The 57671-nt window shown below is 42.6% G+C and carries 64 protein-coding genes and 2 other RNA genes (1 of these 66 running past the window's edge); 53 read left to right on the top strand and 13 right to left on the bottom strand.

Features of this window, described 5'->3' with window-relative positions; genetic code table 11:
* Positions 1-990 carry the 3' portion of an MFS transporter gene (locus LQ216_RS16960; RefSeq protein ID WP_117306056.1) on the top strand. It extends 183 nt beyond the left edge of the window, so 990 of the gene's 1173 nt are visible here — the last part of the coding sequence; its start codon lies off the left edge, out of view; it ends in the stop codon at positions 988-990.
* Positions 991-1039: 49 nt separating this feature from the next.
* Here LQ216_RS16960 and LQ216_RS16955 read toward each other — a convergent pair whose 3' ends face one another.
* The gene (locus LQ216_RS16955) at positions 1040-1561 is read right to left on the bottom strand and encodes a GNAT family N-acetyltransferase (protein ID WP_230130635.1); all 522 of its coding nucleotides are present in this window, start codon (positions 1559-1561) and stop codon (positions 1040-1042) included.
* A 210-nt stretch (positions 1562-1771) separates the two neighbouring features.
* Here LQ216_RS16955 and LQ216_RS16950 point away from each other — a divergent pair, with 210 nt between their 5' ends.
* The 8 genes from LQ216_RS16950 (at position 1772) to LQ216_RS16915 (ending at position 6802) form a co-directional block, all read left to right on the top strand.
* Positions 1772-2104 (top strand): hypothetical protein, encoded by a 333-nt coding sequence (locus LQ216_RS16950; RefSeq protein ID WP_230130661.1) that lies wholly within the window; start codon positions 1772-1774, stop codon positions 2102-2104.
* 54 nt (positions 2105-2158) lie between these two features.
* Positions 2159-2350, top strand: a non-coding RNA gene (gene ssrS, locus LQ216_RS16945) — 6S RNA.
* 151 nt (positions 2351-2501) lie between these two features.
* A non-coding RNA gene (ssrS, locus tag LQ216_RS16940) (6S RNA) lies at positions 2502-2693 on the top strand.
* Positions 2694-2840: 147 nt separating this feature from the next.
* Entirely contained in the window at positions 2841-3620 is a 780-nt protein-coding gene (locus LQ216_RS16935) for an SGNH/GDSL hydrolase family protein (RefSeq protein WP_230130634.1), read from the top strand.
* Positions 3617-4531, top strand: a complete 915-nt coding sequence (locus tag LQ216_RS16930) for an ABC transporter ATP-binding protein (protein ID WP_230130633.1) — start codon at positions 3617-3619, stop codon at positions 4529-4531. Before LQ216_RS16935 ends, LQ216_RS16930 begins: the two co-directional genes overlap by 4 nt.
* Positions 4524-5504 (top strand): ABC transporter permease, encoded by a 981-nt coding sequence (locus tag LQ216_RS16925; protein ID WP_117306046.1) that lies wholly within the window; start codon positions 4524-4526, stop codon positions 5502-5504. Before LQ216_RS16930 ends, LQ216_RS16925 begins: the two co-directional genes overlap by 8 nt.
* A gap of 234 nt (positions 5505-5738) precedes the next feature.
* Positions 5739-6578 carry an MBL fold metallo-hydrolase gene (locus tag LQ216_RS16920; protein WP_230130632.1) on the top strand — a complete coding sequence of 280 codons (840 nt, stop codon included), beginning with the start codon at positions 5739-5741 and terminating at the stop codon, positions 6576-6578.
* Positions 6579-6595: 17 nt separating this feature from the next.
* Complete coding sequence (locus LQ216_RS16915; RefSeq protein WP_230130631.1) at positions 6596-6802, top strand: YozQ family protein; 207 nt, start codon at positions 6596-6598, stop codon at positions 6800-6802.
* Positions 6803-6927: 125 nt separating this feature from the next.
* Here LQ216_RS16915 and LQ216_RS16910 read toward each other — a convergent pair whose 3' ends face one another.
* Both LQ216_RS16910 and LQ216_RS16905 read right to left on the bottom strand, forming a co-directional pair.
* Complete coding sequence (locus LQ216_RS16910) at positions 6928-7230, bottom strand: YckD family protein (RefSeq protein WP_230130630.1); 303 nt, start codon at positions 7228-7230, stop codon at positions 6928-6930.
* A 512-nt stretch (positions 7231-7742) separates the two neighbouring features.
* Entirely contained in the window at positions 7743-8669 is a 927-nt protein-coding gene (locus LQ216_RS16905; protein WP_230130629.1) for an NAD(P)/FAD-dependent oxidoreductase, read from the bottom strand.
* A gap of 129 nt (positions 8670-8798) precedes the next feature.
* Between LQ216_RS16905 and LQ216_RS16900 the strand changes: the two genes are divergently transcribed.
* Positions 8799-9599, top strand: coding sequence for a DUF2935 domain-containing protein (locus LQ216_RS16900; RefSeq protein ID WP_230130628.1), 801 nt, complete (start codon positions 8799-8801; stop codon positions 9597-9599).
* Positions 9600-9646: 47 nt separating this feature from the next.
* On the opposite strand, the gene LQ216_RS16895 is transcribed toward LQ216_RS16900, so the two are convergent.
* Positions 9647-9958 carry a winged helix-turn-helix transcriptional regulator gene (locus LQ216_RS16895; protein WP_117306026.1) on the bottom strand — a complete coding sequence of 104 codons (312 nt, stop codon included), beginning with the start codon at positions 9956-9958 and terminating at the stop codon, positions 9647-9649.
* Positions 9959-10227: 269 nt separating this feature from the next.
* Between LQ216_RS16895 and LQ216_RS16890 the strand changes: the two genes are divergently transcribed.
* Complete coding sequence (locus LQ216_RS16890) at positions 10228-10863, top strand: FMN-dependent NADH-azoreductase (RefSeq protein ID WP_117306024.1); 636 nt, start codon at positions 10228-10230, stop codon at positions 10861-10863.
* A gap of 88 nt (positions 10864-10951) precedes the next feature.
* Entirely contained in the window at positions 10952-11239 is a 288-nt protein-coding gene (locus LQ216_RS16885) for a hypothetical protein (protein ID WP_230130627.1), read from the top strand.
* 50 nt (positions 11240-11289) lie between these two features.
* Here LQ216_RS16885 and LQ216_RS16880 read toward each other — a convergent pair whose 3' ends face one another.
* Positions 11290-12519, bottom strand: coding sequence for an MFS transporter (locus LQ216_RS16880; RefSeq protein WP_230130626.1), 1230 nt, complete (start codon positions 12517-12519; stop codon positions 11290-11292).
* A gap of 443 nt (positions 12520-12962) precedes the next feature.
* On the opposite strand from LQ216_RS16880, the gene LQ216_RS16875 reads away from it, so the two are divergent.
* Positions 12963-13901 carry a magnesium transporter CorA family protein gene (locus LQ216_RS16875; RefSeq protein ID WP_117306017.1) on the top strand — a complete coding sequence of 313 codons (939 nt, stop codon included), beginning with the start codon at positions 12963-12965 and terminating at the stop codon, positions 13899-13901.
* Positions 13902-13934: 33 nt separating this feature from the next.
* Here LQ216_RS16875 and LQ216_RS16870 read toward each other — a convergent pair whose 3' ends face one another.
* Positions 13935-14132 carry a hypothetical protein gene (locus tag LQ216_RS16870; RefSeq protein WP_230130625.1) on the bottom strand — a complete coding sequence of 66 codons (198 nt, stop codon included), beginning with the start codon at positions 14130-14132 and terminating at the stop codon, positions 13935-13937.
* Positions 14133-14252: 120 nt separating this feature from the next.
* On the opposite strand from LQ216_RS16870, the gene LQ216_RS16865 reads away from it, so the two are divergent.
* Positions 14253-14402 carry a hypothetical protein gene (locus tag LQ216_RS16865; RefSeq protein WP_174234296.1) on the top strand — a complete coding sequence of 50 codons (150 nt, stop codon included), beginning with the start codon at positions 14253-14255 and terminating at the stop codon, positions 14400-14402.
* A gap of 278 nt (positions 14403-14680) precedes the next feature.
* Here LQ216_RS16865 and LQ216_RS16860 read toward each other — a convergent pair whose 3' ends face one another.
* Positions 14681-14815: a YuzL family protein gene (locus LQ216_RS16860; RefSeq protein WP_117306013.1), complete on the bottom strand. Its 135-nt coding sequence runs from the start codon at positions 14813-14815 to the stop codon at positions 14681-14683.
* 101 nt (positions 14816-14916) lie between these two features.
* Between LQ216_RS16860 and LQ216_RS16855 the strand changes: the two genes are divergently transcribed.
* Positions 14917-15159 carry a YkuS family protein gene (locus LQ216_RS16855; RefSeq protein WP_117306011.1) on the top strand — a complete coding sequence of 81 codons (243 nt, stop codon included), beginning with the start codon at positions 14917-14919 and terminating at the stop codon, positions 15157-15159.
* 71 nt (positions 15160-15230) lie between these two features.
* Here the strand turns inward: LQ216_RS16855 and LQ216_RS16850 are convergent, their stop codons facing one another.
* Positions 15231-15683, bottom strand: a complete 453-nt coding sequence (locus tag LQ216_RS16850) for an OsmC family protein (protein WP_230130624.1) — start codon at positions 15681-15683, stop codon at positions 15231-15233.
* A 142-nt stretch (positions 15684-15825) separates the two neighbouring features.
* On the opposite strand from LQ216_RS16850, the gene LQ216_RS16845 reads away from it, so the two are divergent.
* Entirely contained in the window at positions 15826-16143 is a 318-nt protein-coding gene (locus LQ216_RS16845; protein WP_117306005.1) for an antibiotic biosynthesis monooxygenase, read from the top strand.
* Between the two features lie 61 nt (positions 16144-16204).
* Here LQ216_RS16845 and LQ216_RS16840 read toward each other — a convergent pair whose 3' ends face one another.
* Positions 16205-16366 carry a hypothetical protein gene (locus tag LQ216_RS16840; RefSeq protein WP_230130623.1) on the bottom strand — a complete coding sequence of 54 codons (162 nt, stop codon included), beginning with the start codon at positions 16364-16366 and terminating at the stop codon, positions 16205-16207.
* A 529-nt stretch (positions 16367-16895) separates the two neighbouring features.
* On the opposite strand from LQ216_RS16840, the gene LQ216_RS16835 reads away from it, so the two are divergent.
* The 10 genes from LQ216_RS16835 (at position 16896) to LQ216_RS16790 (ending at position 23654) form a co-directional block, all read left to right on the top strand.
* A complete protein-coding gene (locus LQ216_RS16835; RefSeq protein WP_230130622.1) occupies positions 16896-17858 on the top strand; it encodes a ring-cleaving dioxygenase in 963 nt (320 codons plus the stop codon).
* A gap of 32 nt (positions 17859-17890) precedes the next feature.
* Positions 17891-18841 (top strand): ring-cleaving dioxygenase, encoded by a 951-nt coding sequence (locus LQ216_RS16830; protein ID WP_230130621.1) that lies wholly within the window; start codon positions 17891-17893, stop codon positions 18839-18841.
* Positions 18842-19447, top strand: coding sequence for an alpha/beta hydrolase (locus LQ216_RS16825; protein WP_230130620.1), 606 nt, complete (start codon positions 18842-18844; stop codon positions 19445-19447). It begins immediately after the preceding gene.
* A gap of 16 nt (positions 19448-19463) precedes the next feature.
* Entirely contained in the window at positions 19464-20075 is a 612-nt protein-coding gene (locus LQ216_RS16820) for a flavin reductase family protein (protein WP_230130619.1), read from the top strand.
* 263 nt (positions 20076-20338) lie between these two features.
* Complete coding sequence (locus tag LQ216_RS16815) at positions 20339-20494, top strand: YpzG family protein (protein ID WP_117305986.1); 156 nt, start codon at positions 20339-20341, stop codon at positions 20492-20494.
* Positions 20495-20771: 277 nt separating this feature from the next.
* Positions 20772-20975 (top strand): DUF1657 domain-containing protein, encoded by a 204-nt coding sequence (locus LQ216_RS16810; RefSeq protein ID WP_117305983.1) that lies wholly within the window; start codon positions 20772-20774, stop codon positions 20973-20975.
* Between the two features lie 77 nt (positions 20976-21052).
* Positions 21053-21532: a stage V sporulation protein AC gene (gene spoVAC, locus LQ216_RS16805; protein ID WP_230130618.1), complete on the top strand. Its 480-nt coding sequence runs from the start codon at positions 21053-21055 to the stop codon at positions 21530-21532.
* Complete coding sequence (spoVAD, locus tag LQ216_RS16800) at positions 21532-22533, top strand: stage V sporulation protein AD (RefSeq protein WP_117305979.1); 1002 nt, start codon at positions 21532-21534, stop codon at positions 22531-22533. The genes spoVAC and spoVAD overlap by 1 nt, the downstream gene beginning before the upstream one ends.
* Before the next feature lie 22 nt (positions 22534-22555).
* On the top strand, positions 22556-22762 hold the full coding sequence (locus tag LQ216_RS16795; RefSeq protein ID WP_117305977.1) for a DUF1657 domain-containing protein: 207 nt from the start codon (positions 22556-22558) through the stop codon (positions 22760-22762).
* 31 nt (positions 22763-22793) lie between these two features.
* Positions 22794-23654 (top strand): DUF421 domain-containing protein, encoded by an 861-nt coding sequence (locus LQ216_RS16790; protein ID WP_230130617.1) that lies wholly within the window; start codon positions 22794-22796, stop codon positions 23652-23654.
* A 184-nt stretch (positions 23655-23838) separates the two neighbouring features.
* On the opposite strand, the gene hxlB is transcribed toward LQ216_RS16790, so the two are convergent.
* Together hxlB and hxlA are read right to left on the bottom strand one after the other, a co-directional pair.
* The gene (hxlB, locus tag LQ216_RS16785) at positions 23839-24396 is read right to left on the bottom strand and encodes a 6-phospho-3-hexuloisomerase (protein ID WP_230130616.1); all 558 of its coding nucleotides are present in this window, start codon (positions 24394-24396) and stop codon (positions 23839-23841) included.
* A 7-nt stretch (positions 24397-24403) separates the two neighbouring features.
* A complete protein-coding gene (hxlA, locus tag LQ216_RS16780) occupies positions 24404-25036 on the bottom strand; it encodes a 3-hexulose-6-phosphate synthase (RefSeq protein ID WP_230130615.1) in 633 nt (210 codons plus the stop codon).
* A 794-nt stretch (positions 25037-25830) separates the two neighbouring features.
* Here hxlA and dacB point away from each other — a divergent pair.
* The 15 genes from dacB (at position 25831) to LQ216_RS16705 (ending at position 42239) form a co-directional block, all read left to right on the top strand.
* On the top strand, positions 25831-27312 hold the full coding sequence (gene dacB, locus LQ216_RS16775) for a D-alanyl-D-alanine carboxypeptidase/D-alanyl-D-alanine-endopeptidase (RefSeq protein ID WP_230130614.1): 1482 nt from the start codon (positions 25831-25833) through the stop codon (positions 27310-27312).
* A gap of 146 nt (positions 27313-27458) precedes the next feature.
* Positions 27459-28208, top strand: coding sequence for a (S)-benzoin forming benzil reductase (locus LQ216_RS16770; protein ID WP_230130613.1), 750 nt, complete (start codon positions 27459-27461; stop codon positions 28206-28208).
* A gap of 85 nt (positions 28209-28293) precedes the next feature.
* On the top strand, positions 28294-29598 hold the full coding sequence (locus LQ216_RS16765) for a LysM peptidoglycan-binding domain-containing protein (RefSeq protein WP_230130612.1): 1305 nt from the start codon (positions 28294-28296) through the stop codon (positions 29596-29598).
* A 347-nt stretch (positions 29599-29945) separates the two neighbouring features.
* On the top strand, positions 29946-30236 hold the full coding sequence (locus LQ216_RS16760; protein WP_230130611.1) for a hypothetical protein: 291 nt from the start codon (positions 29946-29948) through the stop codon (positions 30234-30236).
* A complete protein-coding gene (locus LQ216_RS16755; RefSeq protein WP_230130610.1) occupies positions 30197-30691 on the top strand; it encodes a hypothetical protein in 495 nt (164 codons plus the stop codon). The genes LQ216_RS16760 and LQ216_RS16755 overlap by 40 nt, the downstream gene beginning before the upstream one ends.
* A gap of 100 nt (positions 30692-30791) precedes the next feature.
* Positions 30792-31664, top strand: a complete 873-nt coding sequence (locus LQ216_RS16750; RefSeq protein WP_230130609.1) for a VanW family protein — start codon at positions 30792-30794, stop codon at positions 31662-31664.
* 227 nt (positions 31665-31891) lie between these two features.
* Positions 31892-33607: an ABC transporter ATP-binding protein gene (locus LQ216_RS16745; RefSeq protein WP_230130608.1), complete on the top strand. Its 1716-nt coding sequence runs from the start codon at positions 31892-31894 to the stop codon at positions 33605-33607.
* Positions 33573-33941: a hypothetical protein gene (locus tag LQ216_RS16740; RefSeq protein WP_230130607.1), complete on the top strand. Its 369-nt coding sequence runs from the start codon at positions 33573-33575 to the stop codon at positions 33939-33941. Before LQ216_RS16745 ends, LQ216_RS16740 begins: the two co-directional genes overlap by 35 nt.
* A 171-nt stretch (positions 33942-34112) precedes the next feature.
* The gene (locus LQ216_RS16735) at positions 34113-34991 is read left to right on the top strand and encodes a carbon-nitrogen hydrolase family protein (RefSeq protein ID WP_230130606.1); all 879 of its coding nucleotides are present in this window, start codon (positions 34113-34115) and stop codon (positions 34989-34991) included.
* Positions 34992-34996: 5 nt separating this feature from the next.
* A complete protein-coding gene (locus LQ216_RS16730; RefSeq protein WP_230130605.1) occupies positions 34997-35662 on the top strand; it encodes a GNAT family N-acetyltransferase in 666 nt (221 codons plus the stop codon).
* Positions 35663-35845: 183 nt separating this feature from the next.
* A complete protein-coding gene (fdhF, locus tag LQ216_RS16725; protein ID WP_230130604.1) occupies positions 35846-38806 on the top strand; it encodes a formate dehydrogenase subunit alpha in 2961 nt (986 codons plus the stop codon).
* Positions 38799-39359 (top strand): DUF1641 domain-containing protein, encoded by a 561-nt coding sequence (locus LQ216_RS16720; RefSeq protein ID WP_117305936.1) that lies wholly within the window; start codon positions 38799-38801, stop codon positions 39357-39359. Before fdhF ends, LQ216_RS16720 begins: the two co-directional genes overlap by 8 nt.
* A 550-nt stretch (positions 39360-39909) precedes the next feature.
* Positions 39910-40062: a hypothetical protein gene (locus tag LQ216_RS20540; protein WP_160118373.1), complete on the top strand. Its 153-nt coding sequence runs from the start codon at positions 39910-39912 to the stop codon at positions 40060-40062.
* Positions 40063-40339: 277 nt separating this feature from the next.
* Complete coding sequence (locus LQ216_RS16710) at positions 40340-41080, top strand: Cof-type HAD-IIB family hydrolase (RefSeq protein ID WP_230130603.1); 741 nt, start codon at positions 40340-40342, stop codon at positions 41078-41080.
* 160 nt (positions 41081-41240) lie between these two features.
* Complete coding sequence (locus LQ216_RS16705) at positions 41241-42239, top strand: nitronate monooxygenase (RefSeq protein ID WP_230130602.1); 999 nt, start codon at positions 41241-41243, stop codon at positions 42237-42239.
* An 82-nt stretch (positions 42240-42321) separates the two neighbouring features.
* Here the strand turns inward: LQ216_RS16705 and rpiA are convergent, their stop codons facing one another.
* On the bottom strand, positions 42322-43002 hold the full coding sequence (rpiA, locus tag LQ216_RS16700) for a ribose-5-phosphate isomerase RpiA (RefSeq protein WP_230130601.1): 681 nt from the start codon (positions 43000-43002) through the stop codon (positions 42322-42324).
* Between the two features lie 301 nt (positions 43003-43303).
* On the opposite strand from rpiA, the gene LQ216_RS16695 reads away from it, so the two are divergent.
* The 10 genes from LQ216_RS16695 (at position 43304) to LQ216_RS16650 (ending at position 55006) form a co-directional block, all read left to right on the top strand.
* Positions 43304-44326, top strand: a complete 1023-nt coding sequence (locus LQ216_RS16695; protein ID WP_230130600.1) for a tripartite tricarboxylate transporter substrate binding protein — start codon at positions 43304-43306, stop codon at positions 44324-44326.
* Between the two features lie 57 nt (positions 44327-44383).
* Positions 44384-44839, top strand: a complete 456-nt coding sequence (locus LQ216_RS16690; protein WP_230130599.1) for a tripartite tricarboxylate transporter TctB family protein — start codon at positions 44384-44386, stop codon at positions 44837-44839.
* 18 nt (positions 44840-44857) lie between these two features.
* Complete coding sequence (locus LQ216_RS16685) at positions 44858-46384, top strand: tripartite tricarboxylate transporter permease (RefSeq protein WP_230130598.1); 1527 nt, start codon at positions 44858-44860, stop codon at positions 46382-46384.
* A gap of 80 nt (positions 46385-46464) precedes the next feature.
* Entirely contained in the window at positions 46465-48060 is a 1596-nt protein-coding gene (locus LQ216_RS16680; RefSeq protein ID WP_230130597.1) for a sensor histidine kinase, read from the top strand.
* A complete protein-coding gene (locus LQ216_RS16675; protein WP_230130596.1) occupies positions 48053-48775 on the top strand; it encodes a response regulator in 723 nt (240 codons plus the stop codon). Before LQ216_RS16680 ends, LQ216_RS16675 begins: the two co-directional genes overlap by 8 nt.
* A gap of 45 nt (positions 48776-48820) precedes the next feature.
* Complete coding sequence (locus LQ216_RS16670; protein WP_230130595.1) at positions 48821-49462, top strand: dienelactone hydrolase family protein; 642 nt, start codon at positions 48821-48823, stop codon at positions 49460-49462.
* A 205-nt stretch (positions 49463-49667) separates the two neighbouring features.
* Positions 49668-52046, top strand: a complete 2379-nt coding sequence (locus LQ216_RS16665) for a M14 family zinc carboxypeptidase (RefSeq protein WP_230130594.1) — start codon at positions 49668-49670, stop codon at positions 52044-52046.
* Between the two features lie 326 nt (positions 52047-52372).
* Positions 52373-52783 carry a hypothetical protein gene (locus tag LQ216_RS16660; RefSeq protein ID WP_230130593.1) on the top strand — a complete coding sequence of 137 codons (411 nt, stop codon included), beginning with the start codon at positions 52373-52375 and terminating at the stop codon, positions 52781-52783.
* 41 nt (positions 52784-52824) lie between these two features.
* Positions 52825-53772 carry a S8 family serine peptidase gene (locus LQ216_RS16655; protein WP_354959255.1) on the top strand — a complete coding sequence of 316 codons (948 nt, stop codon included), beginning with the start codon at positions 52825-52827 and terminating at the stop codon, positions 53770-53772.
* Positions 53773-53986: 214 nt separating this feature from the next.
* Positions 53987-55006, top strand: a complete 1020-nt coding sequence (locus LQ216_RS16650) for a processed acidic surface protein (protein WP_230130592.1) — start codon at positions 53987-53989, stop codon at positions 55004-55006.
* A 77-nt stretch (positions 55007-55083) separates the two neighbouring features.
* On the opposite strand, the gene LQ216_RS16645 is transcribed toward LQ216_RS16650, so the two are convergent.
* Entirely contained in the window at positions 55084-55866 is a 783-nt protein-coding gene (locus LQ216_RS16645; RefSeq protein WP_117308821.1) for a carbon-nitrogen family hydrolase, read from the bottom strand.
* A 109-nt stretch (positions 55867-55975) separates the two neighbouring features.
* Here LQ216_RS16645 and LQ216_RS16640 point away from each other — a divergent pair, with 109 nt between their 5' ends.
* Together LQ216_RS16640 and LQ216_RS16635 are read left to right on the top strand one after the other, a co-directional pair.
* Positions 55976-57148 (top strand): pyridoxal phosphate-dependent aminotransferase, encoded by a 1173-nt coding sequence (locus LQ216_RS16640; RefSeq protein WP_117308822.1) that lies wholly within the window; start codon positions 55976-55978, stop codon positions 57146-57148.
* Positions 57149-57235: 87 nt separating this feature from the next.
* Complete coding sequence (locus tag LQ216_RS16635) at positions 57236-57457, top strand: transposase (protein WP_290369285.1); 222 nt, start codon at positions 57236-57238, stop codon at positions 57455-57457.
* The last annotated feature ends 214 nt before the right edge of the window (positions 57458-57671 follow it).

The raw sequence follows: 57671 nt of genomic DNA, 5'->3' as shown, positions 1-57671 counted from the left end.
CTGTGGGGCATGTTTTGCGACTGGACGGGGAAACCGACGAAAATACTCTCGATAACAACTCTGTTGGCAGGGGTCTTTGCGTTAGGGTATTTGTTCTTTGATCAATATTATTTAATCCTGGGTGTAGCCGTTTTATTCGGAATTTTTCAAAGTGCGATGATTCCTGTGTCAGATAGTATCTCGTTGCAGTATACAAGCAAGGTCAAAGCCAATTACGGGAATATACGATTGTTTGGATCGCTTGGGTTTGGGATTGCCGTATTTATTATGGGGCGCCTATCCGAGACTGATCTCGGACCGACGGTGATTTTTTATGCGACCTTTATCGCCTTGACGATTGGATCTCTGCTGGCACTCCGTCTTCCGAAGGAAAACGAGTCGGCAAAATTAAAGATTACACACGGCATTAAGGAACTGTTTAGAATTAAACGATTTTTAATTTTTCTTGCTGTCACATTCCTGATTTTCGGGCCTAACCTCGCGAACAACGTATATTATGGTCTGTTCGTTGAAGCAAGGGGTGGTACATATACCGGCATCGGCATCGCCTTTTTGCTCGCTGTATTATCAGAAATTCCGTTTATGCGGATTGCAGGAAGCTGGATCAGGAAATTGGGCCTGTTGCCGATTGCGCTGATAGCCGGCATCGCTTCTTTAGTAAGGTGGATTTTTTATGTTACACAGCCAGGCTTGGAGATTATCTATGCAACTTCGATCATCCAGGGATTTTCACTTGGACTGTTCATCCCAGCAGGTCTGCAATATATAAGGCGTATCACCCCGCAGCATATAACCGTGACGGCTGTGACTGTGTATTCCGCAATTGGCAATGGACTAGGAAACTGGTTCAGTACCTTTACGGGCGGAATTATCCTGGAAAAGATGGATATCTATAGCGTCTATCTCTTTTTTGGCATCCTGTCGCTGATGGGTATCCTTCTGACTTTATGGCTGATTAAAATGGAGAAAGACTTTCATTGGATTCCTTAATTTATAACGCAAAAAGCTGCCTGGTACTCAACCAGACAGCTTTTTTAGTTTAAAGGAAAAGAACCATGTGATCTTCATCATAATAGCGGCCATTCCATTTCATAGCATGTTTTTCTATTCCATATGTATGAAATCCTAATGATTGATAAAGGGAGGTTGCCACTTTATTCGTCTTAACCACCGTTAGATAAATCTGCTCTATTCCTTCCATTTCCTTGGCTTTCTCCATAATCGTTCTGACCAGCTGTTTTGAAAGCCCTTTTTTTCTGTATGCCGGGTCTGTATAGACAGCCATCAAACCCGCTTTATGCAGTACTTTCACTCGCGAATCCCTTACTAATGTTGCGATGCTCACTAATTGTTCTTCATCAAAAATACCCATCGTAAAGGCTTGATTTGTCGGCCTCAAACGTTCCTGAAAGCTCTGCAGAAGATCTGCCTGCTCTATGGTTTCTTGATAGGTGACCAGAAAATTTTCAGGGCTTTCCTGTAAGGCTTTTAAACGGAGCTGCACATATTGCTCCGCATCTTCGGTGTCGAGCACTTTAGTTAAAAATGATGAGGTCTCCATTCTTTCTCTCCTATAGCTTTTTTTATATTTACAATACATGAAAACTTTGATAAACAGTAGAGATAATTAAATTTTTGAAATATTAATATGACCTGAATAAGCTGTGCCTCCCGGGCAGCAGCCGAAAAGCCTTATAATATAGTATGCAAAGAGGGCAACTGCGCAATTATCAGTGTATGGCATGATCTGCTAGCAATATATGGGACAAAAATGGCTGACAAAACAGCGGAAAAAAGCGATAATGAAACAGAAGCAACAATGGATGAACCGCGGTGTAAGCTCCGGCATATACAAAGATATCTGAGTCAGAAAGCTATGAAGTATGGTTCTCTCGGCTCCTGGGTTTCAAATAGTGAGGGGAATGGTTATATGAACTACCATTGCTGTGCAACCTGCATACATTTTCGCGCTGAGAAAAAAGAAGGCAAGATGAGTTATTTTTGTTCGCGTCTTGGTTATAATACTCATACGACCTATCAGTTTAATTGTTGGGAACCGACTGATAAGGTGAAAAAATTGATGGAAAAGCGTTCTGGGGAATGACATTTGGAAGAACCTTCTTCTTGTTACCTGAGCATATTTCCTGTAATATAACTATATAAGCTGCGTTGTTCGTATAGCATAATAAAGTTTTAACCTTTAAGCTGTAATAGGGAGTTTTATATTGAAACCGGAATGGCGAGCCTTTATCACGGATAAAGGATATACAGGAACGTTTCTGCAAACACCCACTTTGAGGAGTGGTGGTTTAAAACTTTCTTAGTTGGCTACGGCAAGTGCGGCTTACATATTTTTAAATAAAATCCTGATATATGACTTACCAATTTAACTGTAGGGAACGTACTTAAAAAAGTAAAAAATGAGTCTAAACTCTTCTGGGGAATGACTTTTGGAAGAACCTTCTTCTTGCCATTTGCTCATCTTTCCTGTAATATAACTATATAAGCTGCATTGTTCGTATAGCATAATAAAGTTTTAACCTTTAAGCTGTAATAGGGAGTTTTATATTGAAACCGGAATGGCGGGCCTTTATCACGGATAAAGGATATACAGGAACGTTTCTGCAAACACCCACTTTGAGAAGTGGTGGTTTAAAACTTTCTTAGTTGGCTACGGCAAATGCGGCTTACATATTTGTAAACAAAACCAGTCTCTGTAACGGGGGCTGGTTTTTTTTATGTTTATTTTGCGGATAACAAATTTTTCATTTGGTGTTGAATTATGTTTTAATGGTTGTATTATAAACTGTCGGGAGTTGATCATTCTGCGTAGAAGTACAGTGAAAATCGTCACCATCCTGTCTATTTTATTCGGAGTATTATGGCTTTTCGGTTTTGGATGGGCGGTTCAGGATTATTACGGAGAACATTCAGAAGGTGAAATAGAGAATAAAGATACCAGTCATGTCCAGGAAATGGACAACCGGGAGTTTACTATCGTGGCATTAGGGGATTCATTGACAAGAGGTACTGGTGATGAAACAGGAAAAGGATATGTCGGGCTTGTTACAGAGGACATTCAGGATCGCTTTGAAAATGAGGTGACACTGCAAAATCTTGGAATAAACGGCCAGACTTCAGGGGAACTAAGGGAACAGGTCAAGCAAAGCGAGGTACAACGCCAGTTGGCTGCGGCAGACACGATTTTGATTACGATCGGCGGAAATGATTTATTTCAAGGAGGGCAAACCCTTATGGATCGCAACCCTAATGAAATAGGTAAATACCAGTCTGAATATGTCCGCAACCTCCATTCGATTTTTACAGATATCCGCAAAGCAAACAGCGAGGCGACGATTTTCTACCTTGGCCTGTATAATCCCTTTATCGAACTGGAAGACGGCAGTGAAACGAGTAAGGTCGTCAGGGAGTGGAATTATCAAGGCGAGGCTGCGAGTTCAAGTTTTCCAAAAACGGTTTTCGTTCCTACCTTCGACTTATTTCAACTATCGGTTAATGACTATTTATATACGGATAAATTCCATCCAAACCAGGAAGGCTACCGTTTGATTTCTGAACGGGTGGCTCCTTTGATCAAATGGGAGGAGAAGCAGCGATGAGCCGGGTCACGCTAGCAGTCACCGATTTACGGAAAACAATCAAAAGAAAAGAAATTATCAAAGGCTTAAGCTTTGAACTGCGAGAAGGAGAAGTGTTCGGATTTCTCGGTCCGAATGGGGCGGGGAAAACGACCACCATCCGAATGCTTGTTGGTTTGATCAAACCGACTGCAGGTTCGATCCATATTTGTGGCTATGATGTGAGAACGGATTTCACCAAGGCTATGCAGTATTTGGGCTGTATCGTTGAAAATCCTGAGCTTTATCCTTTTTTGAGCGGCTATGATAATTTATTGCATTTCGCGCGGATGCTTCCAGAAGTGGATGAACGAAGAATACAGGAGGTGGTTTCGCTTGTCGGAATGGAAGCGCGGATTCATGACAAAGTCAAAACCTATTCCCTCGGAATGAGACAAAGACTTGGCATTGCCCAGGCCTTGTTAAATAAGCCAAAGGTATTGATCCTGGATGAACCGACAAACGGGCTCGATCCCGCGGGCATCCGGGAAATGAGGCAATTCATCCGGGCGCTCGCGGAGCAGGAAGGGCTAAGTGTCCTCGTATCCAGCCATTTATTAAGTGAAATTCAGCTGCTCTGCGACCGGGTTGCAATCATTTCAAAGGGTGAAATCATTCAGGTGGATACGGTAGATAATTTGCTGAACAAACAGGAAAAAATCATTTGGAGACTCGAACCAATCCGAAAAGGAAAAGAGGTTTTAAGCCGATATACCGAAGTGATTGAAATGAATGATGAATATCTTGTCACTCCATATGAAGAAAAACAGGCTGCTAACTGGAACCGGGAATTAATCGAAGAAGGCGTTCAGGTTATGGAAATGAATCGTAAATTACCCGCGCTGGAGGAATTATTCCTAGAACTGACCGAGGGAGGTGGCGGGATTGGCTAATCTTATTCAGAATGAAATGATGAAGCTGCTCGCCCGAAAACGCCTCCAGGTCATTGCAATCATCGTGGGGATATTAGTTTTATTGTTTACATATGCCCAATATAAGCAAGTCGAAGAACAGCGGGAGAAGCTTGGGACCTCTGACTGGAGGGCGGCCTTACAGCAGCAGATCATCGATATCCAAAATCGGCTAGGTTCGAGCAGAATGTCAGATGACTGGCGGGAACAGCTTCAGGTCAGTCTGAAGCAGCAGCAATATTATTTGGATCAAAACATCAATCCAACAGAGCCGGGAGCCCCTTCATTTGTAAGAATGTTTATTGAAAATTCGAGTGATTTATTTATCCCGCTGCTAGTCATGATCATTGCAAGCGATCTCGTTTCCTCGGAGCATAGTCTTGGTTCTGTCAAACTGCTATTAACCAGGCCTGTGAAACGTTGGAAAATTCTCCTGAGCAAGTATATAACGTTGCTTCTGTCCATATCTGTTATCATGGCAATGGTCGGCTTGTTGGCTTACCTCATATCGGGGATTATTTTTGGCTATAAGGGGATAAACGCCCCGGTTATTACCGGTTTTTCGGTTGAAGGCGGAAATCTCGATACAAGTCAGGTTAGGCTTATCAGCCAATGGGAGTTTATCATGATGGATTTTGGGCTTGTCTGGTTCGTTGCGGTTGTCGTGGGGACACTTGCTTTCATGATTTCGGTATTGATAAGAAGCACCGCGGCAGGGATGGGAGTGATGCTCGCTGCCCTTATTTCGGGTGCTATCCTAAACGAGATGGTTTCATCGTGGGAATCCGCGCAATACCTGTTCATGGTTAATTTAAAGCTGACGAACTATTTAAATGGTGTAGCCCCGCCTATAGAAGGAATGACCTTGCTTTCATCGATGATTGTTTTACTTGTCTGGTGGGCGGCGGCACTTATGGTTTCATTCGCGGTATTTACGAAACAGGATGTTTATTAGTTCACAATTTTTAATGGTGTGAAAGAGCAGCTAAGATTTTTGTTCAGTAGTAGTTAAAAACTTATAAAAAAAATCTGTCCTTTTATGGACAGATTTTTTTTTGCCATTCAAGATGAATAACATAATGCGTACAGGGTAAGGAAAGTAATAGATCGTAATTTGTCTCTTTTCGTATCATAACTGCGTCTATGGAAAACAATAAAAGCAATGTTGTCCGTAAAAGGAGGATGAAAAATGGAAGATCACCATTTAAGTGAGAAATTTATTCCCGTCACCTCTGTAACGAGCGGAGACGGTCAGTCTGTTACAAGTGATATTTATTGCTTGCCGATCCAAATCGTAAACGTCTGTTATATCGGAAACCGTGAAAAGTCTTCTGATTGGGTACTGATTGATGCGGGAATGCCCCGTTCGGCAGACGAAATAGTAGGAACGGCAAAGGAATTATTTGGTGAGGATGTTCCGCCCAAGGCGATTGTTTTGACACATGGCCATTTTGACCATGTCGGTGCTTTAATTGACCTTGTGGAACGTTGGAATGTCCCTGTGTATGCCCATCAACTGGAAATGCCGTATTTGACTGGAGAAAAGGATTATCCTAAACCACACCCTACAGTCGAAGGGGGCATGGTCGCCAAGATGGCTGGCCTATTCCCTAATCAGGGAATCAATTTAGATGAGCATGTACACGAACTTCCTTCGGATGGGTCAATTCCGCATCTTCCTGGTTGGAAATGGGTTCATACGCCTGGTCATTCCGAGGGACATATTTCGTTGTTCCGGGAGGAAGATCGCGCCTTAATTGCCGGAGATGCATTTGTCACGGTCAAGCAGGAGTCGTTATACAAAGTGATAACACAGGAAAAAGATATACATGGACCGCCAAGGTATTTTACGACCGATTGGAAAGCCGCGAAACAATCAGTGGAGAAGCTCGCTTCCCTAAAGCCATCGGTGGCAGTGACCGGTCATGGTCTTCCGATGTCAGGAGAGGAATTGACTGACAGTTTGAACAGGCTGGTACGGAATTTTGATGCGATTGCCAAGCCCGACTACGGAAAATACGTAAATTAACCCAGGAGGAGAACAACATGAGCGAGAAAGAACAACAGCAGGCAAATTCAAGCAAGATAGCTGGAAGAACGTTTGAATTCGAGGATTACAACAGGGACGATGAGGTGTCCTCAGGTCTTGCCGTGACGCATGAGCAAATTAGTGATAACTACACTACATCAGCACTTGATAGTGCCGTGGAAAACATGGAGGAATCTAAAAATCAGAATGAAAACAACTCGTAATTAGGCGAACTGCCATCCCTGCAGTTCCAAGATTTCATACAAATAAAAAGAATGGCGGAGGCTTCAGCTCTTTACCATTCTTTTTTATTTGTATATATGGACTTTTTCCGATAGGTGAAACTCGATTAATGTGAGTGGTTGTGGTGATGCATCCGGAATTCATTTTGTTCAATCATTTTATAATGTTTTTCATACCGTTGAATCATTCTATCACCCATTTCCTTCGTGAGCATTCCAAATTCCACATATTTTCGAATTAATACTTTTTTCTTTTCCAAAACATCTTTATGCAACACTTTAAGTTCCGTTTTCTGCTTTTCTGTCAGTTGTATATTCTTTTGTTGGGGAGGAGCTGCAAGAGCGGCGCTGACACTCGCTCCAAACACCAATGCAAAGGCAGTAAAGATATAAAGCAATTGTTTCTTCATATTCGCTGTCTCCTTTCAGAATTAACATTTATTTTCTGTCAATAATGAAGAATTATGTAAGTGAAATGAAGATGCTTTCCTGTAGTGGGGTATAGACCAAAATTTGGATATCACCGAAATATCGGTTATATCACCGATATTAGAGATATATCGCCGAAAATTGAGATATATCAACGAAACTTCGAATATCACCGAAATATCGGATATATTATCGGAATTAGAAATATATCACCGAAAATTAAGATATATCATCGAAATTTCAAATATATCACCGAAAGCAGAAATATGCACGCCTCCGAAAAATGAAACCTATGACCGAAACATGGGATATGTACCCGAAATTTATGATATGCCCGATATTTAAGAAATATGCCCGAAATCTCAGGTATATGCTCGATATTTGAGATGTATGCCCGAAATCTGAGATATATGCTCGATTAAAAATATATGACCGAAATAAAGGAACTGGACATTCAAAAAACATGGGCACATATCGCCCATGTTTTTTGAAATTATAGAAGGTCTCCATCTGGAGGGCCTTCCCCCATCAGCCTTTTATGAATCCAAATGGCTGCCTGTGAGCCGTCTCCCATGGATATCGTGACCTGTTCGGAGTGGGCGATTAGGTCTCCGCCCGCCCATATGCCTGCAACACTTGTTTCTTTTGTACGTGGGTATACAAGGACATGGTTTTTCTCATTTAGTCTTACGCCGGCTTGTTCGGCCAGCTCGGAATTCATTTTGTTTCCGCTGAAGCCTGTAAAGCCTCGTTCTGCCTCGATGATTTTCCCGCTGTTCAGTTCGAATCCGATAAGGTCTTCCTTATCATCGAGAAGAACTTTTGAAACCGATTCCTTAATCACTTGGATATTATGCTTGTCTAAATCTTCTGCAATGGCAGCTTCAACAGGGGCTTGTTCATGATTTATGAACACGATATCATCCGACCAGTAAGTCAGGGTGATTGCCATATGGGCGCCGGTATTTCCGCCCCCTAATACTACCGTTTTCTTTCCGGTTACTTCGTAGCCGTCACAATCCGGACAGACATATATATTTTTGCCGAGACATGGAAACAGGTTCTCAATATCAGGCAGCTTATCCACAAGGCCGGTAGCCAGAAAAACGGTTTTTGCTTCATATTCTTCATTCTTCTCTGTTTTCATTTTAAAGGAACCATCGAGTTTCTGTAAGTTGAGTACTTTGTCTTCCACGAAATGGACACCATATTTCTCGGCATGCTGTTTTCCGAGGCGCCTTATTTCTTCTCCGCTTACTCCATCTGGCCAGCCTAATATATTATGGTAACATTTACAAACCGTCGAACGACCTTGATTGGAATCAATCACCAAAATATTATGGTTGTATCTCCCTAATTGAATGGAAGCTTGCAGACCGGCAATGCCCCCTCCGATTATAATGCAATCCGCTTTTTTCATTTTTTCGCAGCACCTCGATTGTAGTTTTCATCGCATATTTCAAAAATATACCACTATCACTCCGTCAATAAACTACCTTCTAAAAATGTGTCGGACGGAATATATAAAGAATTGAAAGGGAGGGATTAGATGACATTCAAGCAGGATGCTTTGTTTGAGCATAGCTTTTGGCTGCAGGTTCTTGGTGACCATTCTAGATTCATTTTAGAAACCCTGGCCCCGGTGGAAAGGGAAGACATACAGAAAGCCGAGTATTTTAAACAAAATTATGACTCATTGTTGAACGGGCTGCGAGAAATTCCAGAGGACCAATTACTCACTTTTACGCAAAATGTGAAAAAGCTGACGGAACATTTCCGGGAATTCAAATTATCTTTGATAAGAAAACATCTAACAGGAAAATTAAAAATGAATATGACTGCGACTTTTATCAATCATATGGTGAATGAGCTGGAAGAATATTTAAACATTATCAGTTATCTTGAAAAAGGAGAAAAGCCTCCAATTTTTCATGAACTGCACCACCATCTCTTATGGCTCGTGGATGCTGCGGGCCATGCCGGGACGATCAATGACAAGATGGACAGTGTCGAAAGGGATATAAAATATAAATCTGCGGCCTTTACGAAAAAGTTTGAGGATTTTTATTTGAAAGCAGTCGAGCTGACCGGTTATTTAAGAACGAACCTGCACAAATTTCCGGCGTTAGAAAAAATGAACAAAGATGTCAAGCTGGAGATGAGATTATTTAGGATGTTTTTAGAGGAACTGGAGGAGTTGGAGCTAACTGAACAGGTGTTGGGAACTTTCTCAGCGCTGATGGCTGACCACATGTCAAGGGAAGAATGCTACTATTTAATGAAGTTGGCTGAATCCACTCAAACTGAGCCGCCTGACTGCAATCCTGCTAAAAAACGGGTGGAAAAGTAAAGAAAAAGGAGGCTGGTTTCATTCCGGCCCCCTTTTTGTGAAAACTATTAGATTTCCATCCATTCGGTACTCCAGTTCTGTATTTCCTTGATAACCGGTGAAAGGGCAATGCCTTTTTCCGTCAGGGAATATTCGATTCTCACGGGAGTTTCTGGATAGACTTCCCTTTTAACGATTCCTGCCTGCTCCAGATCCTTTAATCGCTCAGAAAGAATCCTTCCGCTTATCGGAAAAGAGGATTCAATGTTGCAAAAGCGCTGAGGACCGTCTAAAAGCTGGCTGACGATTAGTCCTGTCCAGCGTTTGCTCAATATTTGCATGCCTTTTTCAAAACGGGGACATACTGTTGATTTATTCATAAACATCACCTCATAGGTATATTATACCCTTTATTAGTCATTTGTAACAGATTTACATATACCAATCTATTTACTTGACGATATTTATATACAATACTATACTTGCTAACGTAAAGTAAGTAATGGAAGAGGAATTAATTCCATCTGTAAAAAATGATCTTTAGCGAAAAATAAACGTGTGGGTCATCATAACAGACTCCTTTAATCCTTCACTATATTTTGCGACATGGGATCGATCATACATCATAGAAAAGGCAGGTTACAGTTTAATGGCAAAAGTATTGTACATCACAGCACATCCTCATGACGAAACACAATCTTTCAGCATGGCTGCGGGAAAGGCTTTCGTTGATTCATACAAAGAAGCAAATCCTACGGATGAAATTGTCCATTTGGATTTATATAGCATCGACATTCCTCAGCTTGATGCGGATATATTCAGCGGCTGGGGCAAACTTCGTTCCGGTTCTCAATTTGATCAGTTATCAAAAGAGGAGCAGTCAAAAGTTAGCCGCTTGAATGAACTTTCTGATCAGTTCGTGGCCGCTGACAAATATGTTTTTGTTACGCCGTTATGGAACTTCTCATTCCCTCCAGTCATGAAAGCATATTTGGATTCTGTTGGACAAGCGGGCAAAACATTTAAATATACAGAACAAGGTTCTGTGGGCTTGCTTACAGATAAAAAAGCCCTTCATATCCAAGCACGCGGCGGCATCTATTCAGAAGCGCCGATGTCCGAAATCGAAATGGGACACAGATATATCAAAATCATGATGGACTTCTTTGGTGTACCAACACTGGAAGGATTATTTATCGAAGGACATAATCAATTCCCAGATCGTGCTGAAGAAATCAAGCAGGACGGAATTGAAAGAGCTAAGGAATTAGGAAAAAAATTCTAATTCGCAAACACCGGATGAAACCACATCCGGTGTTTTTTGATGTTTGCTCTTCTCAAGCTTTGGGTAAAAGAGTGAAAAGGAGATGATAATGATGGCAAATTCAAGGGGTATAAGTCCATATGTGTTGCTTGGAGTAGGAGTTGCCGGAGTTTCATACTTGTCCGTCAGGAATAATCGACAGAAAGTCACGCAAGCCTTTCAAGGGTTAAAAGAAAAAACAATGAAGATATGGTCGAGACAGAAAACAGAACCGGAAATACCACTTCTTGAAAAGGCGGGACACCCGGATCCATATGATATCCCCGATAACCGGATGGTCGATGAAGGAGCCTTGTTCAGCGTTAAATACTATAACCAAAAAGAGCAGCAAGCTTAATATTATCGCCCAGGAATCGATTCCTGGGCGTTTTTTAGTCCGCTCTTATATTATAGCGCTTCCGCCAATTGGCGTTTCTCTAGCTTAACGGCCACAAATAAAAAAGAAAAGGCAGCCGCAAATCTTGCCATGGAAACAAGCGACATCGCAGAATTCATTCCTAGCGCATTCAATAAAAATACACCGAATTGCGGGGCAATAAAGCCAACTATTGATAATAAAAAGTTGTAGTTGGCAATGTAATTCGTGCGCGTTGCATCCGGGGTTGCTTTCAATAGCTGGTTGAACAGAAGAAGATTCGTTCCGGCTACGAAGATGCCAATCCAGACATTAATCAGGGTAATATAGGTCAAATTTGTAGATAAGATCGTCAAAACCGGCGCGGACGCCATTCCAGCTGTGGCCACAAATAGCAGCAAGTTATTTCCCCAACGGTCCGCAAATTTAGCCCACCACTTCATGCTGATGATTTGGGCGATTTGATTCGTAACAGAGAATAAACTGAACCATAAGGCCGTAGCGTTTGCTACTTTAATGTGATAGATGCTGAAGATCGACCAGCCCATTTGAGCGGAAATATTATACAACAGGGCACAAACCAAAAAGGCCATATACGGCTTGTGATGAAAAATGCTTAGAGAGAAGCTTTTGTTTTCACTTATTTTATTATTATTTTCCGTCATCGTTAGATTCTCTTTATGCTTGAAGAGATAAAGCCCCTCAAGTAATGCAAATAGGAAACCCGCCGCAAATAGGACTTGATACGGAAATGGATCAGTTTTATCATACAGGCTCAAAAATAGTCCTGTTGACAATGTTACGACTAATGCGGCCATTGTATTGAACTTGTTTCTTGAACTGAAAAAGTTACCCCTTCTTTCTTCCGGTATTAAATCCCCGATCATGGACTGCCATGACAAATTGGAAAGTGCTCCGGGAAAATTTAATAAGGCAATCAAGCCGACAAGCAGCCATGCGGCATAATCAGTCTCTGAAAAGAAGGGGACGAATAAAATCAGCATGAATAATAATCTCGTGGCAAGTGTAGAGGCGACCGTGAAGTTTTTCTTGCTTTTCGATTTATTTAACCAAATGGCACCTGGGATCAGGGCTAACATGCCAATAATCGATGGCAATGATGTAATAAGTGCGATTTGGCTGTTTGTAGCTCCAAGAACACTAATGGCAAACAACGGAATATAGCCATTGACCATATGAACCGAGGCAGTCGAGGCAAGACCGTTATAGATACTTAACTTTTCATTTCTTGTAAAACTCAATGATTGATTTCCCCTTTATATCTTCTTAATATCCTAATCTTGTGGCAATAACAGTTACATGTTCCTATGAACCGAAATGAATTGTACAATGACGTTTCTCCGCTTGCAAGAGTGCGGAGAAAAAACAGTCCATTCGGCTTAGCTTCTCAATTAAGAACGAATCATAATATAAGCTTTCTACATTGAAGCTAATTTTTTCTACAAAACATGAAAGTTAGCACATGAAATTTAGATTGTACTTTGCACTTTCAAGGATTAAGATGGTAAATGATGATTTGTTTTTTACTAGACCTAAGAGGAGTTGATACACATGAACAGTTCCTATGACCCTGAGGGTCCCAGTCAGAGCGGGGAAGCTAATTTCATCCATGATTTGATAGCTGTAAAAGTATCAACTCGAAAAAGATAGAATAGCTTCCTCAGGAAAAAGAGGAGGTTAACAGATGATAGAGATCTTTAGAACAACCGAAGATAGGCAATTAGAGACAGCGGGCGATTATTCAAAGGGAAGCTGGATTAATATGGTTTCCCCGACAGAGGAAGAGATCAGTGAAGTTAGCAGAAGTCTTAACCTGCCACTGAATTTTTTAAAGGATCCGCTCGATGATGAGGAACGCCCGCGTATCGAAAAAGAAGATGGAAATGTTTTGCTTATTGTCGATTATCCTTATATAGAGCGAAATGACAACGGCCAGGCGATTTATGAAACGATACCAATCGGAATGATTTTCACAGAAGATTGCTTTATTACCATCTCACTAAAAGAAACTCCTATTTTAAACGGATTCAAGAACAATAAGAAAAAAGAATTTTACACGAATAAAAAAACCCGCTTTGCTTTGCAGCTTCTTTTTGATATTTCGTCATACTATCTGCGTTATCTTAAGCAGATTAACAAAATTTCCAACGAAGCGGAACGGGAACTTCACCAATCGATGAAAAATAAAGAATTATATACGTTCCTGACCCTGGAAAAAAGTTTGGTTTATTTTACGACATCACTTAAATCGAACAAAGTCGTGCTCGATAAAATCCTCCGGTTTAACTATTTGAGAATGTATGATGAAGATAAGGAATTATTAGAAGATGTGATTATCGAGAATACCCAGGCAATTGAGATGGCGGAAACCCATAGCAGCATCCTCAGTGGAATGATGGATGCTTTTGCATCGATTATCTCAAATAACGTAAACATCGCGATGAAGTTTTTGACTTCCGTAACCATCATTTTAACGCTTCCGACTATGGTTGCGAGCTTTTTCGGAATGAACGTGAAGCTTCCTTTTGAACATCATCCATTTGCCTTTATCATTACATTATTAATTGCTGTCGGCCTTGCAGGGGCAACTGCTTTCGTTTTCTGGAAAAAGAAATATTTCTAAGCAGAAAGGCCTTCCGTTATGGAGGCCTTTTTCCTATTCATCGAAATAATCGCGAAGCAGAGTATTTGTATCTTCACCTTGTCGTGCATAAGGATTTTCATTTTTCACATTGTCTTCATCCAAGTTTGTCTTGATGACCAGCCGCGGGCTATCTGATGATTCAGCGATAATCCGGTCGTTCAGTTCCTTAAAATCGGGCATATTTTTATTGCCTGGTTGTCTTGGTTCCATCGTAAGCACCTCCTGAATTTAGCTTTTAACCTACAAACGAAAATATGCATTCCCATTATTGGATGACCGGAAGCAATTGGTGGAAGAATGGAGAGTGAGTCAGATGTAAGGAGGATCGTTATGGACAAATGGAATGAACAGGCAGCCCCGAATAATAACCAGAAAGCAAATGATATGTCTCTTGAGAGGGGAGCACAGATTAAAGGTGTTTCAGATGAGGAAATAAACGATATGAAAACGGAAAACGAGGTAAGAAAGCAAAATCTTTAATAAATTCGTTTGATTATTTTTATTTTAGCTTTTAGAACGAAGTGCAGGGTTGCCAGTTTAGCCTTTATTATCTGAATTGGGCCGTTTATCCAAATCACAGAGTTTATTATCCAAACGCAGCATTTATTATCCAAATCAATTTTAGCAATAAAAACCAAAGTAGAAATCTCAAGCTTCGAAATGGAAAAAGCCGATACCACAGACTGAAATTGGCTACATCTTCAAACAGAAAAATCCCTTTTAAGATCAACAAAGGAATCTTAAAAGGGAGGCCTTATTCAGTCTCTTTTTTGTTTTTTGTTTGCTGAGGAAACGCGTGCTGCACCAGTTTCCTGGTTGGTTGTTCCTTGACCTTCTACCTGGGATGATCCTAACCCAATCGTTGACGGATCCTTTTTACGTTTATGGTTCATGGATGCCTGTCACCTCCACCGTTACTTTCTCTATTTACGGTGGATTCTATACATAGAAATCGGGCGGGTGGGGCATTTTAAATGATGGAGGAGGTGTTAGCATGGCGAGAATTGGTGTTGAGCAATCCCTTAGCAATATCCAACAGGCTTTACGGGACAAAGGACATGATGTGGTCGAGTTGAAACAGGAGTCTGACACTCAGGGCTGTGATTTCTGTGTGATTACGGGCTTAGATTCCAATGTAATGGGAATGCAGGACACTTCCATTCAGGGGTCGGTTATTGAAGCGAACGGGTTGACGGCAGATGAAGTTTGCCAGCAAGTAGAAAATAGAATTCAATAGTAAAAAAAGACTAAAGAGTGAACGATTCTTTAGTCTTTTTTTAGAGGAGAATTTAAACTGCCCCTTATAACTTATTTCTCTTCAAGTTGGATATCAATTTCCAGTTCAATGGCCACATTTCCTTGAATCGCACGTGAAATCATGCAGGAGGTCTCAGCTTTTTCAGCAAGTCGCTGAGCAAGGCTGATTTCTCTATCAGTTGCATGGCTTTCTAAGACTATTTTTGGACGATGTATGATTTTTTTATAAGAAATCACTCCGTTTGTTATATCCACGATTCCTTCCGACGCCATTGTTAATCCTTTTTTTGCAAGCTTGCTCCGTTCCATCATTGCAGCCAGGGTAATGATATAACACGTAGCCGCAGCTCCGAGAAGCATTTCATCTGGATTAGTACCGATACCAGGACCGTCCATTTCTGGTGGAATCGATATTTTCGTTTGTAAATTTCCGGTTTCGATTTCGCCGACGTCATTTCTTAAACCGGGCCAATTTGCTTTTAGATGAAAATGATGTTCGGTCATAGATACCTCCACCTCCACATTAGTCTATACCTTAGTGTAAAACAGATTCACAAAAAAGGGGGGTATTTTGCTTCTCTTTTTCTTTTATGCACTGTAAAATATAATGAGAATCATTATCAAAGGAATGGGGAGACATTGTTCAATGTTTATCATGAATGCAAGCTTTGAAATTGAAAAAGATTACGAATATATTTTAGAAGAAAAAGGTAAGAAGGATAAACAAGAATTGTCGGCCGTAAAAGGGATTATTGCGGTTGAACGCTGGCGAAAAGAACATACAGAAACGGTTGAGTACGTGATGGTGTCAAAGTGGGAAAGCGAAGCAGACTTTAAAAAGTGGATCACGAGAGAGGAACATGTTAACGAGCACAAAGATATGAATAAAAAGCGCAAGGAAGCCGGAGAGCGACCTTATCATATAAAGAAAACATTGCGCTCATTTGAGGCAGTTGAGAATTAGAAACAAAACAACATTCCAATCATGCGGGGCTGACTTTTTTAAACAAAAGCAGCCCCTTTTACTAATTGTAAAACTTCACTCGATCTTCCAAAGAGCTGCATTCCTTATCCCCCGGTTCCACCGTAGGCTTGCCAAATGGCATTTGGGCGATCAGCTTCCAGCTGTTTGGTACATTCCATTCGCTCCTGACCGAATCATCGATCAGCGGATTGTAATGTTGCATGTCATTGATGAACCTTCCTAATTTTTTTAAACCCTAATAGAGGATATATTGATAAACTGGAAGAGTTGACGGCCGATTATGGAAATAAAAGCGATATACGAGTGAATGAATCGGATAAAAGAGAGGGACATAACCAAAATAACATTCCTGGGTTAAAATTCTTTGGACCGTTGAGAAAGGAAAGGTAATGCTCTGTGGGCTCATTAGCTTTCCTTTACATATATTGATACATTGGAATAAGTTTATCTTACAGATACAAAGGTGTGTCTTTAAGAGGGTTCATTTGGACCCTCTTTTTCGCTGCAGATTTATTTTCTCACAAGGGAGCAGTCGGACAAGGTCACTACCGTTGCGAGACGCTCCTTATTCAGAATGATTGTGGGTATTCATGGTTTGACATTTATCTTCATATCATTTATCTTTAAATCGAGACATCAAACCGAAAGCCTATTTTTTTAAGATGATATCTCGATATCGAGATAATGAGTGCCGCAAAAGTAGGGTACATTCTATAATGAGGTGATTGATCATGGAATTAAAAGGGATTCATCATGTTTCGTCCCTAACCGCAAAAGCCCCGGAAAATTATCATTTCTATACGAAGACGTTAGGGATGAGACTAATAAAAAAAACCGTCAACCAGGATGACATCTCGGTCTATCATTTATTTTACGGAGATGAAAGCGGTAATCCGGGTACAGAGGTAACCTTTTTTGAAATACCGAATGCTGCCCGGACTCATGAAGGTACGAACAGTATCTCAGAATTATCATTACGAGTGAAAAATAATCGAGCATTGGTGTTTTGGACGAAACGTTTTGAGGAATTAAACATTGAACACGGAGAAATTGCAGATAGGTTCAATCGGAAAGCCTTACCGTTTAGAGACTTTGAAGGACAGCGATTAGTTCTTGTTTCCGATGAAAATAATGAAGGGGTCCGTGGCGGGAAACCATGGGACAGGAGTCCGATTCCCGCGGAGTATGGAATACTTGGGTTAGGGCCTGTGAAACTCACCGTACGTGATTTAAGTTTAACCGCAGACAACTTGACCAATATTCTCGGGTTTCGGGAAAAAGGAAAATATCCTTCCGGGCAAGGTGAGATTGTCGTTTATGAAACAGGCGAAGGCGGTACTGGCGCAGAAGTCCATATTGAGGAGAGAAATGATTTGCCAAAGGAACGTCTTGGCCGCGGCGGTGTTCACCATGTCGCATTCAGGGTGAAAGATGAAGAAGAAATGCAGCAGTGGGTTAAAAAAATCAAGGCAGCACACATACCGAATTCCGGTTTTGTCGACCGCTTCTACTTTCGGTCACTCTATTTTAGGGAACCGAACGGGATTCTCTTTGAATTGGCAACGGACGGACCCGGTTTCGATACCGATGAAGAGTTCGAGCATCTGGGAGAGTCTCTTGCGCTGCCGCCCTTCCTGGAAGATAAGCGTTCCATCATCGAGGCGAAATTAAAGCCGCTTGATACGAGCAATTAAATGGGACATGCATTCAAAAAGGAGAACTGGACATGAAGAAACAGACCACAGGGATACACCATATCACCGCGATAGTCGGGAATCCGCAGGAAAACGTTGATTTCTATGCCGGTGTGTTAGGATTAAGGCTGGTCAAAAAGACGGTGAACTTTGACGATCCAGGCACTTATCACCTTTACTTCGGCAATGAAGCGGGCAGTCCGGGAACCATTATCACCTTCTTTCCCTGGCCGAATGCCTATAAGGGAAAAATAGGATCAGGCCAGGTGGGGATAATTTCCTATGTTGTTCAAGAGGGAACCCTCAGTTTCTGGGAAAGGCGCCTGAAAAAGTTTAAAGTCGCTTTTGAAAAACGAAACAGATTCGGAGAGGACTATCTGGCTTTCGAAGACCCTCATGGTTTACAGCTTGAATTGGTAGCCCGCAAGGAAGGGACTGACAGCAAATGGTCCTTTGGAGGGGTGTCTGCTGAAGTAGCCATTAAGGGGTTTGGCGGTGCAGTGCTTTTATCTGCGAACCCGGAAAAGACAATGACTGTACTCACAAATGTGATGGGACTTGATAAAGTTGGGGATGAAGATGATTTAACAAGATTTCGAACAGCGGATGACATTGGCAATATCATTGATGTAAGCCGGACGAAGTTACCCCCGGGTTCAATGGGGGTAGGCACGGTCCATCATATCGCCTGGCGGGCAGATGATTTCGGTGACCATGAAAGCTGGAGGCAATACCTCGATAATCAAGGATACAGAGTGACCCCGATCATTGACCGCCAGTATTTTAATGCCGTTTACTTCAGGGAAGAGGGCGGGATTCTGTTTGAAATCGCCACTGATCCCCCGGGATTTACAAGGGATGAATCAGCGGAAGAGATGGGCAAAGGGCTTTTGCTGCCTCCGTGGCTGGAGGAAAGACGTCCCAAGCTGGAAAGAACTCTTCTTCCTGCTGAAGCAAGGGTACTAAAGGAGGATCTAGAATAGATGAAACATATTTTTAAACAAGGAAGCGGGAAAGAGGCACCTGTGCTGTTGCTTCTTCACGGCACAGGCGGTACAGAAAATGATTTGCTTGGACTGGCGGAAATGATATCGCCGCAATCTCCGGTTCTGAGTGTAAGAGGGAACGTTTTGGAGAACGGGATGCCAAGGTTTTTTCGGAGACTCGCCGAAGGTGTTTTTGATGAAGAGGACTTGATTTACCGAACGAAGGAATTGAACGAATTTTTGGGAAGCGCCGCGAAACAATACGGGTTTTCCCGCTCCGAGGTTGTGGCAGTCGGTTATTCAAATGGGGCTAATATTGCCGGCAGTCTGCTTTTCCATTATAAAGATTCACTGAAAGGGGCGATTCTTCATCATCCAATGGTTCCAAGACGGGGAATCGAGCTCCCTGAACTGACTGGGGTGCCGGTATTCATTGGCGCAGGCAGCAATGACCCAATTTGCCCGCCGCAGGAAACGGAAGATCTCGTCGCCATTTTAAGAAATGCAGGAGCAAATGTTGATATCCATTGGGAGCAGCATGGCCATCAGCTGACAAGGATGGAGGCGGAAGCTGGGGCGGCGTGGTTCCAAAAGAACTTTTAGAAAGAGGTTTGCACATATGATTTCATTAAATCCTGAAAAAATGAGCGAGCGGGAAAACTATAAGTTTTTAACGGGAAGCATCATCCCCAGACCCGTCGCCCTGGTCACGACGCTTTCTGATCAAGGCGTAATCAATATTGCCCCGTTCAGTTATTTTAATATTGTCAGTGCCAACCCGCCGATGCTTTCGCTCTCGATCCAGCGGAGAAATGGAATACAAAAGGACACAGCCAGAAACGCGATTGAAAAAGGAGAATTCGTCGTCCATATCACCGATCAGAACAATGTCGAGGCAGCTAATAAGACGGCTAGAGAGCTGCCATTCGATGAAAGTGAACTCCCTTTGTCAGGTTTATCGACGGTCACAAGCAGTTCCATCTCGGTTCCGGGAATAAGAGAAGCAAAAGTAAGGTTTGAATGCCTCCTCGAACAAACGATAAAGCTTGGAGGTACAGACTTGGAGCCAGCCTGTGATCTATTGATTGGCAAAGTGGTTGCTTATCATATTGAGCCATCTATTTACCATGAGGGCAGAATTGATGCTAATGGATTAAAACCGGTCAGTCGGCTCGCAGGCAATCATTATTCAAAAGTAGGCGATACTTTTACATTGGAACGCCCCAGATGAATTGCCTGGGCAATCGGAATAAAACGACAAATATTGATGATTCACACTTAGCTTGAAGTTAAGTGTGTTTTTTTATCCATTACAGGTTATTTCTGTAGCAGAAATTCTTGTAAACATTACAAGGCTAAGGGAAAAAATCAAATGATGCAGATTAAGCTGTGGCTAAGAGGAATTATTTTCAGTGTGTAAGTTCATGTTCCTGACAAATCCTAAATGTGATATTCGGAATGAATATCGAATGTATCCTGCGATGAGGTGATTAGATGGGTTACCAAGGTCGATATGTTGATCCGCACTCTGAGCTATTTCGCCATAATTGGACCAGACCGAAGCGTTCGAAGTCCCAGGTGAATGGCCATACGCAAATGTCGCAAACCAACATCATCCTGAGAAGCAACGCAAAAGCGCATCATTGGTAAGGGATACCACATAATAAAATGAAAAAGGCGCTTCGGCGTCTTTTTTTGGCAGGAAAGTATAAACTTCCCTTTCTTTATAGGTGCAACTACGTTTAATCTCCGCCTTAGGGCTCGTCAATTGACGAGTTTTCTTTAACTGTTCAATAGTCATTTAATTCCACACGAGTTATATAATTCCCGATTTTTACTTATTCTGGATGATACTCAGATGCATAAAAAGGATGGAAAAACATTATTCTATTATTGTAATTGAATAAACCAAGGGAGGAAATGAAACATGACTGTGATTTCAGATGTCAAGACAACACTTGCAGGATTGAAAAGTGCGCAGGCAAGCTTCGAAACGTTCGCACTTGGTACTGATAACGAACAGGCAAAACAACTTTATGAAGAAGCCGCTCAACAAACGCAGCAAATTGTTGATAAGTTATCTCCGCGTGTAGATGAAATTGTCCAAGAAGAACCGCAATACAAAGAATAAGTAAAATAAAAGGTTGGTTTTATCCCAACCTTTTTTTACACTTCCTTTTTACTTAGATGAAAGTAGGGCAGGCAGACATGGCAAATAATAAAAAGAAACAGTTAACACCTGTTCAACAGGAATATCAAATCCTTCAAAACCAACGGGAAATCAAGAGACCCGTTTTAATGAATTGTATAAAAGCTTTTTTGGTAGGTGGATTGATTTGTGCGATTGGACAGGCCATTCAATTCTTTTATATCTATTATTTTGATTTTACAGAGAAAACGGCGGGCAATCCGACTACAGGGACTTTAATTTTTATTACGATGCTGCTTACGGGATTCGGTGTATATGACCGGATGGCGCAATATGGAGGAGCAGGTACGGCCGTGCCGGTAACCGGCTTCGGGAATGCGGTCATTTCGGCAGCGATTGAACATCGAAGTGAAGGATTTGTGCTAGGTGTGGGCGGTAACATTTTTAAACTGGCAGGATCTGTCATCATATTCGGCGTTTTTTCCGCTTTTGTGGTCGCGTTCATCAAAACGATTCTTATTCAGTGGGGTGGCTTGTGATGCTAAAAGGACATCGAACGTGGGTCTTTGATAATAAGCCCGTTATCGTTTCCACCGGGACAGTAGGCGGGCCGTTTGAGGCAGACGGAATGCTTGCTGAAGATTTCGATGTGCTTCACTCAGACTTATGGATTGGACAGGAGTCCTATGAAAAAGCCCATAAGATCCTTCTGGAAGAAGCGAACCAAAGAGCGATGGAAAAAGCGGGCCTGCAGCAAGAACAAATTCAATTCTTTCTTGCGGGGGATCTCGTAAATCAAATTACGCCCACAAGCTTTGCGAGCCGGACGTTAGGGGCACCGTATTTCGGTCTGTTTGGTGCCTGTTCAACCTCGATGGAGGGCTTGGCTTTAGGTGCCTATATTGTTAATACAAAAGGTGCCAAGTACCTGCTTACTGGTGCATCCAGCCATAACGCTGCGGTAGAGAAACAATTCCGCTATCCGACTGAATATGGTGCCCAAAAGCCTCCTACTTCACAATGGACAGTTACAGGTGCCGGAGTCGCTTTGTTAAGTGATACCGGAGAAGGTCCACGTGTTACATCTGCCACGATTGGACGTGTGGTCGATATGGGAATGACCGATCCATTCAATATGGGGGGAGCGATGGCCCCAGCGGCTGTTGATACATTAGAGGCCCACTTTCGGGAACGGGATCTCGATCCATCCTATTACGATTTGATTGTAACAGGGGATCTTGCTCAGATTGGCAGGGAAATTGCCCTTGATTTATTTAAAAAACACGGGCTCCCGATTGAAGAAGAAAAGTTTAGAGATTGCGGATTAATGATCTACCGGGATGGCCAGCCTGTACTTGCAGGGGGCAGTGGAGCGGGATGCTCAGCAACGGTTGTGTATGGTCATTTGTTGAATCGAATGAAAAAAGGAGAGTTGAAACGGATTTTGGTTTGTGCAACGGGTGCTTTATTATCCCCGTTATCCTTCCAACAAAATGAAACAATACCTTGTATCGCTCATGCGGTATCGATTGAAATGTAGCCAACAACAAGGGGGATAAAAAATGACTGTCGCATCTCAAGTGAAGCAATGCCTTACAAGTCTGAAGGGAGTTGAAACAGATCTCTCGAGCTTAGCGCTCCGGACAGAGGATGACGATTCAAAAAGAACCTTGCACGAAACGATGATGGTCGTCCATGAAATCGTAAAGGATCTTAAAATGAGAGTCGGTGAAATAGAAGAGGAAGAATTCACATACAAAGGCTTTTAATAGAAAGAGACCGTAATGGAGGTGAAAAACGATGCCAGATTGGTTAAATATCATTGTGAGATCCCTACTGTTTTTGGTTGTCCTGTTCTTGATCACTAAATGGCTGGGTAAAAAGCAAATATCACAGCTCTCCTTTTTTGAGTATGTCACCGGTATTACAATCGGCAGTATAGGAGCCGAAGTTGCTACAAAACCAAACCAAAGCATGATGCATGGTGTGCTCTCCATTGGGGTATTTGCGTTGGCGCCATTTCTCGCCGGATTAATTTCTATAAAAAGCAAGCCATTTCGCGATTTTGTCGAAGGGAAAGGGACTATTTTCATCAAGGATGGCAAGATCATGGAAGATAATTTGAAAAAGGAAAAATATACGACTGATGAGCTACTGGAATTGCTTCGAAGGAAAGATGTTTTTAGCGTGGCAGATGTGGAGTTCGCGGTCTTGGAGGCAGCCGGTGATTTAAATGTCATGCTAAAGAAAGAAAACCAGCCGTTAACCGCAAAAGATTTGCAGTTGGCTGTGGCTTCAGTAAAAGAACCTCAAACGGTTATTATGGACGGCAAAATTATGGATGAGCCGCTTTCGACGATTGGACGGAGCAGAAAATGGCTGTTAACCGAGGTAGGGAAAATGGGAGTCACCCTTGAAAACGTCTTTCTCGGCCAAGTGAATTCCTATGGCGAATTAACCATCGACGTTTATGATGATAAACTCCAGATACCGTCCCCGCAGGAAAGGCCTTTGATCCTGGCGACGATGAAACAATGCGAAGCGGATTTAGAGTCATTTGCGCTTGCGACAGATAATGAGACAGCAAAAGAAATGTATGTGAAAAATAGTAAGAAGCTGCAAAAAGCGATTGATAAAGTTACCTATATTTTAAAGAGCTAGTCATGTAGAACAGTGTTTTTTATCTAGGAGCAGTAAGTCAAACGAAAATCCTTGTGATTTAAACAATAATACAGTTCATTTAAACGAAAATCAGGATGATTTAAACGAAAGCAAAATTCATTTAAATCAAACATGAAAAAAGACCGCCATATCCTTTAAAAGGTGGACGGTCTTTTGCTTTTGGTTATTCTAAATTGGCATGTTTGCCGTACATCTTATCTGAATCCAGCCCTTTTTTCTCCATGAACCGGAGAATCACGGCATCGTAGAATAATAAAAGAGTTTGTTCAAAAAGTGACCCCATCGGCTGGATCGTTTTATAATCACTTTCTGACTGATCTTTAGGTGAACCGGGCAATTTTATTGTGAAATCGGCTAATTTGCCAATTGTTGAATCTGGAACGATTGTCGCAATCGCTACGGTACCGCCGATACTTTTTGCTTTCTGGGCAACAGAGACCAAGCTTTTCGTTTCTCCAGAACCGGAACCGATGATCAAGATATCATCTTTTTCGAAGGTAGACGTAACGGTTTCGCCAATTACATAGGCATCTATTCCCATGTGCATCATTCGCATCGCAAAAGATTTACCCATAAATCCGGATCTGCCAGCGCCTGCTACAAAAACTTTCTTTGATTCAAGAATCCCGTTTACCAGCTTTTCAGCTTCTTCATCAGCGATCAAGTCCACTGTCCGCGTTAATTCATCTATAATTTCCGTTAAAAATTGAGTAGTCTGCATGCCAGGATTACCCTTGCTTGATCATTTTTTGCATTTCGGCAGCTGCGGCTTTTTTATCGTCTTTACCAGTAATACCTCCGCCAACAATGATAAGATCAGGTTGTGCCTTAATTACTTCAGCAAGAGTTTCTAATTTAATGCCTCCCGCAACGGCAGTTTTCGCATTTTTAACGACGCTTTTAATGGTAGCTAAATCTTCAAAAGAATTTTGTCCTACCGCTTGAAGGTCATAACCAGTATGAACACAGATATAGTCTGCTCCAAGTTCATCAAGCTCTTTAGCACGAGTGGCGATATCTTTAACAGCGATCATATCAACCAGGATTTTTTTCCCTTGCTTTTTTGCTTCTTCTACTGCACCTTTGATGGACTCATCTTCTGCAGCCCCGAGTATCGTAATGATATCAGCTCCAGCTTGAGAGGCCTGCATAACTTCATATCCTGCCGCATCCATGATCTTTAAGTCTGCCAATACTTTCAAATTAGGGAATGCTTCCTTCATTTCCTTAACGGCTTTAAGACCTTCATTTATAACAACCGGTGTACCGATCTCGACGATATCGATATGTTCTTCCACTTCTTTAACCAATTTAATGCCTTCTGGGATGTTTACTAAATCCAATGCTAATTGTAATTCCATGAATGTCACGCTCCTAAGATAGTTTTATGCTAATGCACAATAGTAATGTACCCATTAAGAATTCACCTAACACTAGGTAATAAGTTCTTTAGAACAGGTACTGTGTCAGTATACTATGTATATTTATCTTTCGAAAGTACGCACTTTATTTTTACATAGTGTTAAAAAGTATACCGTAATAAAAAACCAGGGGAGAGAAGACTTACATTGGAAACCATAAGGAAAAAGCAAAAAGGCAATTAAAACCAAGTGTGAACCAATAATTCCATATCTAGCTTTAATGAAGGTTCTTCACCAAAAGAAGTGGTTTAAGCTTTTGATTATCCGTTGATTTCCGCTCCAGGCCCTCGCTTTCCGCGGACAGTCCGGGAGCCTCCTCGGCAAAGGGCACGCCTCCGGGACTTACACAGGATGTGTTGGCGTCGACGTAAGACATAAGGACGCGGCAGATCTTAGTCGACGTTCCGTTAACTGGTCTGCTTTTCCCGCAGGACGTTGAATCTTCATCCATGAATAGGCACCGCACGAGAAAATGCGTATGCATTTTCGAGGAGTCTCGCATATCCTCGCCAATCAACTTTGTTGCAAAATTAACTGAGATATTACGTTAATCAATATTAAACCACCAGTTATGGTGAAGAGCCTTAATGCATAAAGTCTTATTCTCTGTTTTATTTACCCTAATAGCGGGCCGTAAAAAATGATTCGTTTTCCCTATGAAAAATTAGAGGAAAGACAGATGTCCACATGGAAAAGAAGATAAGAATGCGAACATAGAAAGGTGGAGCAGAGAATTGAATAGACAGATGAAAAATTGCATGGTCATTATTTTGGTTTTTATGTTAGCTTTAATTCCATATGTTGATCTGGATCATCCGGTTGAATCGGCGACCAGCGCAGGAACCGAATTGGGACAGCAGATTACGCGCGTTTTGGATAACCCATTGCTGGATGGTGCTGTAGCCGGAGTAAGTGTAAGGTCTGCAGCAACAGGAGAAATCCTTTTTGAACAAAACGGTGACATACGCCTGAGGCCAGCTTCCAATATGAAACTGTTGACGGCATCAGCGGCGCTTAACACGCTTGGTGAAAATTACAAGTTCCATACGGATGTACTCACAGACGGAAAACTGAAAGCTAACATTTTAAAGGGAAATGTTTATGTAAGAGGAAAGGGTGATCCCACTTTATTAAAGGAAGACTTTAATGAAATGGCCGCTTCTTTAAAAAACAAAGGGGTGAAGATGATTGTCGGAAATGTAATCGGTGATGATACTTGGTATGATAATGAGCGCTATTCGACTGATCTGTCATGGACAGACGAAACGGAATATTATGGGGCTCAGGTATCTGCTTTAACAGCCGCCCCAAATGAAGATTATGACTCAGGCACGGTCATTGTCGAAGTCAATCCGGGGAAAGCAGCCAATGAAAAGGGAGCCATTTCATTATCGCCGGCGACAGATTATGTAAAAATCATTAACCATGTAAAAACGGTTGAAGCGGGAGCAAAAAAAGAAGTGAAAATCCGCCGCGAACATGGTTCCAATACAATTATTGCGGAAGGCACAATACCACTGGAAGCGAGCAGGATGCGAAGTTGGATTGCCGTATGGGAACCAACCGGATATGCACTTGATTTATTCAAAAAGTCATTACAGGAACACGGAATAAAAGTGGCAGGACGAGTGTTAACGGGAAAAACACCGGCCGGGGCTAACGTTCTTTTCTCCCATCAATCCATGCCGCTATCCGAATTACTAGTTCCATTTATGAAGCTTAGCAACAATGGCCATGCGGAAACACTCGTGAAGGAAATGGGAAAAGTGGAAAAAGGAGAAGGCAGCTGGGAGAAAGGGCTTGACGTGGTAGAGGCAAACATAAAATCGTTCGGAGTTAATACTGAATCAATAGTAATGCGTGATGGTTCAGGGGTCTCACATGTCAATTTAGTATCTGCCAATGAATTTTCTACGCTGCTTCACACGGTACAGAACAAAAATTGGTTTCCAGCATACCAGAATGCACTGCCTGTTGCAGGTGTCAGTGAAAGAATGGTTGGCGGAACTCTAAGAAACCGGATGAAAAATACAACGGCAACCGGAAATGTAAAAGCCAAGACGGGCACGATTACGACAGTGAGCTCACTTTCAGGCTATGCTACCGGGAAAAGCGGGGAGACGTATGCATTTTCCGTCCTATTAAATAATGTACTTGATGATGAGGTGGTAAAGAAAATTGAAGATGAAATGGCCGTCATTTTATCTAGTCAATAACTTTTACGGATAAATTTTAAAAGAACGCTTCCTACTATGTCGAATCATTTTAATAAAAGATGGATACTGTCGGATTAAAAATGGATAGGTGGTTGGAAGAAGTGACTATTGAAAAGAATGAAGACATAGGGAGGAAGTGAAAACAATTGAAAACTTACATCATTACAGGTTCCTCAAAGGGGCTGGGGGAAGCTATTTCGGAACAATGTTTTCAAAAAGGGAATCATTGCATCTTAGTGGCTCGTTCAACAAATGAAGAACTAGTCGAGAAAGCCAAGCACCATGGTATAAAGGTAAGCAGCATTTCTGCGGATCTTAGCAAGACTGAAGAGCTTCCTGCTTTAATTGAGAGAATCTTCACAGAAATCGGCGAAACGGATGAACTGTATCTTATCAATAATGCTGGTGTGATCGAACCGATTAAGCCTGTCGGCCAGCTGGAGCAGGAAAAAATGGAAATCAGCATGAAGGTCAATTATTTAGCTCCGGTCATGCTCTCGAATGCGTTTATAGAAAGAACGAAAGATTTCAACGGTAAAAAGATCATTGTAAACGTTTCTTCTGGGGCGGCATTGCGACCAATTCATGGATGGTCGGCTTATTGCAGCACAAAAGCGGCGCTTGAAATGTTCACCCGTACAGCCGGTCTTGAGCAGCAAAAAGAAAAAAGTCCTGTCACAATCGTTTCATTCTCGCCTGGTATCATGGATACAGAAATGCAGGCAAATATTCGTACAGCGGATGAAAAGGATTTCGCCGATGCAACCACTTTTCAATCGTATAAAGACAAAGGAATGTTAAGGACTCCTCAGGTTGTGGCTGAAAAGTTACTAAATCTGCTTCAACAAGAAGTTCTTGAAAACGGAAGGTTTTATGATATAAAAGAACTTCTATAGCATTTTATCTTATAGGACAGACATATATGTTCTCCCTCCACCCATATGCTTTAAGCAAGGAACATAAATGAAGGGCGGGGTGTAGATGTCTGTCCATGTTGTTAAAGCCGGTGATTCGCTTTGGGCCATTTCAAATTCTTATCGGATAAGCGTTGCAGAACTTATCAGAGTGAACGGGCTTGTTTCAGCAACTGCTCTTATTCCTGGCCTTGCGCTATACATTCCAGATGGAAGACGAGCGGAACGCTTGTATATCATAAAGCAAGGAGATACCCTTTGGAAAATTTCGCAGAGATATAATACTACTGTTCAAAGAATACTTGCTGCAAACAGGGGAGTGAGTCCTGATAGGTTAACGGTTGGCCAGAAAATCTTGATTCCATCACCTAATCTCTTGCGAATACAATCGCTTGCTTTCGCCTTTCCTGCAACTGGCGGAGCGGTTTTTACCAACCTGCAGCAACAGGCAGACCGACTGACTTATTTAGCAATAACCGCTTATTCTTTTACAACTGAAGGATATGCTTATCTTGAAGGAAATGACCAACCGCTTTTAACGCGCAGCAAACAGTTGAATGTGAATCCTTTATTAATGATCCGGAATATAAGCAATGGACAATTCAACGCCGAGCTTGTTGGCAGAGTGCTCGAAAGTGAAAATTATCGAAGCAATCTTGTCGAAAGCATTATTAATTTTGTCAGACAAAAAGGGTACGGAGGTGCCTCGGTTGATTTCGAGTTTGTCCCTCCGGAAAGGCGAAATGATTTTACCCAATTTTTGCGCGATTTAAAAATGGCGCTCGGATCGCTCGTTCTACATGTAAGCGTCCACGCCAAAACAGCCGATAATCCTGCAAACCGGCTTGCAGGGGGACATGATTATCGGGCCATCGGCAATGTCGCCGATATCGTGGCCGTAATGACGATTGAATTTGGGTATCAAGCAGGACCGCCAAATCCTGTTTCACCGATATGGTGGGTGGAAGAAGTGCTCCGATATGCCACGGCCAATATAAGCCCGAAAAAAATGCAGGCCGCCTTTCCCTTATACGGCTATGATTGGCCACGGTCCAGCGGTTCAGCAAGGTCACTTTCGGTGTTAAATGCCCAAAACCAGGCTATTTCACGAGGCAGTGTCATTATATATGATGAGAATGCCGCCGCCCCCAGGTATGAGTATTGGCAGGAACGAATCCAGCACATTGTCTGGCTTGAAGATATTCGAAGCTACATAAGAAAATATCAGCTTGTTGACGCTTACGGTTTATTAGGCGTCACCTACTGGCATCTCGGATTGAATTCCCCTCAAAATTGGGAGTATATGAAGGATAATATTTTGGTTGAAAAGAACATTTTTACGCGATACGGAAATGATGATGATAATTTGTAAAAAATAGTATAGACAGGACCTAGTCATTTATGGATGGGTCTATTTTTTTTGGAGCAAACGCTCATATTGGACAATGGTTAAGCTAAAACTAATCAAAAGGATTTCAGATGTCATGTGAAACTACTTTAGATACATAATGAGTGAGGTTCCCTAATGCGCAGTTTCTGTTAACTTCATCATATTCAAACCTGATTACTTCGATTAGAAAGAGCGGGCCGCGTTTCCAGCTAATGAAAATAATCTGATGCTTAGACGATAAAAGGCTACTAGCCCTTAAAATAAGGAGAAAACTAATGGTCGTCGATACAAGATTTTAAAAAATAATCATTATATTTATCGTTTTATTCATGAACGATCATCATACAGCAGCGGTTAACCTAGAAGATGAAGATGGACCAATCAGTTATAAAATTGAAATGTTATCTTGGGAAAAAGTAAATGAACTTCTCCCTAATCATTCTAAATTCACGATCATCGATAGTGAAACCGGTCTGCAATTCAAGGTTCAACGAAGGGCTGGGAAGATGCATTTGGACGCCCAACCGTTATCAAGAAAAGTTACTGCGATCATGAAGAAAATTTATAATGGCAGGTGGAGTTGGAAAAGGCCATTATCGTATTGGTCAAAGATCAAATGATTGCTGCATCTATGCATGGGATGCCACATGGTGCTGGCTCAATCAATAACGGTTTTCCCGGTCATTTCTGTGTTCATTTTTCTGGAAGCACCACACATCGTTCGGGACGTGCAGATCTTGCCCATGAATTAATGATTTTGAAAGCTTCCGGTAAGATTGACGAATATTTAAACGAAGCAGAGCCGTATGAGCTCATCAATATTTTTGCAATTGCTATTAATCAAACCGACACTAAAATTTTACATGCGATCGTTTCGAAATTCGGCTCTCCAAATCGCATCAATAAAGTTGCCAATAACATGAAGTACTTTAGTGTAACAAGATACTTGAACCGTCCTCTTAAAAATACGAAAGGGTATTACAAGTTGATATACCTGTCGAGGCCACCTATTTTACGATGGATAATCGCAAGGAAGCAAAGATTATCCATTTTATCGTCCGCAGGGAAAGCTTAACGGATGCCTGGTTAATTGATCAAAAAAATCTCTATAAAGAACTAAAATAAGAACACTTGACGATCCTTTGCGTTAGAGAGATATCGGGAGGAATATGTTTATGAGGCTTACATCCTTTGTCGTACTTCTACTATTTGCCCAGCAAGTTCATATTCCTGACAGCTTATCCATAAATGAAAATGGACAGACTATTGCTGACGTTAACCGAGCTGAAATTGCTGTCCCAATGCCCGGAGTTCCAATGATTCATATAGAAAAATATAATGAGCTTGTCGAAAAACTGAAGCGACAAATATACCAGGCACCGAAAAATGCTCAAATTGATGATCATGGCAGAATTGTACCAGGGCGGACAGGAATCAAGCTATATCAAGAAGAATTCGAAAAACAGTTTTACACCTACTTTTTTGATAACGGACCAAATACAATAGAAGTGCCAAAGCTAACGATTCACCCAAAAGTTGACAGCGAGTTACTTGCTAACATCCGTATCCAACGAATTGGTCATTACGTAACCTTTTTTAATGCTAACAACAAAGAACGCTCTCAAAATATTTCTCTTGCTATAGAAGCAATCAACAATCATGTCATTTTTCCAGGTGAAACGTTCTCATTCAACAAGGTTGTCGGTAACAGAACATCTGGCAAAGGATATTTGCGTGCTCCGATTATCATAAAAGGAGAGTTGTCGGAAGGAATTGGCGGTGGAATTTGCCAGGTGTCTTCCACTTTATTTAATGCTATCGACAGAGCGGGGCTGCAAATTGTGGAGCGCTATTCGCATAGCAGGCGAGTTCCTTATGTGCCAAATGGGAGGGATGCAACGGTAAGCTGGTATGGTCCCGATTTTCGTTTTAAAAATGAGTATAACCAACCCATACTAATCCAGGCCAAAAAGCAAGGAGGAAGCGTGAGTATCCTCATTTACTCGTCTGATGCGATAAATGTGGTGAAGCGAAAAATATCGAGTTAGCTGCGTTGACTCATTTATAGGGCAGTTATCGTGAATTCATAGTCTTGAGGGATGCAGTGTGGACATTGTTATAAGAGTCCCAATCATGGATTCCTGAGCAGGATGATCAACAAGGACAAGCAGATTGTCAATAGTATCTTCATGGTTAATTCAAAATGGATCTGCTTGAAAACTTTTCCTTTTGACACTATAATCCTATTATATTTGTTCCAAAAGGAGTAGTTTGGATGTTACGCCGATTTTATTCATATTATCTGCCTCATAAGAAATTATTTATGTTAGATTTCAGCAGCGCGGTCATAGTTGCCGTGCTTGAATTGGGATTCCCGCTCGCGGTTCAATGGTTCATCGATGACCTGCTGCCGCAAAACGATTGGCCGGCAATTGTTTCGGTAAGCATCGGCTTGCTTTTGCTCTATGTGCTCAGTACTTTCCTGCAATATATCGTAAACTATTGGGGACATAAGCTTGGCATCAATATAGAAACCGATATGCGGCAGCAGTTATTCCAGCATGTACAGAAGCAATCATTCAAATTTTTTGACGACACGAAGACAGGCCATATCATGAGCAGGATCACGAATGACCTGTTCGATATCGGCGAGCTTGCACATCATGGGCCCGAGGATGTATTCATTGCCGTGATGACCTTTATCGGCGTTTTTTGGATCATGCTGACGATTAATGTACAGCTGGCTCTTGTAACGATGCTCATCATCCCCTTCCTTGTCTGGGTTATCGTTTTCAGCAACATCCGCATGAACAGGGCCTGGAAAGCGATGTACAGCGATATTGCCGATGTCAACGCCCGAGTCGAAGACAGCGTGTCGGGTGTGAGAGTTGTCCAGTCTTTCACAAATGAAAACTATGAAATTAGCAGATTCGAAAAGAACAATCGCAAATTCCGTAAAGCCAAGCTCTTCGGATACCGCACGATGTCATTCAGCGCATCCGGCATTTATATGATGACCAGATTTATGACGTTAGCAGTTTTGGTCGTCGGTGCCTGGCTCAGCTACAACAAACATCTGTCATACGGGGAACTGGTCGGGTTTGTGCTTTATGTAAATGTGCTATTTAAACCAGTCGATAAAATCGCCGCCCTAATGGAACTCTATCCAAAGGGAATGGCCGGATTTAAACGTTTTACAGAAATGCTTGATATTGAGCCGGATGTTAAGGATTCACAGGATGCCGTTGAAATTGCCTCATTACGCGGCGACATAAGATTTACCGATGTCAGCTTCAGCTATAACGATAAAAAGCAAGTGCTGGCCGGAATTGATTTATCGATCAAGGCGGGTGAAACAGTTGCTTTCGTAGGACCATCCGGTGCAGGAAAAACAACGATTTGTTCATTGATTCCCCGTTTTTACGATGTGGAGGCTGGCAGCATAACCATCGACGGCCTGGATATCCGCGATATGACGAAGCATTCGCTGCGTTCGCAAATCGGGATTGTACAGCAGGATGTATTTTTGTTTACAGGTACACTTAAAGAAAATATTGCGTATGGCATGCTGGATGCGTCTGATGAAGAAATCGAGGAAGCAGCTAAACAGGCGCACCTGGAGAAATTCATCGAAGGGCTCCCGGACGGCTACGAAACTCAAATCGGTGAAAGAGGGTTAAAACTATCAGGCGGGCAAAAACAACGGATTGCTATTGCGAGAATGTTCTTGAAAAATCCTCCGATTCTCATCCTTGATGAAGCAACTTCTGCACTCGATACCGAAACAGAAATGGTGATTCAGAATGCGTTGAATGAGCTTGCTAAAAACCGGACGACGCTCGTGATTGCCCACCGGCTGGCGACGATCCGGAACGCTGACCGGATTGTGGTTGTCACAGAAGAAGGCATTGCCGAAGATGGAAGCCATGATGAATTGATTGAACAGGGCGGAGTCTTTGCCAACCTGCACCGCATTCAGTTTCAACGCTAAAGGGAACCATGTATGCAAAACTTATTATCAGAGAAAAGGGACCGGCAACAAAAATGAAATTCCGGCAACAAAAGTCCGTGTTTCGGCAACAAAACGAGTCAAACCGGCAACAAACCGGACAGATTCCGCAACAAAACCGGGGACCGGCAACAAAAATGAAATTCCGGCAACAAAAGTCCGCGTTTCGGCAACAAACGAGTCATACCAGCAACAAACCGGACAGATTCGGCAACAAAACCGGGGATCGGCAACTAAAATGAAATTCCGGCAACAAAAGTCCGTGTTTTGGAAGCAAAACGAGTCAAACCTGCAACAAAATCAAAATTCCGGATAGTAAATCTGGAAGAGACTTCACGCCCTGCCGTGTCCGAGCTCAATCGGCGGAATCTCTATACTTTAAAATAGTAGTCTCAAACTCTTTACAAACCCATCCTATCTTGTTATATATTTATATTTAGCTGAGAAAAATTTACAAGGAATTTTATATAAAAAAGGGGGAGTTCCATTGAAATACCGCGTTTCTGCTGTTCAATACCATCTGCACACCATCCAATCATTTGAAGAGTTTGCTAACCAATGCGAACATTATATTAAAACAGCTCAGGAATATGGCTCTGAGTTTGTTTTATTTCCTGAGTTCTTTACGACACAGCTATTGTCAATCGGCAGTGAACAGGGAACGAGGTTAACCATCAATGAACTTCCTGGATTTACGGATCAATACAGAACATTGTTTTCAAACTTTGCTCAAGAAACCGGCATGCATATTATAGGCGGGACGCATGTCGTCCAGAGAGAAGGCCGCTTGTATAATGTTGCTCATTTATTCTATCCTGACGGCAGGATTGGCGAGCAAGCAAAGCTTCATATTACGCCAACCGAGGTGGATGAATGGAATATGTCGCCGGGCGAGGATTTTACGATTTTTGAAACGGAAAAAGGGAGGATTGCCATTTTAACCTGCTATGACATTGAATTTCCTGAAATCGTGCGCATGGCCAAAGCAAAGGGGGCGGATGTGATTTTCTGTCCGTCCTGCACAGATGACCGCCATGGTTTTCACCGGGTTCGTTATACGAGTCACGCTCGCGCAATTGAAAACCAGGTCTACGTAGTAACGACCGGTACAATTGGTTCGCTGCCGACTGTTGATTTCATGCGCGCTAATTTCGGCCAGGCCGCGGTGATTACACCGAATGACATTCCTTTCCCGCCTAAAGGCATTATGGTGGAAGGAGAATTGAACAGCGATATGATTGTTACGGCAGATCTTGATTTGAGCTTATTGTACGAGGTTCGAGAAGCAGGCTCGGTTACGACATGGAGAGACCGCAGAACGGATCTATATCCTGACTGGGAAAAAGCGGAAACAATTGAAGGGTGATGGCTATGGCATACCGCAATGAACTGTTTGTATTTGATAATGAAATACCTGTATTGTCTGTCGTCCGGAATTATACCGAGGATGATTTTGATGAATTAATTGCGATTCAGGCGGAATGCTTTCCACCGCCTTTCCCAGAGGAATTATGGTGGAATCGGGAGCAGTTGCAAAACCATGTGGACTTATTCCCGGAAGGGGCCTTGTGTATCGAGATTGATGGAGAACTTGCCGGATCGTTGACAGGGCTACGCGTCGATTTTGATCCTCTCCATCCTGCTCATACGTGGGAAGAGATAACCGATGGAGGGTATATCCGGAATCATGATCCGAATGGGAATACATTATATATCGTGGATATCAGTGTCAAGCCGAAATACCGTAAATTCGGGCTCGCAAAGCAGATGATGCAGTCCATGGGCCATATCGTCGTGGAAAAGAAGCTCGACCGTCTGCTCGGCGGCGGACGGATGCCGGGGTACCATCGTTACGCCCGGGAATTAAGTCCCGAACAATATGTCCAGAAGGTGTTGTCAGGCGACCTGAACGATCCGGTGATCACCTTTTTATTAAAGTGCGGCCGGAAGCCGGTCGGCGTTCTGGAAAACTACCTGAAAGATAAAGAATCACTTAATTATGGCACGCTGATGGAATGGAAGAATCCATTTAAATAACAATAGTAGCAACCTAATTCATAGAACCCGCATCCTTGATCTTACAAAATCTATCAGGATGCGGGTTTTTATTATGAAGTCATAACTTATCGGGAGTGAAATTAGTAAAGATGTTTTACAACTATTTTGGAAGGGTAGTGAAAATGATAGGTAATGCTGATTAGTATAAAGGGGGCGTTTTTATTGGCAGATAAGTTACAGATTAACATTAACGGTGTAGAGATGGAGACCACTGATAACCAGACGGTCCTTCAGATGCTTTCTGACAGTTCAATAGAGGTGCCGAGTGTTTGTTATCATCCGAGCCTTGGACCGATTGAAACGTGTGACACCTGTATTGTCAATGTGAATGGAGAGTTTGTCAGATCCTGTTCAACCATGATAAATGATGGAGACGTGATCAATACGATTTCTCCTGAAGTTAAGCAAGCTCAGGTAATCGGGATGGATAAAATCCTCAATAACCATGAATTATATTGTACGGTGTGTGATTACAATAATGGTGGTTGCGAAATACATAATACGGTTAAAGAGATGAAGATTAACCATCAGAGCATTCCGTTTGCCGGGAAGCCCTACGAGGAAGATAATTCCCATCCGTTTTACCGTTACGATCCTGACCAATGCATCCTTTGCGGCCGTTGTGTAGAAGCATGCCAGGATGTCCAGGTCACCGAAACGCTGACCATTGACTGGGAGCGCCAAAAGCCGCGTGTAATTTGGGACAATGATGTGCCAATCAACGAATCTTCTTGTGTGTCTTGCGGCCACTGCTCTACCGTTTGCCCTTGTAACGCAATGATGGAAAAGGGCATGGTCGGGGAAGCAGGTTTTCTGACAAGTATAGCGAAACAAACACTGCGTCCGATGATTGAAGTGACAAAAGGAGTGGAAACCGGCTATGGTTCAATCCTCGCGATTTCGGATATGGAATCAGCCATGCGTGACGAACGAATCAAGAAAACAAAAACAGTTTGTACATATTGCGGTGTTGGCTGCAGCTTTGATGTATGGACGAAAGACCGTGAAATTCTAAAGATAGAACCACAGGCGGAAGCACCGGCGAACGGCATCTCAACTTGTGTTAAAGGGAAATTCGGCTGGGACTTCGTAAATAGCGAGGATCGCCTGACGAAACCATTGATTCGTGAAGGTGATACGTTCCGTGAAGCAGAATGGGAAGAGGCTTTAACGCTCATCGCGGAAAAGTTTAAGAATATCAAGAATGAGCATGGCCCAGATTCATTGGGATTCATATCGTCTTCCAAATGTACGAATGAGGAGTCCTATCTTATGCAAAAACTAGCGCGCGGCGTAATTGGCACCAATAATGTCGATAACTGCTCACGCTATTGCCAGTCACCGGCGACTGTCGGATTATTCCGTACGGTAGGGTATGGCGGTGATTCAGGTTCCATCACAGATATCCAAAAGGCGGAGCTCGTGTTAATCGTTGGCTCAAACACGTCCGAATCCCATCCCGTATTAAGCACACGGGTGAAAAGCTCACACAAACTGAGAGGGCAAAAGCTCATCGTAGCTGATATCAGGAAGCATGAAATGGCTGAACGCGCGGACTTGTTCGTGCATCCTAAAGCGGGGTCTGACTTAGTCTGGCTCTCAGCGATAACGAAGTACATCATTGACAATGGTTGGACCGATGAGAAGTTTGTGCATGAGCGCGTCAATGGTTTTGAGGAGTATAAAAAAAGCCTGGAGCTTTTCACATTGGAGTATGCGGAGGAAGCAACAGGCATTTCGAAAGAAACCCTCATCCAAATGGCGGAAATGATTCATGATGCGAAAACAACCAGTGTGTTATGGGCGATGGGCATCACGCAGCATACAGGAGGTAGTGACGCAAGCACTGCTATATCCAACCTTCTACTCATTACTGGAAACTACAGTAAGCCTGGGGCAGGCTCCTATCCGTTGCGCGGTCACAACAATGTGCAGGGTGCCAGTGACTTTGGCTCTATGCCAGACCGGCTCCCGGGCTATGAAAAAATCGTGGATGACAACGTGCGCGCGAAATACGAAAAAGGCTGGGGAGTCAAAATTCCCGAGCAACCTGGCATGAACAACCATGAAATGATAGATGGAATCCATTCCGGCATCCTGAAAGCCATGTACGTAAAGGGTGAGGAAATGGGCCTCGTCGATTCCAATATTAATCATGTTCATGCCGCATACGAGAAGCTTGACTTCTTTGTTGTTCAGGACATTTTCTTCTCACGTACCGCGGAGTTTGCGGATGTCGTGTTACCAGCAAGCCCAAGCTTTGAAAAAGAAGGAACGTTTACAAACACAGAGCGCCGGATCCAGCGTTTGTATCAAGTATTTGAACCTCTAGGCGAATCAAAGCCTGACTGGGAAATCATCCTTGAGATCGCAAACCGCCTTGGCGCAGGCTGGAATTATGACCATCCAGCGGACATTATGCATGAAGCAGCCATGTTATCGCCACTTTATGCGGGCGTCACCTACGATAGACTTGAAGGATACAATTCGCTTCAATGGCCGGTTACAGCCGATGGAACAGACACACCGCTTCTGTTTGCGGACGGAACATTCCCGTTCCCGGACGGAAAGGCAAACCTATTCCCGGTTCAATGGTCCAAGCCAATTGACTTTGGTCCTGAATATGATATCCATGTGAACAACGGCCGTCTTCTCGAACATTTCCATGAAGGCAATCTGACATACAGGTCAAAAGGGATTTCCTCGAAAACTCCTGAAATCTGGTTAGAGGTATCTCCTGAATTAGCAGAGGATAGGGGGATTAAAGACGGCACGCTTGTAAGGCTGACTTCTCCTTATGGCAACGTCAAGGTTAAATCCCTAATTACGGACCGTGTCCAAGGAAACGAAGTATATCTCCCGATGAACGACTCCGGAGAAGCAGCCGTTAACCTGTTAACGAGCAGTTTTTCCGATAAAGACACCGACACGCCAGCTTACAAGGAAACGATGGCCAAGATGGAAATCCTGAAATATGAAGGGGTCAGCCCAATGCGGGATATCAACCATCGTAACGGCAACCCACAGCCGCAAATTGGTGTGCAGGTGCAGAAGAAATGGGCGCGCAAGGATTATGTTTTCCCTGGTGATGCAGTAAGGGAGGAGCGGAAGCAGCATGGCTAAAGCGATTAAACAAATCCAAAGAATCGAGATTAGCGAAGAGGATCAAAGAAGGAAAGATTTACTTCAAGTAGAAGATGCGCTCATCAAAAATAAGGAAGCCATTCTTGAATCACTTCAAGTTTTGGGTCATATGCAAGATCGCGGTGTACTCTCATTGTTAAATGGATTGTTCGGCCAGGGGGATAAGGTCTTGGATGTCCTCGTCAAAACGGCCGACACGCCTGAGACGACCAATTTGCTGAAGAATCTATTATTAATGGGTGGTCTGCTCGGCACGCTCAATGTCCAACAGCTTGAACCGTTTATATTGAAGATCAATTCAGGTATCGCCAGAGTGGCAGAAACGAAAGATAATGAAGATTCCGTCGGCTATTTTGATTTTGCCAGATCTTTAAAAGACCCTGAAATAAACAAATCGGTATCCTTATTGCTCAACTTTCTAAAAGGAATGGGCGAGGATACAGAAGGTCTTGAGCGGACGACCCAGCCTCCCGAGAAGCAAATCCAGCAGCAAATGCCACGTGAAAAACACGGTATGCATGAAAGAGATTAATGAAATGCACCCGCTACCAACAACCTTTTTAGGTTGTTGGTAGCGGGTGTTTTTTTGTTTTAGTGGATTTAAGCGAAAGAATCTATCGATAAAGTTTGAAATAAAAAGTTATATAGAGTTTTGATTCAATGAATTAATCCTATAAAGACAACCATTTTTGTTGGATTTATTGTATATGTTGCATTTGTTGGATATTGAAGTTCAGCTATTGGATCAAAACAACATGGTTCCCCGAATCCTCTTTTATACGTCCTAACTTTTTGTAGAAGGTTTAGAGGCCGGTGACAACTATCAAATGCTCAAACGGACGGTTTCTATCAATATACTCGCATTTAAATTAGCGGAATTAAGGAATGAAAATTTTCACTAAAACACATCAAATTCAAGAGGTTCATTCGAAAAATCCTTTAACAGACTTGATGGAAATTCATTTTTTTTAGAATTTCCTAAGTTCGAGCAAATAGAATATGATAAGAATATTTCCCTGCACAGATATGTATTATTTTTAAAAGATGATATTTCGCAAGAAAAGCTAATGGAAGTCGTTAGCATGGATATGATGACTGGTAAAGCTGAACAAAAATTAGCAAAATTAAGCTCGGATCCTGGAACCCGAAGAGAATACGGGCTTAGAGAAAAGGCACTCTTGGATGAAAATAGCAGACTAAAAGATGCAGTAGATACCGAGTCAAAAGTTTCCTAGAAAGTGGTATGCCTCTAGATAAAGTCGCAAAGCATACACCTTATTCAACTGATGAATTAAGACCAACTACTAAATAAACTAAATATAGATTAATCCACCAGATTATCGGGTGGATTTCTTCTGTTTTTTAAGCTTTAAGCGAATTATTATTTATTAGTCACTAATTTAACTGCGGTGCCCGTCTCTCAAACATACCAAGCCAACCATTTTCCATTCAGTCTTTATTTTGTTACAGTATAACTAATGGACGAATTTGAAAGGCAGGCTGAATTACATCATGAACAAAGAAATAAAACTAATTGCCCTTGATATGGACGGGACGTTATTGAACGAAGAAGGCAAGGTGTCTGAGGCGAACAAAGCAGCAATCAGAGAGGCGGAACAAAAGGGCGTCAAAGTTTTGCTAAGTACTGGACGCGCTTATGCGTCATGCAGTGAGATCGCAAAATCACTCGAGCTATCCTCTTATCTGATTACGGTAAATGGCAGCGAAATATTTGATCCGACCGGGGAACTGGTTGAGAGGAACATCGTCGGTGCCGAACTGATCCAATGGATGTGGGATTTAAGCCAAAAGCACAAGACGGATTTCTGGGCAACGAGCAGTGATCGGGTTTGGCGGGGAGAAATGCCCGAAGACATTCCATCCTATCAATGGCTGAAGTTCGGGTTTAATATAGAAGACGATAAAATCCGAGAAGAAATCTTAACGATGCTAAGAGAGAACGGCAACCTTGAGATTAGCAATTCAAGTCCGACGAATATCGAAGCCAATGCCGTGGGAATAAATAAAGCCAAGGCGATTGAAAAGGTATGCGGCTTCCTGGATTTAAGGATGGATGAGGTTATGGCGGTAGGCGACAGCCTGAATGACATCGCCATGATTAAGGAAGCGGGTCTTGGGGTAGCAATGGGAAATGCCCAGGATATCGTGAAGGAAACAGCGGATTGGGTTACCGAGACGAATAACAATAACGGAGTGGCAAAGGCCATCCAAAAATGGGTGCTGGAAAAATAAAAGCATAGATAATCGATGAAACCGTTAAAATATTAGCGGTTTTTTTTGATTTCGAGACAAGTAATATATAGAAGGAAAAACTTGAATAATCGCCTCTTCGGGAGTAAAATGAATAGTGATTCATATTCTGAAAATTCTGTACGGAAGTGAGGCGTTTTTGTTGAGTAAAACGATACCGGAAGAATGGTGGGGGCAGCTTAGATTACCCGCTATTTCAGCGCCGATGTTTCTCGTGTCGGGTCCTGAATTGGTAGAAGCTGTTTGTATGAATGGTGTGATTGGTTCATTCCCTTCCCCAAATGCACGTCCAATCGAGGTACTTGATCAATGGATGGGTGAGTTAAACGATAAACTTGCCGCTGCACGAGAGAAAGAACCAGAGCGGAAGATTGCGCCATGGGCGATAAACATGGTCGTTCACAGTTCTTATAGCAGATTACAGGAAGAGTTGGATTTGGTGAAAAAACACCAGCCGCAGCTGGTTATTACTTCACTTGGAAGTCCGAGAGCTGTCGTCGATATTGTACATAGCTATGGTGGCCTTGTTTTTTCGGATGTTAGTGACGTCAAATTTGCTAAGAAGGCGGCTGAAGCTGGGGTAGATGGGTTAATTCTTGTTGCATCAGGAGCAGGCGGACATGCGGGGAATCTGAATGGTTTTGCATTCGTTGACAGCGTTCGAACATTCTGGGATGGAATCATTATCCTTGCCGGAGCGATTTCAACAGGAAAAAGCATACTGGCAGCGCAGGCCGCTGGTGCGGACCTCGCATATATGGGAACGCGCTTCATCGTGGCAAAAGAAAGTATGGCAAATGAAGAGTATCGTCAAATGCTTGTAGATTCGAATCAAGAGGACATCATCCTCACAAACGCATTCTCCGGCGTTAACGCGAATATGCTCATACCAAGCATCGTAAAGAACGGACTAGATCCGGCCGAATTGCAAAAGAAGGACAAAGTTGAATTTGACAGCATGCAAAAGGAGACTAACGCCAAAGCTTGGAAAGATATCTGGTCTGCCGGACATGGGGTAGGAGCGATCAACCAGATCGATACAGCTGAAGGCATTATAGCTGAACTGGAAAAAGAATATAATGAAGCAATAGAAAAAATGAATGTGCAAACAGAAAAGCTGAAATCTGCAGTGATTAAATAAGTTTTCTGTAAGCGTTTTAAAACAGAGTCAGCTGGTTATCTTTTTTTGATAACCAGCTGATCTATTATTAATAGGGAATTTCTTATTTCTTTTTGAGTATCGTTACTTCATTAGATTCCCCTATAATCACTTTGTCAGCCATTCCAATAAATAATCCGGTTTCTACTACACCAACTATCAGTTTCAGATGATTATGTGTCATCTCTGGATCCGGAATAGACTCGAATGTACAATCCAAAATATAATTTCCGTTATCTGTGCTGAAGATCCTATCATCTTTCATTCTTAGTGCGGGGGAGCACCCAAGCTGAGCTATTTTTTGAGCGGTAATTTCCCAGCCAAATGGAACAACTTCAACAGGTAGAGGAAAATTACCCAATTGTGAAACTATTTTTGAATCGTCCGCGACAATGATTAGCTCTTTTGACGAAATGCTTACTATTTTCTCCCTTAAAAGAGCACCTCCTCCGCCCTTAATAAGGTTAAAATTTGGGTCGATTTCGTCAGCGCCGTCTATTGTTAAGTCAAGATTCTGTACTTCAGAAAAGTCGGTTAATGGGATGCCAAACTCAATGGCCCATCTCTCCGTATTGCTGGATGATGGGATACCTTTTACCCGTAAACCCCCTTTAATTCGTTCAGCGATTTTTTTTATTGTCCAGTACACAGTTGAACCTGTTCCCAATCCTATTATCATTCCATCCTGGACAAAGTCTGCTGCTTTTTCACCAGCTATTTTTTTATTGCCTTCCAATGTGTCCATCCCGCAACCCACCTTTGTAAATGTCTTATTATAGTTTACCTAAAGAGAAGGGGAATATCTTTTTCTTTACTTTCATTTCTGGATAAGCACAATATATTTTATGCGAAAAATACTAAATACGTAATTATTCAAAATCTAAAAATAGTGGGGGTCATTATCCCTGCTATTTTTTACTGTTTTTCCAAACCATAAACTTTATGAACAAAATGTGTTTAATATTTTTATTGGAGTTTAATTGGATAATCTAGTAAATCGCTTTTATTTATGTAAAATTGAGAAAACGCTTACAAGGGGGATTTACATGATTTCTATTAAAAGGTTTTCGACAATAATGGGTGCCGGTGTGTTGGCATTGAGTCTAACCGCATGCGGGAGTGAAACATCCGGCGGTGAAAAAAAAGTGGAAAGTACTGGTTACCCAAACAAGGCGATTGCAGTTGTAGCACCTTCTGGAGCGGGGGGTGGCTGGGATTTGACAGCCCGTTCATTCACAAAAGTATTGAGTGAAACAAAGCTGGTGGATCAGCCATTGACGGTTGAGAACAAACCTGGCGGTGGGGGAGCCGTTTTTATGGCGGAGTATGCGACCCAGGATGTACAAAACAACGCCAGGCTGTTGGTCAACTCACCACCAATCGTCATTAATAATTTGAAAAAAGAAGGAAACAGCCCTTATGGACATAAAAATACAACTCCTTTGGCACAGTTGACAAAAGATTACGGGGCGATTGTCGTCAAAGCAGATTCGAAATTCAAGGATCTGAAATCGGTATTGGAGGAAGTCAAAAAAGATCCGCGTAAGCTTACCTTTGCAGGGGGCTCTGCTCCAGGCTCAATGGATCATTTGATCTCCATTTTACCGGCTTATGAATACGGCGTCGATCCAACTAAAATTAAATATGTTTCTTATGATGGCGGCGGTGAAGCGATTACGGCATTGCTTGGAGGAAACGCTGATGTAATCGGTACAGATGCATCCAGTGTCAATGAGTTTTTGAAGGCGGGCAAGGTACGGGTTCTGGCAATCACATCACCTGAACGTATAGAAACATTTAAAGATATTCCTACAGCTAAGGAACAAGGTGTGGACGCTGAATTCACAATTTGGCGCGGTGTGTTTGGTCCTGAAAAAATGTCTGACGAAGCAAAAACATATTGGGAAAAAACGATCGAAAAGCTTGCTGCATCCCCTGAATGGAAAAAAGAAGTCGAGACTCAAGGCTGGGAAATGGAATATAAAAATAGCGCAGATTTCAAAAAGTTTTTACATGAGCAGGAAACACAAGTACAGCAACTATTAGAAGCTTTGGGTATGGAAAAGTAATAGATTCGGGAAGGAGTGAAACACTCCTTCTCATCTGTTTAGAAAGGATGAATGTGGATGGACATCAGATTCGATCGCATTGCAGCGGTTTTGTTCTTGGCTATTGGTCTGCTTTTTATAATCGGCAGCAGGCAGATTGCGAGCTCCGCTTATGGAAGTGAAGTAGGACCGGATATATTTCCTTTTTTTCTTGGCATTCTGCTGGTTCTATTAAGCATCCGTTTATTTTATGAGACATTCCGCTTCCAAAAGCAAGCAGGAGGCTCTAAAGAAAAGCTGCAACACAAGCCGTTTTTGATCATATTTACCACAACGCTTGCTTACATTCTCACGTTAGAAACGATTGGATATGTGATTACGACATTCATCTATCTGTTTATTTGCTTTCAAACAATGGAAAGAACGAAGTGGATAAAATCACTTGTAATTGCTGCCTCTTTTTCAGGCATAGTCTATTATCTTTTCGTAAATATTTTAAAAGGAACTCTGCCCGGCTGGCCAGTCTGGTTTTAGTTTGGAGGGAGATGAATCATGAGTACACTCAGTTATTTAATGGATGGGTTTGGTACGGCTCTCATATGGTATAACCTGATTTTTGCATTTGTTGGAGTTCTAATAGGAACGGCTGTCGGCGTCCTACCGGGTATCGGACCAATGAGCGGTGTGGCCCTGCTGATTCCGGTCACGGCTTCCATTACGGGCGGTCTGCCGCCTGAACAGGCAGCAGCGAGTGCGATTATTCTTCTTGCCGGTGTTTATTACGGGGCGATGTATGGAGGTTCGACAACGTCGATTCTATTAAATACCCCTGGGGAATCCTCGTCTGTTGTTACAACATTGGATGGCTATCAGATGGCGAAGAAGGGAAGAGCCGGTAGTGCACTCTCCATTGCCGCAATCGGTTCTTTTGTTGCCGGGATCGTTACACTGTTAGCGTTGATCGCATTAGCCCGGCCTTTATCGAGTGTAGCATTAAAGTTCGGTCCTGCGGAGTATTTTTCGCTCATGCTCTTAGGCTTGGCTGCTGTCAGCGGGTTGGCGGGCAAGTCAGTGACGAAAGCATTGATCATGACGATCTGCGGTTTATTGCTAGGTACGATTGGAATTGACAACGTTTCTGGAATTGCTCGTTTTACCTTTGATGTGCCCTGGCTTTATCAGGGAATTGAATTCTTAACGATTGCCGTTGGATTGTTTGCTCTTGGTGAAGTATTCAAGACGATATTGGAAAAAGAAGAGGAAGACAATGAGATAGCGAAAATTAATAATTTGCTGCCGTCGAAAGAGGAATTAAAAGAATCGGTCGGGCCCATTGCCCGCGGATCCCTCCTTGGTTTCTTTATAGGGATTCTGCCAGGTGCGGGTGCGACATTGGCTTCTTTCTTCTCTTACTTAACAGAAAAAAGGCTTTCAAAAAATCCTTCGAAGTTTGGTACCGGTACGATTGCCGGGGTAGCCGCACCTGAATCGGCCAATAACGCGGCTTCGGGCGGTGCGATGATTCCCTTATTGACACTGGGAATTCCGGGATCAGGTACAACGGCGATACTCATGGGTGCTCTTATGATGTATAACGTCCAGCCGGGCCCATTATTATTCGAAGACCATCCACAGGTTGCCTGGGGCTTGATCGCCAGTATGTTCATTGGAAACATCATGCTTTTAATTTTGAATTTACCACTGGTAAAGGTGTTCGCAAAAATCATTCAAACACCGAAACAATTTTTAATACCTATCATTATTGCCATCTCCATTTTCGGAGTATATGCCGTACAAGTTTCCACATATGATCTACTGCTTCTTCTTGCTTGCGGGCTGTTTGGCTATTTTTTAACGAGAAATGATTATCCGATCGCGCCTCTTGTACTCGGTCTTGTTTTGGGTCCGATGATTGAGAATAACTTCCGACGGGCGCTGACCATTTCAGATGGTGATTACAGCTTATTTATCACCCGTCCGATATCACTTGCTTTCTTGATCATCACAATTCTTTGGCTGCTTATACCGGTCTTAATGAAAATGAAAGGTAAGGATGTCATCATTAATGTGGAAGGATAAGTAGTCGGACACGACAAAATATTTCAAAAACTCCTTTTGTAGAGGAGTTTTTTTTAATATGATTGACAAGAGGTGTTTGAATGCGTCTACATACTAAGTTAATGGCAGGCATCTGTGTGTTAATTATTCTCATGGGAGTCATTTTTGAATTAACCTTTATCAATATTTTGGAATCCGGCCTGAAAAAGGAAAAAGGTAACACAGCCTTATCGGTAGCACAGTCCGTCTCTCATATCCCTGAAATAAAGGAAGCCTTTAATGAGGACAACCCGGCCAGTACCATCCAGCCGATTGCAGAAAAAATCCGCAAGCAGATTGGAGCAGAATTTATCGTAATTGGAAATCGTAATGAAATTCGCTACTCTCATCCGAATCCTGAACGACTTGGACAAAAAATGGTTGGCGGGGACAATGGCAGAGTATTTAAAGGTGAACCGATCATATCTGAGTCCACGGGTACATTGGGTCCATCGCTTAGGGGGAAAGCACCCATTCAATCAGATGGCCGAATCATTGGAGTAGTTTCCGTCGGTTTTTTGCAAAAAGATATTGAAGAAGAGGTCTCAAGTTTGCAGAGGAAAATTCTTTACACAACACTCTTTATCCTATTAGGTGGTATCTTGATTGCCTTATTAATCTCATTAAATATTAAAAAGGCAATCTTTGGTCTTGAGCCGAAGGAAATCGCCTGGATGTACCAGGAGAAGCACGCGATCCTTGAATCGATCCATGAAGGGATTATCGCAATAGATGATGAGGGAAGGATTACCGTAGTAAATGAAACGGCCCATCAAATCCTGCATATCCGAAATGATATTTTGCTTCGCGGAAAGCGAATCGAGGACGTCATTGAAGATACACATCTTGTTGATGTAGTAAGAACGGGACAGGCTGAATACGACAGGGAATTTATGATTCAGGGCGAGGTTTTCGTGGTCAACCGGATTCCTATTTTAAATAAACGCGGACATGTAAAAGGAGCTGTTGCAAGCTTAAGGAATAAATCTGAGCTTTCAAATCTTCTTCAGGAATTGTCTCACATAAAATCATACGCCGAAGGGCTCCGAGCCCAAACCCATGAATATTCCAATCGACTCTATACCCTTCTCGGTTTGATTCAACTCGGTTCATACAAGGAGGCAATTGAATTCATTTCGAAAGAAGTGGATGTTGCGCAGGGATTCATAAATTTCTTAATGCAAGAAATTCCCGATCCGATCATAGCCGGCTTTATTTTAGGAAAAGTGAGTTTAGCCAGTGAATTGAAAATTCATTTTACTGTAGATAGGGAGAGCAGTTTCAAGGATGTTCCGGCAGAAATAGGCAGGGAAACGTTAGTGACCATTATAGGAAACCTGGTCAATAACGCTTTTGAGGCAGTCCAGGAAAATGGAAAGGAAAAGAAAAAGGTTTCTCTATTTTTGACAGATCTCGGCAAAGAACTGATTATAGAAGTGGAAGATAACGGGAAGGGGATTGCTCCAGAGGATTATGAACGTATTTTCCAGACTGGATTTACAACGAAGGACAGCAAAAGCAATGCGGGAATTGGGTTGAGTTTAGTGCAGGATGCGATTGAAAGCTTGGGAGCATCTATTACATATTCATCTAATGAGGGAGATGGAACGGTTTTCACGATTGCTATTCCAAAAGTAAGGGGGCGTTTGGATGAATGACAATCAAATGATCGATGTATTAATTGTGGAGGATGATCTAAGAATAGCAGAGATACAGAAACGGTTTATTGAGCAAATCCTAGGCTTTCAAACAGTTGGAATCGCTGCAAGTTATAGAGAAGCAAAAAGCTTTATCGAGATCTTGCAGCCAGACCTTATTTTGCTTGATGTCTATTTTCCGGATATGAACGGCCTGGATCTTTTAAAAGAAACGAAACAGGAAAATAAACAAATCGACGTCATTATGATAACGGCAACCAAAGAATTAGATAAAGTACAGGAAGCGATAACCATAGGCGTCTTCGATTATATTATTAAACCTGTCGTGTTTGAACGATTCAAACAGTCGTTGCTGCGATATCAAGATTACCACACCAATTTATTGGAGCTGGGCAAAAACAATCCTCATATTACCCAACAACAAGTCGACAAGCTTTTGCGGAAAGATAAGGATGGAAGCAGCAGTGAGAAATCCGACTTGCCTAAAGGAATTGACCCGCTGACACTTGAAAAAGTACTGCAGGTTCTTGGAGATGACAATGCCGGAATGACAGCTGAATCTGTGGCTAAACAAATTGGGGTGAGCAGAACGACCGCGAGGCGATATCTGGAGCATCTAGTTGCCGGGGGCAAGATAAGGGCGGATCTTGCCTACGGTGCAGTCGGGCGGCCGGAGCGGGTCTATATGGTAAGGGTTGCAAAGAAGACTTATTAGCATGTGACTATTTAATGCTTTCATTAACATTAGGGAGGAATATCAATGTCAGCTGAATATATGTGCGATCTCTCATTTCCCGATGATTTCAAGGAAGGAAAAACCTATCCGGCAATCTTCGTGATGCATGGTGCGGGTTCAAATGAGAAAGATCTTGTTCCAATCCTGGAAGGTGTTAAAGGCCGATTTATTCTATTTTTCATTCGCGGCAACATCAAAACGGAAACCGGATATAAATTCTTTGATCTTCATGGAATCGGAAATCCTGTCAAGGAATCTTTTGACCGCAGTGTCCAAGGGTTGACAGCCTTTATTAAAGAGATGAAGGAGGCACATCCGATTGATAAAGATCAAGTATATTTGCTTGGCTTTAGCCAGGGAGCGATCATGGCGATGACGCTTGCCCTAACTTTAGGAGATGAGATAAGGGGAATCGTGGCAATGAACGGGTACATTCCTTCCTTTGTGAAAGAAAAATACTCACTGAAAACGAGCAGCCGACAGTCCGTATATATTTCACATGGAGAAAGTGATCCGATTTTTCCGATTCACATCGGAAATGATAATCAGGATTATTTCATGAGCCGTGCTGTGAACACAACTTATGAAACCTATCCTGCCGGCCACTTTATCGTGCCGGAGAATGTTTCTTCCCTACAACAGTGGTTGTTACAACAAATTAAATAGCGCAAAGAGAAACAAATTGCGACAGGTTATCCGGATTTTTCGGGTAACCTTTTTTGCATTCGCATGCCGTCATGATAATAGACCTATCATTATTGTGTTTAACAATCTAGTTAATAGTTATTTTGCATGATGGTCCCTGCTGGAAAATCAAATATACTAGTGTATATCTAGGCAATATTTTGAATTTTCTATCAGGAGGTAAAGGATGAAGAAACAGAAACTATTAACCGGGCTTATCGCTGCTAGTATGCTTGCCACTGTTCCGTTGGCAGACACACTCGCCGCATCGCCAAAGAAGTGGACGAATGTCAATGTCTACGAGGAACAAAACGGCAGCAAGTTCAACAGCGAACACTATGATTTTGTTAAATTCTCGAAAATCGGCGCCAAGCTTCAGGAAATTGACAAGAAATCAAACCGTGTAAAGGTAGAAGTGAAAGGGAAATCTTCTGATGGACATCCGCTTTATGTCGTAACGATTGCCGACCCTGCTTCACAAGGCAAGTTCGGCAAAATTAAAGCGCTACGAAAACAGATGTTCAAAAATCCCCAAAAAGCACAGGACTGGATTAGTGAAAATCCAGATTTTAAGGTTCCGGTTATGATTAATGGCTCCATTCACGGTACGGAATTTGTCGGAAGCGATGCCGTGCTTCAATTAATCGAGCGTTTTGCGACGCAGACTGATCAAGTGACTAAAAACATTCTTGGGAGTAACATCTTAATCTTTAATGTGGTCGCTAATCCGGACGGAAGAATCGATGCCACCAGGTTCAACGGACAGGGAATCGACCTAAACCGCGATTTCATTACCCAGTCACAGCCGGAAACCCAGGAAACCGTAGAACTTATTAAAGAATGGAATCCAATGGTTTTCCTTGATACGCATGGATATGTAAAAAATTATGCACCGAATTTGCAAGGCTTGATCGAACCGTGTACGCCGCCGCATAACCCTAATTATGAATATGATCTGTATAATAAATGGGCCTATAAACAAGCGGAAGCCATGGAATCAGAAATTATGAAGAACAAAGGGCAATACAGCGGTGACCTGTATAAAACGATGGAAGGCGCATATGTTCCGCAGCGTGATGATACTGCAGGCTGGGATGATTATCCGCCGATCTTTACACCGATGTACGCCATGTACCATGGCGCTTATGGACACACATTAGAGGCGCCTACAAATGATTGGGATGGTGTCCGCTGGCAATATGATGCGATCATGGGTGCCCTCCAATTCGCAACTGCCAACAAACAGGGAATGATCACGGACCAGATCGAGGTCTTTAAACGGGGCATCAATTTTGACCATCCGTTCCATGAAGAAGGATTCTTCCCGAATGCCTATGTTCTGCCGGTTAATGAGAAAGACCCGACGGTAACGGAAAAAGCGGTGAACCATTTAATCAAAAATGATGTTGAAGTGGAAGAGGCTTCAAAGCCATTTACGGCCGAAGGCAAATCCTATCCAAAAGGAACGTATGTCGTAAAGATGAACCAGGCCAAGGCAGGTCTTGCGAACACAATGCTTTGGGACGGAGAGGATATCACCAATGATACGCCAGCTATGTATGACATATCAGCGTGGAGTCTCCCGGAATTATGGGGCTTTGAAGCGATATCTGTAAAAAGCCAGTTTAATGTAACAGCCAGCAAGGTGAAGGAAGTTGAAAACCATGGCTCCCTTTCAGGTAAAGGGCCATATAAAATTCCTAACAGTTCAGTGAAAGCAGTTGAACTGACTAATACGTTAATCCAACAAGGGGTAAAAGTGAAACGCGATTCAAAAGGTAACTTTTACGCTCAAGCAACAGGAAATACAATCTCAAGAGCAGTAAGAGAGTCCGGCTTAGAAGTTGAAACCTCAGCGATTCCGGCTGATGCTGTGCAGCTCTCCAAATTAAAGGTAGCGCTCCTAAAGGATGGCGGAATGGGCAAACAGCAATCGCACTCCGGGACAAACCTTTCTCTAAGGAGACTTGGCTTCGAGGTAACGGAAGTCACCCCTGTTGAGGTAGCGCAGAAAGGTCTTGGCTCATTCGATGTCTTTGTTTATAGTGGAACCGCAAATCTTATTTCCACGAATCTAAGTGAAGCAAATAAAGAATTCGGGTTCGAGAATCCTGCCCAATATGATTCATTTAAAGCCAATCTGGAAAGCTTTTTAAACGAAGGCGGTAAGTATATTGCAGTAGGAGCCGGTGCCTCCCAGGCTACAAGAACTCTTGGTTTTACAGATGATACGATAAAAGTCGGAGGGTCCAATAGCAACGGGATCGTAAAAGTCGATTATGAAGGGACAGGAGTTACGGCAGGCTATGGCCAGGATGATTACGGATTCGTCTACCGCCCAACATGGTATACTGGCACGGAGAACGATGAAGTATTGGCTACCTACGATAATACTCCAGATTTCTTTGTCGCCGGACATTGGGCAAACAGGTCGGGAGCCCAGGGACAAGCAGTAATGGTTCAGGAGAAGGATAAAGATGTCACGCTTATTGGTCTGGAACCAGGCTTCCGCGACCACACCGATTATTTGTTCCGACTGCTCTCGAATGCGATATTTGAAGAATGATAGTGAGAAACCTGACTGGCATGCCCAGTCAGGTTTTTTTGTAAGTCACCGACACTAACAATGATGAGCGCTTTTGGCTCTTACACGGTCCGTTTAAATCCCCTGTTTTAGGGCCTAATCTCCCAAATTTAAGCGGAATTGGCTGATCATGGTTTATCTCTTCAAAAATATGGGTACTGAAAAGCAATTTAGTAAGGCAGCAAGCATTTACTAAAAATAAAAAAGGAGGAGACGGATTTTCAAAAATTAAATGGCGTTTTCATACTGTCTTAGGGATTAGCCTGCTTTAAAAAGTCAAAATATTATGACTTCTGGAGGAAAACTACATGAAACGTATTGTCTATGTATTTCTTGCTCTATTTTTGTTTATCCCGTTTTACGCTGAACGCCCGGAAAGGGCTCAGGCAGGTCCCTTGGCCTCTGCCGTAATGGATCCGCTCATTGAAAAAGCACTGGCATCTTCGGACACAGCCCAAGTCATTGTTACTTTTAAAGGCGATGGTGCACCAAAGAGCAATCAACTAAGCCTGTTAGAAACACTTGGCATCGAGACAGGAATCACGATGAAGTCTTGCCAATCGCCGGGGTCATTGCGACAAAATCGCAGATCGACAAACTGGCAAAAAACGATGAGGTCCAATCTATTTATTTCAACAAAAAGCTTACGTATTCCAATGCGGAAGCAACGGACATTACCGGTGTCGACCGGGCAAGGACAGACGAGAATTTCCGTATAGCCAATAAAGGATTCCCTCTTTCCGGAAAGGGCATCGGCGTTGTGGTGAACGATAGCGGTGTGGATGGGACCCATAGAGATCACCAATTTGGCAGAAATCTGGTTCAAAATGTGATGGCTTCCACGAACCTGAATGCCTTTGCGCCGGAATTATTGCCGATCACTTACCTGGAACATGTCCCAAATACGGATACGAATTCAGGCCATGGTACACATGTAGCGGGAACAGTCGGCGGTACCGGTGCGATGTCTTCCGGCAAGTATGAGGGAGTTGCGCCAGGGGCCGACCTGATTGGTTATGGTTCAGGTGCCGCGTTATTTGTCCTGGACGGAATCGGCGGCTTCGATTATGCGATAACCCATCAGCAGGAATATAACATTCGAGTGATTACAAATTCATGGGGATCATCAGGTGATTTCGACTATAACGACCCGATTAACATTGCCAGCAAAAAAGCGTTCGATAGAGGAATAACAGTTTTGTTTGCGGCAGGAAATGAGGGGCCGGATGAAAATACCCATAATCCATATGCAAAAGCTCCGTGGGTTATCTCGGTCGCAGCAGGAGTGAAGGATGGCACACTTGCCGATTTCTCATCCCGTGGCAAAAAGGGCGTGGGTGGAACCTTTACATTAGATGGAAAGCAATGGACATGGTTGGATGAACCGACCATTACGGCGCCTGGAGTCGATATTGTATCGACGCGCGTTCTTGCTCCTGTTTCAAGTCTCGGAATCGACAAAGATATTGAACTTATCAGTCCAGCCCATCTTCCGTTCTATACAACGATGAGCGGAACATCGATGGCCACACCCCATGTAGCCGGAATTGTCGCACTGCTGTTAGAAGCGAACCCTGAACTTTCGCCATCTCAAGTAAAGCAAGTCTTGAAAAAGACAGCCACAGAAATGCCAGGATACGAATCCTGGGAAGTGGGGGCCGGGTATGTAAATGCCTATAATGCCATTAAATTAGCTTATAGAAAATAATGCAGCATACCTTCATTCCTTTAATCGGTATGAATCTATTAAAAAGGAATAACTATTTTTTGAAGGAACAAATAGGCTTTCGCTTATTTGTTCCTTTTAATTTTCTAACTTACATAAACATTTAGTTTTACCATATATTGCTTGTCGCTTAATTAGCAGATTCAAATATATAATTATATCGAAAATACATAATCTGAGGGAATAGAGGGAAATTATGAGGCAGATCGCCAGTATTTTATTTGCACTTATTTTGTTGGTATCGCTTTTGCCTAAGCAGTCATTTGCAGCACAAGATCCAAATTTCGATGCGGATTTCCAAGCTTATCTTGAAGAAATCAGCGCAATCAGAGGGTTTGAAGTGACTGAGGCGGATATCGCCATCGCTCTTGCTGAGTATGATGAGGTAATTAAAGATTATGAAACAGTCGAAGAATTGTCAGACTGGCTCGGGGAAGTCATTGCATCTGACTATAGCAATATCCAGGATGTTTTACAGGAAAATGAAATGACAATGGAGGATCTCGATGCTCTTTTAGCAGAGAACGGGGAAGAGATTGAAGATTTCATTTTTGTCGATGATGTTCTATTCTATATCGAGCCTGACTTTGATGAAGAATTTATGAACGAACTGTTAATGATTTTCCAGGAAGAATTAGACCTCACACAACTGGAATTGGAGAACTTAAACAATCACTTCATGGCCCTTGAAGAGGAGTTATCAACTCCTGAAGCTACAGCAAAGTTCGAACAACTGGCAGAAAAAATGGAAGCGTTCGATGAATTTGAAACGCTTGATGAATTAACGCCTGAACAGGTTTCAGAATTTATTGCCATTTTTGATGAAATGTTTACGATGTTAAAAATTAAGCCTACGTTCGCTCTCATCATGGACGGTAAAGAAACAACGGTTTCTCTATGGGAACTATTTAACATGGAAGAACTTATCAATGCGAAATTAAAAGTAAACATTTTCGATCTGGAAGGCAATTTATTGGCCGACCTCATCATTACCGGCGACATGGTCGACAATGAGACGATCAATAACATTGGAAACAATCTTAATACAGCTACTGAAAAAGTGAAGCAAGCCAAAAGTGAAAACCCGAAAGTTAAAACAGAAAAAGGCGGCAAGCTTCCGAAAACGGCGGGGAACTACGCTTCCGGCATCCTGATCGGTCTTGTTATGATGTTATCTGGAATCATGTTATATCGTAATTTCAGGAAAACGGCTTAACTTTCAAATCAGGCTGATTCACCATACGAAAGACGGCGATCCTTTTACAGGATCGCCTTTTTTCAGGCAGTTTTATCTCAATAGAATTCCGGCCGCCTATCCTGAAATACAGGTATCATGCCCCTCACTTCAGCTGTTTTATCGAAATCAATCATGCCTGTTACTATTTCTTCCCTATTTCCAGCTTCGGCGATAATGTCGCCCCATGGATCGATGATAAGGGAATGGCCGGCAAATTCATTAGCCGGGTCGCTTCCTATACGGTTGGCGGCGATTACATAGCACTGGTTTTCTATTGCACGGCTGATGAGCAGGGTACGCCAATGGGCAAGCCTGGGCTTTGGCCATTCTGCTACCACGAATATCGCTTCTGCCCCTTTTGACGTATGGGTACGAATCCACTCCGGGAAGCGGATATCGTAGCAGATAAACCCGGCACATAGTTTACCTCCTAATTGAAATAAGCCATCTTTTTTACCCGGCTGAAGAAAATGGTGTTCATTCATCAGCTTGAAGAGATGGAGCTTGTCGTACTCTTTCACGAGCCTACCTTGATTATCTATAATCAATAATGTGTTAAAGACCCCGTCTGCGGTTTTCTTCGCCACGGAGCCCCCGATAATATGGATATGATAATTTTTGGCAATCTCGCTTAAGAAAAGAATCGTTCGCTCAGCCTGATCGTCGGCGATTTCCTCTAGCCTTGTTAAATCATATCCGGTTGTCCATAACTCAGGCAAAACAATGACATCCGGTCCAGACTTCACCGCTTCTTTTATTTTTTCAGCCACGGCCTGATAATTTAACGCGGGCTGGCCATAGGCAATATCGAGCTGAATACAGGCAATCTTCCATTTCATCTCATGCACCTCGCAATTTCCCTTGAAATTAATCATATTTTCATATTAAATTAACGATATATCATTTGTGACTGATTTTTCAAGAAATTTCAGAGAAGGTGGACATACCATGCATTTCAAAAAGTCCGATTTACTTCAGGCGCTTCCTAAGCAATTTTTCGCTTCGTTGGTTTCCAAAGTGGCTGACATTGCTGCCGAGGGGCATGATGTCATCAATCTCGGCCAGGGCAATCCAGATCAGCCGACCCCGGCTCATATCGTAAAAAAGCTGCAGTCAGCTGCGGAAAATCCAATCAACCATAAATATTCCCCTTTCAGGGGGACAAAGGAATTAAAAGAGGCAGCCTGTGAATATTATCAACTGGAATTTGGCGTTAAACTGGATCCTAATAAAGAAGTCGCCATCCTGTTTGGTGGGAAAGCCGGCCTGGTAGAACTTCCTCAATGTCTATTGAATCCCGGCGACACCGTCCTTGTCCCCGATCCGGGGTATCCCGATTATTGGTCTGGTGTATCCTTGGCTAAAGCCAGGATGGAAACGATGCCTTTGAAAGAGGAAAATGACTTTCTGCCCGATTATGGTGGTATAAGCAGGCAGGCGATCGAACAGGCCAAGCTGATGTTCTTGAATTACCCGAATAACCCGACCGGGGCAGTTGCCACCGAAGCATTTTTCAAGGAAACGGTCGAACTGGCAACGAAGGAATCCATCTGTGTTGTCCATGATTTTGCCTATGGCACGATTGGATTTGATGGAAAGAAACCGCTCAGCTTCCTGCAGACGGAAGGAGCGAAGGATATAGGCATTGAAATCTACACTTTGTCCAAGACATACAATATGGCTGGTTGGCGCATTGCGTTTGCCGTAGGAAATGAAAGCGTGGTGGAAGCGATCGAGCTGTTGCAGGACCATCTGTATGTCAGCCTTTTTCCAGCCGTCCAGGAAGCCGCAGTGGAAGCGCTGTTAAGCTCGCAACGATGTGCGCAGGAACTGGCGGAAATGTATGAATCTCGCAGAAATATATTCATAGGCGGCTTGCAATCCATCGGCTGGGATGTGAAAGCCCCTGCAGGCTCATTTTTTGCATGGCTTAAGGTTCCAGAGGGATACACTTCAGAAGAATTTTCTGACTATCTGCTGAATCACGCCCATGTGGCCGTGGCACCAGGAAAAGGATTTGGAAAATACGGGGAAGGATATGTACGGGCAGGTCTCCTGACAACCGAGGACAGGCTTATGGAAGCCGTCCGGAGGATTCGGGCTCTGCGGCTATTTGGTTAATTGGTGTAATGAGGAAATGAGAAAATAGGATGGTTCGCCAACCAATTATTCAGCAATCAGAAGAGTTTTTTATGTGAATAGACACTAATAAATAAAGTATATAGGAAACTACTGAGAACGTTGTGTGAAAGAAAAGGCATAGAGAGAATAGAAGCAACGGCATGTAAAGATCATGTACATAAGTTAGTAAGTATTCAAATAAAAGAGGATGTCGTGGCAGAACAATTAAGTTTTGTGGAATACAACGATCCATTCACAGGTGAAGAAGTAAAGAAAATAAGTAGAAGGCCTAAGAGGTCTGGCCAGTAGAAGTAGTAAAGGCGAACCACTCAGTAGCTCGTTAAGTTTTGGTCCGGATCAAAGGGCTTTCAGCCGCAGAGAAAACCATTCGCTATCTGGTCAAGACCCCAAAATGTGGAGATGTAAAAAAACCGGAGCTGTTTCCTTTAGGAAATGGCTCCCTATTTATTTATAGAGTTAGGTTCTTTGCATTTATTCACTTGACATAGAGCCTCGTCACGCA

Origin of the sequence: Bacillus sp. CECT 9360 (assembly GCF_918741275.1) — a bacterium.
GTDB lineage: Bacteria > Bacillota > Bacilli > Bacillales > DSM-1321 > Peribacillus.
Note: the sequence above shows the minus strand (reverse complement) of the source record. Positions and strands in the feature narration are given on the sequence as shown.

Coding starts and splice junctions, on each gene's coding strand:
- LQ216_RS16645 (WP_117308821.1), bottom strand. CDS start 55,866: ATGAAATGGAAGATTGCCTGTATTCAGCTCGATATTGCCTATGGCCAG.
- LQ216_RS16670 (WP_230130595.1), top strand. CDS start 48,821: ATGTCAGCTGAATATATGTGCGATCTCTCATTTCCCGATGATTTCAAG.
- LQ216_RS16900 (WP_230130628.1), top strand. CDS start 8,799: ATGACATTCAAGCAGGATGCTTTGTTTGAGCATAGCTTTTGGCTGCAG.
- LQ216_RS16850 (WP_230130624.1), bottom strand. CDS start 15,683: ATGACCGAACATCATTTTCATCTAAAAGCAAATTGGCCCGGTTTAAGA.
- LQ216_RS16820 (WP_230130619.1), top strand. CDS start 19,464: ATGATTTCATTAAATCCTGAAAAAATGAGCGAGCGGGAAAACTATAAG.
- LQ216_RS16675 (WP_230130596.1), top strand. CDS start 48,053: ATGAATGACAATCAAATGATCGATGTATTAATTGTGGAGGATGATCTA.
- LQ216_RS16835 (WP_230130622.1), top strand. CDS start 16,896: ATGGAATTAAAAGGGATTCATCATGTTTCGTCCCTAACCGCAAAAGCC.
- LQ216_RS16885 (WP_230130627.1), top strand. CDS start 10,952: ATGATGGCAAATTCAAGGGGTATAAGTCCATATGTGTTGCTTGGAGTA.
- LQ216_RS16865 (WP_174234296.1), top strand. CDS start 14,253: ATGGACAAATGGAATGAACAGGCAGCCCCGAATAATAACCAGAAAGCA.
- LQ216_RS16650 (WP_230130592.1), top strand. CDS start 53,987: ATGAGGCAGATCGCCAGTATTTTATTTGCACTTATTTTGTTGGTATCG.
- LQ216_RS16750 (WP_230130609.1), top strand. CDS start 30,792: ATGAGGCTTACATCCTTTGTCGTACTTCTACTATTTGCCCAGCAAGTT.
- LQ216_RS16810 (WP_117305983.1), top strand. CDS start 20,772: ATGACTGTGATTTCAGATGTCAAGACAACACTTGCAGGATTGAAAAGT.
- LQ216_RS16870 (WP_230130625.1), bottom strand. CDS start 14,132: ATGGAACCAAGACAACCAGGCAATAAAAATATGCCCGATTTTAAGGAA.
- LQ216_RS16950 (WP_230130661.1), top strand. CDS start 1,772: ATGGCTGACAAAACAGCGGAAAAAAGCGATAATGAAACAGAAGCAACA.
- spoVAC (WP_230130618.1), top strand. CDS start 21,053: ATGGCAAATAATAAAAAGAAACAGTTAACACCTGTTCAACAGGAATAT.
- hxlB (WP_230130616.1), bottom strand. CDS start 24,396: ATGCAGACTACTCAATTTTTAACGGAAATTATAGATGAATTAACGCGG.
- LQ216_RS16955 (WP_230130635.1), bottom strand. CDS start 1,561: ATGGAGACCTCATCATTTTTAACTAAAGTGCTCGACACCGAAGATGCG.
- LQ216_RS16695 (WP_230130600.1), top strand. CDS start 43,304: ATGATTTCTATTAAAAGGTTTTCGACAATAATGGGTGCCGGTGTGTTG.
- LQ216_RS16895 (WP_117306026.1), bottom strand. CDS start 9,958: ATGAATAAATCAACAGTATGTCCCCGTTTTGAAAAAGGCATGCAAATA.
- LQ216_RS16910 (WP_230130630.1), bottom strand. CDS start 7,230: ATGAAGAAACAATTGCTTTATATCTTTACTGCCTTTGCATTGGTGTTT.
- LQ216_RS16745 (WP_230130608.1), top strand. CDS start 31,892: ATGTTACGCCGATTTTATTCATATTATCTGCCTCATAAGAAATTATTT.
- LQ216_RS16710 (WP_230130603.1), top strand. CDS start 40,340: ATGAACAAAGAAATAAAACTAATTGCCCTTGATATGGACGGGACGTTA.
- LQ216_RS16815 (WP_117305986.1), top strand. CDS start 20,339: ATGGGTTACCAAGGTCGATATGTTGATCCGCACTCTGAGCTATTTCGC.
- LQ216_RS16765 (WP_230130612.1), top strand. CDS start 28,294: ATGTCTGTCCATGTTGTTAAAGCCGGTGATTCGCTTTGGGCCATTTCA.
- LQ216_RS16760 (WP_230130611.1), top strand. CDS start 29,946: ATGAACGATCATCATACAGCAGCGGTTAACCTAGAAGATGAAGATGGA.
- LQ216_RS16665 (WP_230130594.1), top strand. CDS start 49,668: ATGAAGAAACAGAAACTATTAACCGGGCTTATCGCTGCTAGTATGCTT.
- LQ216_RS16920 (WP_230130632.1), top strand. CDS start 5,739: ATGGAAGATCACCATTTAAGTGAGAAATTTATTCCCGTCACCTCTGTA.
- LQ216_RS16860 (WP_117306013.1), bottom strand. CDS start 14,815: ATGAACCATAAACGTAAAAAGGATCCGTCAACGATTGGGTTAGGATCA.
- LQ216_RS16680 (WP_230130597.1), top strand. CDS start 46,465: ATGCGTCTACATACTAAGTTAATGGCAGGCATCTGTGTGTTAATTATT.
- LQ216_RS16855 (WP_117306011.1), top strand. CDS start 14,917: ATGGCGAGAATTGGTGTTGAGCAATCCCTTAGCAATATCCAACAGGCT.
- LQ216_RS16845 (WP_117306005.1), top strand. CDS start 15,826: ATGTTTATCATGAATGCAAGCTTTGAAATTGAAAAAGATTACGAATAT.
- LQ216_RS16930 (WP_230130633.1), top strand. CDS start 3,617: ATGAGCCGGGTCACGCTAGCAGTCACCGATTTACGGAAAACAATCAAA.
- LQ216_RS16890 (WP_117306024.1), top strand. CDS start 10,228: ATGGCAAAAGTATTGTACATCACAGCACATCCTCATGACGAAACACAA.
- LQ216_RS16640 (WP_117308822.1), top strand. CDS start 55,976: ATGCATTTCAAAAAGTCCGATTTACTTCAGGCGCTTCCTAAGCAATTT.
- LQ216_RS16690 (WP_230130599.1), top strand. CDS start 44,384: ATGGACATCAGATTCGATCGCATTGCAGCGGTTTTGTTCTTGGCTATT.
- rpiA (WP_230130601.1), bottom strand. CDS start 43,002: ATGGACACATTGGAAGGCAATAAAAAAATAGCTGGTGAAAAAGCAGCA.
- hxlA (WP_230130615.1), bottom strand. CDS start 25,036: ATGGAATTACAATTAGCATTGGATTTAGTAAACATCCCAGAAGGCATT.
- LQ216_RS16875 (WP_117306017.1), top strand. CDS start 12,963: ATGATAGAGATCTTTAGAACAACCGAAGATAGGCAATTAGAGACAGCG.
- LQ216_RS20540 (WP_160118373.1), top strand. CDS start 39,910: ATGGATATGATGACTGGTAAAGCTGAACAAAAATTAGCAAAATTAAGC.
- LQ216_RS16915 (WP_230130631.1), top strand. CDS start 6,596: ATGAGCGAGAAAGAACAACAGCAGGCAAATTCAAGCAAGATAGCTGGA.
- LQ216_RS16825 (WP_230130620.1), top strand. CDS start 18,842: ATGAAACATATTTTTAAACAAGGAAGCGGGAAAGAGGCACCTGTGCTG.
- LQ216_RS16720 (WP_117305936.1), top strand. CDS start 38,799: ATGGCTAAAGCGATTAAACAAATCCAAAGAATCGAGATTAGCGAAGAG.
- LQ216_RS16685 (WP_230130598.1), top strand. CDS start 44,858: ATGAGTACACTCAGTTATTTAATGGATGGGTTTGGTACGGCTCTCATA.
- LQ216_RS16830 (WP_230130621.1), top strand. CDS start 17,891: ATGAAGAAACAGACCACAGGGATACACCATATCACCGCGATAGTCGGG.
- LQ216_RS16840 (WP_230130623.1), bottom strand. CDS start 16,366: ATGCAACATTACAATCCGCTGATCGATGATTCGGTCAGGAGCGAATGG.
- LQ216_RS16905 (WP_230130629.1), bottom strand. CDS start 8,669: ATGAAAAAAGCGGATTGCATTATAATCGGAGGGGGCATTGCCGGTCTG.
- LQ216_RS16660 (WP_230130593.1), top strand. CDS start 52,373: ATGAAACGTATTGTCTATGTATTTCTTGCTCTATTTTTGTTTATCCCG.
- LQ216_RS16795 (WP_117305977.1), top strand. CDS start 22,556: ATGACTGTCGCATCTCAAGTGAAGCAATGCCTTACAAGTCTGAAGGGA.
- LQ216_RS16730 (WP_230130605.1), top strand. CDS start 34,997: ATGGCATACCGCAATGAACTGTTTGTATTTGATAATGAAATACCTGTA.
- LQ216_RS16790 (WP_230130617.1), top strand. CDS start 22,794: ATGCCAGATTGGTTAAATATCATTGTGAGATCCCTACTGTTTTTGGTT.
- spoVAD (WP_117305979.1), top strand. CDS start 21,532: ATGCTAAAAGGACATCGAACGTGGGTCTTTGATAATAAGCCCGTTATC.